This window comes from Geodermatophilus sp. SYSU D00705 (genome assembly GCF_054050135.1).
Map to the genome: position 1 here is coordinate 55,769 of NZ_JBJGYT010000016.1, position 49,597 is coordinate 105,365.

Consider the following 49,597-nt stretch of genomic DNA (forward strand, 5'->3'; position numbering starts at 1 on the left):
CCCGTCGGCGTACCCGGCCCCTGCGGCGTACGGCACGCCCTCGGCCCGGCGGCTGCGTACGTGCACCGGCCCGCGCAGCTCCACGGGCAGCCGCGAGGCCAGCAGCCGGGTGAGCAGCCCGCGGACCAGGAAGCGGGTGGGCGGCAGCAGGCACAGCAGGCCGACGAGGTCGCCGAGGAAGCCGGGCAGCACCATGAGCAGCCCGCCGACGGCGATCAGCCCGGCGTCCCCCAGCGCGCGGCCGGAGGGCCGGCGTCGCCGGGCCCGGTCCCGCAGCTCGGTGAGCGCCCGGGTGCCCTGACGGGCCAGCAACACCCAGCCCAGGGCGCTGGTGGCCACGGTGGCCAGCAGCGTCCAGCCGACGCCGATCCACCCGGCGACCAGCACGAACACGACCACCTCGGCCAGGGCCAGCAGCCCGGCTCCGATCCGCACGCGGCGACCCACGGCTCTCCTCGCTCCGCCCGGGCCGGCGGTCCCGGCCCGCCTACCGGACCGTGCGCGACCGCCCGCCACCGCGGACCCGTCCCGGCACGGGGCGGCGGACCCGGCCCGGCAGCCGATCGGCCAGCCGGTCCTGCAGGCCCCACCAGGTGACCCGTACCAACGCCTCTCCAACGATCGAGCCGCTCATCTTGCTCCTGCCGAACCGGCGTTCGGTGAAGGTGATCGGCACCTCGACCACGCGGGCTCCGGCGCGCACGGCCCGCCAGGCCCAGTCGACCTGGAAGCAGTAGCCCTGGCTGGCCACCTCGTCGAACGGCAGCCGGTCCACCAGCTCCCCGCGCACGGCCCGGTAGCCGCCGGTGGCGTCGGCCAGCGGCAGCCGCAGCGCCCACCGGGTCCACAGGTTGCCCGCCCGCGACAGCAGCAGCCGGTGCACCGGCCAGTCCTCCACCCGGCCCCCGGCCACGTAGCGGGAGCCCAGCGCCAGGTCGGCGTCGTCCAGGGCGGCGAGCAGCTGCGGCAGCTGTTCGGGGTGGTGGGAGCCGTCGGCGTCCATCTCGACCAGGACCTCGTAGCCGCGGGCCCGCCCCCAGCGGAAGCCGGCGACGTAGGCCGGGCCCAGCCCCGCCTTCGCCGTCCGCCGCAGCACGTGCACCCGGGGGTCGAGGGCGGCCAGCTTCTCCGCCAGCTCCCCGGTGCCGTCGGGCGAGCCGTCGTCGACCACGAGGGCGTGCGCGTCGGGGGCGCTGCGGTGCAGCCGCTCCAGGATCGGCTCGAGGTTCTGCACCTCGTCGTAGGTGGGGACGACGACCAGCACCGGGCTCACGCCGACCTCCGGGCGGCCCGCCGCCGCGCGATCCCCGGGACGACGACGGCCAGCAGGGCGCCTGCACCGAGCGCGGTGAGCACCCACTCCGGCGCCGCGCCGAGGCGCTCGGCGACCGTGGTCGAGTCGCGCTGCGCGACGTCCTCGACGAAGACGGCCGGCTCGAACAGCTCCGAGCGCGCGGCCAGCGACCCGTCGGGCGCCACCACCGCGGAGATGCCGCTCGTGGCCGCGACCACCACGGTGCGGCCGAACTCGACCGCGCGCAGCCGGCTGGCGGCCAGCTGCTGCTCGCTCTCGTCGGTGTAGCCGAAGGTGGCGTTGTTGGTCTGGACGACGATCATCCCGGCGCCGGCCTCGACGACGTCGCGCACCAGCCCGTCGTAGACGACCTCGAAGCAGATGACGTCGCCGACCCGGGCGGGCCCCATCTCCAGCACGCCGACCTCGGTGCCGTGCACGAAGTCGCGGCGCACGAGGTCGACCTTGTCGCTGAAGAAGCGGAAGAAGTCGCGGGCCGGCACGTACTCGGCCAGCGGCACCGGGTGGCGCTTGACGTAGGTGTCGCCCGGCCCGTCCTGCGGGTCCCAGACGATCCCGGTGTTGCTGATGAACCGGCCCGGCCCGTCCACGACGGCGCCGACGAGGATCGGCGCGCCGATGGCCTCGGCGGCCCGGCTGATCTGCCGGGCGGCGTCCTCGTTGCGGTAGGGGTCGATGTCGGAGCTGTTCTCCGGCCAGATGACCGCGTCGGGCCGCGGCTGCTCCCCCGCGGCGACCGCCTCGGCCAGCTCGAGGGTGCGGGCGACGTGGTTGTCCAGGACCGCCCGCCGCCGCTCGTTGAACTCCAGGCCCGGCTGCGGCACGTCGCCCTGGATGACGGCGACGGTGGCCGTCGGCCCGCCCTCGGTGAGCGACGGCCCGGGCAGCGGCAGCCACGCCAGCCCGCCGAGCAGGGGTACCGCGACGGCGCCGGCCGCGGCGAGCGCGGCGGCCCGGCGACGCCGGCGCAGGCCCACCACGGCCGCGGCCAGCAGCGTGCCGGTGAGGGCGACGGCGAAGCCGACCAGCGGGACCCCGCCGTAGGCGGCCAGGGAGAGGAACGGCCCGTCGGTCTGGCTCAGCCCGAGTCGGCCCCACGGGAACCCGCCGAGGACGAACCGGCCGCGCAGCGCCTCGTCGGCGACCCACAGCGCCGCGCCCCACAGCGGCCACAGCGGCAGTCGGGAGGTGGCGGCGGCCGCGGCGCCCAGCAGCGCGAGGTGCACCGCCTCCCACGTCGCGAGCGCCAGCCACGGGAACGCGCCGACGTAGATGCCGCTCCACGACAGCAGCGGCACGAAGAAGGCCAGGCCGAACACCAGCCCCAGCCACGCGCCGCCGCGCGCCCGCTGCCCGCGGACGGCCAGTGCCAGGGCTGCCGGGCCGAGCGGGGCGAGGGCCCAGAGGCCGTACCCGGGGAAGGCGAGCAGGAGCAGGAGGCCGCCGGCGGCGGCGAGCAGCGTGCGCCACGGCCAGCGGGACCGGCGGCGGGTCCCGGCTGCCGGGTGCGGTGCGCCGGACGGCCGCTCCAGCGTGTCCGGGGCGACTGCGCCCACCGTCGCCTCCCGTGCACCCGGCGCTCCCGCGCCAACCGCCCCGCGCCGGTCGGACGGGACCCCGACCGCCGGCGCCGTTGCCGCGGTCGAGCCCAGCATCCCATCCCGGAGCGGTTGCCCGGCCGCCCGCCGCGACGGGGCGTCGTCACGGGGTGTCGTCCGTATCGCGCCTCCGGTCGCGACGGCGCCGGCCGGGCCGCGGACGCCGCACCTTCGGGCCGGCGCGGCCGGTCGCTGGCGGCGATCGGCGGGCCGTTGTCTGGTGGTGCGGGCCGGGTCGGTCTGCGCCGGGTGCCCGGCCCGCGCCTCCCCCGGGCGGCCGCCGGCCCCCTCGACCCGGGGCGCGGGCGGCGGTCGCCGTCCGCGCGGCCGGGGGGCCCGCGCGACTGGTCCGGAGGAGCACGTGCCGGTGCTCCCGGGGTGGAACTGCAGGCACTGTAGGAAGCGCGCCGTCGCCCGCGACCGCCCCCGAGGGGTCAGTGACGAACCGTGACCTGTTCGTTACGGCGTGGCGGCTGGCCCTGGGACGACGAGCGTGGCAGTGGCCTCGACGACGGTCTGCGGCGGCTCCAGCACCCGCGCCGCGGACGGGCCGCGCTCCGGCTCGGCCCGCGCCACCACCCGCGCGGTGCAGCGCAGCTCGCGGCTGCGCCGGCCGATCCGCACCACCTCCGCGGTGGCCTCCAGGACGTCGCCGGCACGCACCGGGCCGAGGAACCGGACCTCGGTGTAGCCGGCCAGCAGGCCCTCGTCGCCGTCCAGGACGATCGCGACCTCGGTGGCGACGTCCCCGAACAGGCCGAGGGTGTAGGCGCCGTCCACCAGGCTGCCGCCGTAGTGGGCGTGCGCGTGCGGCACGTACCGGCGGTGGGTGACGGTGAGGCCGAGGCGCGGGTCGGTCACTGCGCGGCTCCTGCGGGGACGAGGGCGGACACGAGGTAGCTGGCCACCTCGCCGGGCGTGGTGCCGCGGCCGAAGACCTTGTCGACGCCGAGGTCGGCGGCCATCGCGGGGTCGAAGCGGGGGCCGCCGACCACCAGCAGCGGGCGGGAGTCCCCCATCGCCTCGCGGAACGCGGCGGCGAGCTCGCGGGTGTTGCGCAGGTGCGCGTCCTTCTGGGTGACCACCTGGGAGACCAGGACGGCGTCGGCCCGCTCGGCCCGCGCCCGGGCGACCAGCTCCGGCACGCTCACCTGCGCACCCAGGTTGGTGACGGCGAGCTCCCGGTGGTACTCCAGGCCCTTCTCCCCCGCGAACCCCTTGAGGTTGAGGATCGCGTCGATGCCCACGGTGTGCGCGTCGGTGCCGATGCAGGCACCCAGCACGACGAGCTTGCGGCGCAGCCCGCTGCGGATCGCCGCGTTGATCTCCGACGACGACAGCAGCGGATAGGCCCGCTCCTCCACCTGCACCGCGTCCAGGTCGACCAGGTGCCGGGTGCTGCCGTAGACGACGAAGAAGGTGAAGCCCTCCCCCATCCCGTGGCTGTGCACGACCATCGCCGGGTCCAGGCCCATCTTCCGCGCCAGCTGCAGCGCCGCGCCGTCCGCCCGCGGGCCGGGGGCGACGGGCAGGGTGAACGACAGCTGCACCATCCCGTCGCCGGTGGTGTCGCCGTACGGGCGGATCATCCCGGTCGGGCCTTTGTGGCCATTTCGGCCGTCGTCAGGCACGCGTCACCTCACGCTCCAGGAGCTCCAGCGCCGGGTTGTACGCGTCGGCGCCGAGCCGGACGACGCCGTCCAGACCCTTGCCGCGGTCCGGCGGCCGCTTGGTGATGCCGAAGGTGCCGTCGGCGATCGCCTGCAGGAGCCCCTCGTCGGCGATCTTCTCCAGCAGCTGCACCGCCTCGGTGAGCACGGTGTGCGCGCGGCGGTCGATGAACCCGCCCCGCGGAGGGGCGAAGTCCTCCACCAGGCCGCCGGCGGCGTCGAGCACGTAGCGGACGTTGCGCAGGGCCAGGTCCCGGTCGGACAGCCACGGGGTGACCACGGCCTCGGTCATCATCCCGACCAGCAGGATGCCCTGGCCGGTGAGCGCCCCGGCCAGGTTGAAGAAGCCGTCGAGCAGGTAGCCGCGGAACACGTCGCCGGTCATGTGCTTGGTCGGCGGCATCCACTTCAGCGGCGCGTCGGGGAACAGCGCGCGGGCCAGCAGCGCGTGCGCGAGCTCCAGCCGGAAGGACTCCCGCCGGTCGGGGTCGATCTCGAAGGCGTGGCCGAGGCCCAGCTGCCAGTCCGCGAGGCCCGCCTCCTTGGCCAGGGTCTCGTTGAGCAGCTGGCTGACGGTGACGGTGTGCGCCTCGTCGACGGCGTCGGCGGTGGTGAGGTAGTTGTCCTCGCCGGTGTTGATGATGATCCCGGCGCGGGCGTGCACCATCCGGCTGAACCGCTGGTCGACGAAGGTGCGCTGCGGGTTGATGTCGCGGAAGAGGATCCCGTACATCGCGTCGTTGAGCATCATGTCCAGCCGCTCCAGCCCGGCCAGGACGGCGATCTCGGGCATGCACAGGCCGGAGGCGTAGTTGGTCAGCCGCACGTAGCGGCCCAGCTCCGCGCCGACGTCGTCCAGGGCGGCCCGCATGAGCCGGAAGTTCTCCTGGGTGGCGTAGGTGCCGGCGTAGCCGGTGCGGGTGGCGCCCTCGGGCACGTAGTCCAGCAGCGACTGCCCGGTGGAGCGGATGACGGCGATGACGTCGGCGCCGGCGCGCGCGGCGGCCTGGGCCTGCGGGATGTCCTCGTGGATGTCCCCGGTCGCCACGATCAGGTAGATCCACGGCCGCCGCGGCGGGTCGCCGAGGGTGGCGACCAGCTCCTCCCGGCGGGCGCGGTTGGCGTCGATGCGGGCCAGGCCCCCGGCGACCGCCGCCCGGGCGGCCTCCCGGGCGCGCTCGGCGTCGGCCCCGGTGGGGACGGTGAAGCGCGCCGTCCCGGCGCCGACCTGCTCGGCGAGGTCCGCGAGGGTGCCGCCGCCGGCCAGCGCGTGCCAGACCGGCAGCGCGACGCCGGACTCCAGGCCCACCTGCTCCCGGACGGCGTCCACCACGCGGTTCACCCACGGCACCCGGTCGGTCACGGCGCCGTCGCCGGTGACCGGATCGGTGCCGGTGAGCCCGGCCAGGCGCAGCACGGCCCGCTCGACGGAGACGGTGGTGTGCCGCCGGGCGAGGTCGACGACCGGCTGCGCCGCGCGGACGGCGAGCTCACGCGCCCGCGCCACCAGCACCGGGTCCAGCTGCAGGGGCGTCACAGGACCTCCCGGCCGTCGACGAGGAGCGCGCGGCAGGCCGGGCGGGACCGCTCGGCGAGGACCGCGGAGAGGGTCTGCGCCGTCTCCCACAGCGCCAGGTGCGCGGGCGCGCCGACGGCCAGCGGGCCCTGCGGGTGCTCGGCGCGCACGGCGTGCCAGCCGCCGTGGGTGGCGGCGTCGAACGCGTCGAACGGCCGCAGGCCGGAGGCGGGCGTGCGGTGGTCGACGGCGGCGTGCACCCCGCCCCAGGGGTCCAAGGGGGTGACCGGGGCGTCGCTGCCCAGCGCGAGCGCGACGCCGGCGTCGGAGAGGTCGGCGAACGGGTTGCAGTCCCGGGCGCGGACCACGCCCAGCCGTTCGGCGTACATGCCCCCGCCCCCGCCCCACGCCGCGTCGAAGCCGGGCTGCACGCTGGCGACCATCCCCCAGTCGGCCATCCGGTCCACCGCCGCCGGGCCGGCCATCTCCACGTGCTCGAGCCGGTGCCGGCAGGCCCGCACCGCGGCGGCGCCCAGCTCCTCGACGACGGTGCCCACGGCGGCGAGCACCTGGTCGACGGCGGCGTCGCCGATGCAGTGGAAGCCGGCCTGCACCCCGGCCAGCGTGCAGGCGCGCACGTGGTGCACCAGCGACGCGGTCTCGAACCGCAGGCTGCCGGCGGTGTCGGGCCGGTCGGCGTACGGGGCGGTGAGCGCCGCGGTGTGGGAGCCGAAGGCGCCGTCGCAGAACAGGTCGCCCCCGGCGCCGGTCAGCCCCAGCTCGCGCACGACGGCCAGCCCGCCGCGCTCGGCCAGCTCGCCCCAGTAGCCGAGGACCAGCGGCCCGGGCTCCTCGGCGGCGAGGGCGAGCAGCCCGGCCAGGTCGTCGGCGCCGGACACCTCGGGGCCGGCCATCTCGTGCAGGCTGCCGATGCCCAGGGCGGCGGCCGCCTCGCGGGTGGCCCGCTGGGCCGCGCGGCGCCGGCCGGCGTCGACCGCGCCGTAGGCGGCCCGCCGCGCGGCATGGTGCGCGTCGAGCCGCAGCCGGCCGTCGGAGGCGAAGCCGGGCAGGGCGGCGATGCCCGGCACCCGGTCCAGGAGTGCGGTGGAGACCGTGGCGGAGTGGACGTCGACGCGGGCCAGGTAGGCCGGCCGGTCGCCGACGACGGCGTCCAGGTCGTGCCGGGTCAGCCCGCGGCCCTCCGGCCAGCCCGTCTCGTCCCACCCGGTGCCGAGCAGGACGCCGTCGGCCGCGGTCCGGGCGTGGGCGGTGAGAGACTCCACCGCCAACCGGAGGCTCACGCTCGAGTGGAGGTCGAGCCCCGTGAGCGCGAGCCCGGTCGCGGTGGCGTGCACGTGGGCGTCGACGAACGCCGGGGTGAGCAGCGCCCCCTCCCCCACGACGACCCGGTCGGCCGGCGCGGCGTCGGCGGCGTCGCCCAGCCAGGCGATCCGGCCCGCCTCCACCCGCACGGCCCGGCCGGGCCGGTCGCCCACGGTGACGTCGGTGACGAGCAGGCTCATCCGGACACCCGCGGGTCCACCAGCGCCCGCACCCCCGGCGTGGACCGGTAGAGGTCCAGGGCCAAGGCGGCGTGCCCCGGCGTGTAGCCGTTCCCGATCAGCATGGTCACGTCCGCCGCCATCCCCTCCGCTCCGAGCGCCGCCTGCGCGAACGACGTCGCCATGGAGAAGAAGACCACGGTGCCCCCGCCGGCCGTCGCGAGGACCGCTCCGTGCTCGGCGCCCGGCGCGTCGACGCACACGACGGTGACCTCGGCCGGGGTGCCGACGGCGGCGGCCACGGCCAGCGGGTCGGTGGCGTCGGCGACGACGACGCGGTCGGCGAGCCCGGCCGCGGACAGCGCCGCCGCCTCCCGCTCGTCGCGTACCAGGCCGGTCAGCGCGGTCGCCCCGGCCGCCCGCGCCGCGGCCAGGCTCAGGCACCCGGACTTCCCGGCCGCACCCAGGACGACGACCGACCGCGCGCCCGACCGCCGGACCACCCGCGCGGTGGCCGCCGGCGCCCCGCACACGTCGAGCAGCGCCAGGGAGACCGCGTCGGGCAGGTCGCCGGGCAGGACTGCGGCGATGGAGCGGGCAAACAGGATCGCCGTCCCCGCGGCCGGCACCTGCTCGCTGCGGCCGTCCCAGCGGGCCAGCCCGTCGGTGATCGACAGCGGCGTGAGCGTCAGGGAGACGAGGGTGGCCACGCGCTGGCCGACGGCGAGGCCCAGCGGCGACTGCGGCCCGACCGCGTCGACGACCCCGATCAGCATGCCGCCGGAGCCGGTCACCGGGTTCTGCATCTTGCCGCGCTCGGCCACGATCCCCAGCACCGCCGCCCGCACGGCGCCGCCGTCGCCGCCGCAGGACTCCGCCAGCTGCCGGAAGGACGCCGCGTCGAGGTTCAGTCGCTGTACCGCGATCCGCACCTCGTCGGCGCCGATCGCCGGGTCGGCGTCGAGCCGGGTGGCCGCCTGGGGCAGTACGCCGGGCGGCTCGAGCACCCGGTGGACACCCAGGGCCCGCGCCGCCGGCAGCACTTCCGTGTGCGTCATCGCGTCCATCCCGGAGAACCTATCGCGTTCAAGCTCTCGAACGGGAAATCCTCCCGTATGGTCGGCGGGAGAGCGGAGACCAGGAGGCACCCCTGTGCTGGAACAGCCCTACGAGTACACCGCCCGCGCCCTCGTCGAGCCCGACTGGCGCCGGTTGCCGGGCTTCGCCGACGTCACCGCGCAGCAGTGGCGCAGCGCCCAGTGGCAGCGGGCGCACTGCGTGAAGAACGTGCGGCAGCTGCGCGGCGTCTACGGCGACCTGCTCGACGAGGCGTTCTACGCCGACGTCGCGGCCGACCAGGCCGGCCGCGCCACGATGTCGCTGCTGCTGCCGCCGCAGATGCTCAACACGATGGCGGCGGGTGGGGACGGGACAGCCGTGCCGACCGCCGCCGCGATGCGCGCCGACCCGGTTCGCCGCTACATGCTGCCGGTCGCCTCCGACCGGCTGCCCGGCGACGCGGCCAGCCACCCCTACGCCGCCCGCGACTCCCTGCACGAGCACGAGATGTGGACCGTCGAGGGGCTCACCCACCGCTACCCCACCAAGGTGCTGGCCGAGCTGCTGCCCACCTGCCCGCAGTACTGCGGTCACTGCACCCGGATGGACCTGGTGGGCAACTCCACGCCCGCCGTCGCCAAGCTCCGCTTCGCGCTCAAGCCGGTCGACCGGCACGGCGCCATGCTCGAGTACCTGCGGGCCACCCCCGGCGTCCGGGACGTCGTCGTCTCCGGTGGGGACGTCGCCAACCTGCCGTTCCGCAGTCTCGAGGCGTTCGTCTCCGGCCTGCTGGAGATCGAGTCGATCCGGGACATCCGGCTGGCGTCCAAGGCGCTCATGGGCCTGCCGCAGCACTGGCTGCAGGACGACGTCGTGGCGGGCATGACCCGGCTGGCGGCGACGGCGCGGGCGCGCGGGGTGTCGCTGGCCGTGCACACGCACGTCAACGCCGCGCAGCAGGTGACGCCGCTGGTGGCCGAGGCGGCGCAGGCGGTGCTCGCGGCCGGGGTGCGCGACGTGCGCAACCAGGGGGTGCTGCTGCGCGGGGTGAACGCGACCGCGCCGGCGCTGCTGGACCTGTGCTTCGCCCTGCTCGACGGCGCGGGCATCACGCCCTACTACTTCTACATGTGCGACATGGTGCCCAGCGCCGAGCACTGGCGGGTGTCGCTGGCCGAGGCCCAGACGCTGCAGCACGACCTGATGGGCTACCTGCCCGGGTTCGCCACCCCGCGGATCGTCTGCGACGTCCCCTACGTCGGGAAGCGCTGGGTGCACCAGGTCGCCGAGTACGACCGCGAGCGCGGCATCAGCTACTGGACGAAGAACTACCGCACCGGCATCGAGCGGGACGACGAGGACGCCCTCGACCGCCGCTACACCTACTACGACCCCATCGCGACCCTCCCCGAGAGCGGACGGGCGTGGTGGCGGGCCCGCGGGGTGGATCCGGTCGCGGCCGACCGCGCGGCCGCCGCGTCGCGGGCGGCGTCCCTGGCCGACTGACGCCGCTGCCACGAGTGGCCGCCGGGGACGCCCGGGGGTAGGCAGGGCGGATGAGGGCCGCCGACGGGGTGCTGCAGACCGCCCGGCTGCGGCTGCGGCCCTGGAGCACCCGCCGCGACGACCTGGCCCGGCTGCTGGACCTCTACGGCCGCGACGAGGTGACCCGCTGGCTGGGGGGCCGCCCGTCGGTGACGCCGGTGGAGCTGGTGGCGCGCTGGGCGGTGGTGTCGGCGGCCGGGGAGCGCTCCGGGGTCTGGGCGGTCGAGGTGGCCGGCACCGGCGTCGTGGCCGGCACGCTGTTGCTCAAGCCGCTGCCCGACGGCGTCGGGGAGGTGGAGGTGGGCTGGCACCTGCACCCGGACTCCTGGGGGCACGGCTACGCCACCGAGGCCGCCCGGGTGGTCATCGACCGGGCCTTCGCCGCGGGGCTGCCGGAGGTCTACGCCGTCGTCCGGCCGGGCAACGAGCCGTCGTTGGCGGTGTGCCGGCGGCTGGGCATGGAGCCGCTGGGCCGGATGCGGCGGTGGTACGACGTCGAGCTGGAGGTGTTCCGGCTGATGGCGCCGGTGATCGTCGAGTGACAGCGGCGGGAGCATCGCCGCGAGCGCCCGCGCGCGAGGAGCGGACCGGCGCGCGGAAGTCGAAGGGAGGACCCCGTCCTCACCACTCGCGAGCTCGCGGCGAGCCTCTGCACGGGGCCACCGGGTCGGCCCGGCCGTTCAGCGGGAGGCGCGGCGGCGGGCCAGCAGTGCCTTGACGCGGGTCACCGGGTGCGGGCGGTGCAGCTTCGTCGCGGTGCCGCGCACGTCGTGGTGGTCCAGGTGGGTGGCCTCCTCCGGCGTGGGCGCGGTGCCGCCGAGGTGGGCCGGCAGCCACCAGCGGTCCGCGGGGCCGACCGGCTGCTGCGGGTAGCTGCGCTGCGCCTCGTCGACCAGGGCCTCCATCGCCGTGCGGATGCGGCGCAGCAGCTGCTGGGTCTTCTCCCCCGGCTCCGGCACCAGCGGCTCCCCGAGGACCACGGTGACCGCGACGTCCCGCTTGAGGTCGACGGGGTGGTGCTTGGTGGCCACCCGCTGGCCGCCCCACACCGCGGCCGGGATGACGGGCACGCCGGCGTCGATCGCCATGCGGGCGGCGCCGGCCTTGAGTTCCTTGACCATGAAGCTGCTGCTGATCGTCGCCTCGGGGAAGACGCCGACGACGTGGCCGTCCTTGAGGGCGCGCACGGAGGCCTCGAACGCGGCGGCGCCGGCCCGGCGGTCGACCGGGATGTGCTGCATCGCGCGCATGAACGGGCCGGAGAACCGGTGGCTGAACACCGACGCCTTGGCCATGAACCGCACCAGCCGCTTCTGGGGCAGCGCGGCCAGGCCGAGGAAGGTGAAGTCCAGGTAGCTGACGTGGTTGCTGCAGATGATCGCGCCGCCGGACGCCGGCACGTGCTCGGCGCCGCGCACGTCGAAGCGGAAGCGGAACAGCCGGAACACGATCAGCGCCAGCCGGATGACCGCCCGGTAGGGCCGGTCTCGCGGGTCGGGGCGGGGACCGAAGAGGTCCTTGCGGACGACGTCGCGCCAGCTGGCGGTGTACATGGCCGGACGATAGCCGCCCCCGCTGGACGGCGTGGCCCGGGCCGCGGTCACCGGTGGGTGACCTCGACCGCGGCGCGCACCACCGCGGCGAGCTCGCCGGTCTCCGCGTGCACCCGGCGCTGGAAGTCCGCGCCGGTGCCGCGGTCGAGCAGGGCGGCGACCCCGTCGGTGATCCGCCGCTCGTCCCCGGCGTCGGCCAGCGCCGGGCGCACGTGGTCGAGGAGGGCGGCGAGGACCTCCCCGGCCGGGGCGGGGCGGCCGGTGCCGGGGTGGACGAGGTCGCCGGTGAGCCCCGACCGGCCGGCCCGCCAGGCGGCGACGCGCACCACCTCGCTGCGGACGGCGGCCGCGGGCACGCCGGCCCGCCACTCCCGGGCGGCGGTCTCCACCAGGGCCCGGACCAGCCCGGCGAGGGTGACGGCGTCCTCCACGCGCAGGGCGACGTCGGCGGTGCGGATCTCGACGGTGGGCCAGCGCTCGGACAGGCGGGCGTCGAAGTAGACCATCCCGGTGTCGACGATCGTCTCGGTCGCGACCAGGTCGGCGATGAGCCGGTGGTAGGCCGCCGCGTCGGCGAACAGCTCGTTGGGGCCCGAGGAGGGCCAGCGGTTCCACGCCTGGGAGCGGTAGCTGGCGTGCCCGCTGTCGCGGCCCAGCCAGAACGGTGAGTTGGTGGTGACGGCGGTGAGCACCGGCAACCAGGTGCGGATGCGGTTGAGGACGGCGACGCCCTCCTCGTCGTCCTCGACCGAGACGTGCACGTGGCAGCCGCAGGTCAGCTGCTCCAGCGCGGTCAGCCCGAAGGTCTCGGCCATCTCGGTGTAGCGCTCCCCGGGCGTGGTGACCGGCTCGACGTCGACCGGGGAGCTGGCCAGTGCGGCGACCCGCGCCCCGACGGCGCGCGCCGCGGCGTCGGCCCGCCCGCGCCAGTGCCGCAGGTCGGCGTGGACGTCGTCGAGGCCGGCGCAGACGCGGGTGGCGTACTCCAGCTGCTGGGCCTTCAGCTCGGGCACCAGCCCGCCCCGCGGGTCGCCGCCGTCCCCGTCGCCGGCTGCGGCATCATCGGTCCGCTCCCGGTCGGCGCGGTCGTGCTCGGACACCGTCTCGCCGTCACCGCGGCGGGCAGCCACCTCCAGGGCGGCCGGCCCGCGCGGGACCGGGCGCCCGGTGGCGTCGACGACCAGCAGCTCTTCCTCCACGCCCACGGTGCGCACCCGCTCATGATCACCAGTCGTGGGCGGTGCCGCGCGCCGAGCGACCGGAACGTGACGTACACCTCCGTTATGCCCAAGTGTCTTTCGGGCCAACGGACACCTGCGGTGCCGTTGCTCCTCCTCCCGTCGCGGCACAGGCCTCGCCCGTTGCTGCCCCGGCGCCGGAGGCGCCGCCGGTGTCGACGGCAAGTGCCGACAGGAAATGGCTGCGAATTCGTTGGGGATAACGGTAGTATTGCGACATGACAGGTGGGTGGCAGCCCCCGCTGCCGTCGATGCCGGCTCCTCCCGCGGAGCGCTCCTGGCGCCGACTGCGGCCGCCCGAGGGGTACGAGGCGCAGTGGCGACGGCTGGTCGAGGCCGCCCTCGAGCTGGGCCTGAGCCCCGACGCCCTGGCGGAGGACGGACTGGACGCGGTCGCCGCCGCCCGCGGCTGGAAGCCCGCGACCGTCGCGCTGTACAGCAAGGTGGCCCGCTACGGCGGGGTCGCGCTGCCGACGGTGCGCACGCCCGAGCCCGAGCCGCCCACCCTGGAGCTGCGGCCGCTCACCCAGATCCGCACCGACGACCCGGAACACCTGCGCACCGTCGCCTGGTGTGCCCTGGCGCTGAACTGGCCGGGCACGGTCGGTCAGTTCCGGGCGCTGCGCCGCGAGCAGGTGCACGCCACGGCCCGCCGGCTGGTCGTCCGCACCGACGACGGGGAGTGGTCCGTGCCCGGCGCGCTCACCGCGTGGCACGCGTGGGAGGCCCGCCGTTCCCGCTTCCCCGCCCTCGCCGACAGCCCGTGGGTGCTGCCGGCGCTGCGCCGCGGCCCCGGCCTGGCCTCAGCCGTCGGCGGCCAGCTGTCCACCCAGGCGCTGCAGGTCACCTTCGCCAAGCACGCCGTCCGCACCGCCCACCACCTGCGGCTGACCGCGCCACCCTCCCGCCGGGAGCAGGCCGAGGCCCTGGCGGTCGCCTACCTGACGCTGTCCTACGACTCCTACCGGCGCCTGGCGCTCGCGGCCGGGGCCGCCCCGGTCGCCGCCCGCGGGGCGGTGCGGGCGTTGCGCACCGTGGCCCGCACGGCGCGCCTGGCCGGCTGACCGGTCGCCCTCTCCGGCGGGTGCGGCGAGGCCCGATTCCCAGCGGCCGGACGGGCCTCAGGGCACGTCGTCGCCGCCCGCGGCACCCCCGGGCCGGTCAGAGCAGCGCCAGCTGCTCCGGCGCCGCCGCGCGCTCGTGCCCGCTCCGGGCGCCGGTGACCGCGAGCCCGCCGGTGCCGGCCCGCGCCGTCGGCAGGCTCCCGGTCGGGAAGTCGCTGTCCTCGTCGCCCGGGATGCCGGTGGCCGGAGCCCCCGCCGCCATCGAGCCGCGCGCCGCTCCCCCGCCCTGCCGCTCCAGGCCGTGCTTCGCCAGCAGCGGGGCGACCCGGCCCGCCAGCCAGCGGCGGTACTCCGGCGCCACCGCGGCACCCCGGCGGTAGAGCTGCTGGTAACGCGGCACCAGCTGCGGGTGCTCGCGGGCCAGCCAGGCCGAGAACCACTCGCGGGCGCCCGGCCGCAGGTGCAGCGGGACGACGGTGACCCCGCTCGCGCCGGCCTCGGCGATCGCCGCGATGGTCGCGTCGAGGTCGGCCAGCCGGTCGGTGAGCCCGGGCAGCACCGGGGCGAGGAACACCCCGCAGGACAGCCCGGCGTCGGCGATGGCGCGCACCAGCTCCAGCCGGGCCCGCGGGCTGGGCACGCCGGGCTCCAGCGAGTCGTGCAGCTCGTCGTCCAGGATCGCCATCGACACCCCGAGCCCGATCGGGACCTCGCGGGAGGCGGCGGCCAGCAACGGCAGGTCCCGCCGCAGCAGGGTGCCTTTCGTCAGGACGGAGAACGGCGTGCCCGACCCGGCCAGCGCCGCGATGATCCCCGGCATCAGCCGGTAGCGGCCCTCGGCCCGCTGGTAGGGGTCGGTGTTGGTGCCCAGCGCCACGTGCTCACCCCGCCAGGACGGCCGCGCCAGCTCCCGGCGCAGCACGTCGGCGACGTTGGTCTTGACCACGACCTGGGAGTCGAAGTCGGACCCGGTGTCCAGCTCCAGCCACTGGTGGGTGCCGCGGGCGAAGCAGTTGTGGCTGACCACGCCGTTGGCGATGAAGTCGCCGGTGCCCGTCGTGATGTCGTACATCGGCATCTCGAGCCCGAGGTCTTCGATCGAGACGACCCGGAGGTCGGCGTTGCTCTTGACCGCGATCCCCTCGACCGAGCACTTCCGCCGGATCGCAGGATCTACGAGGTGGATGAACCGGAGTTGTTCGCGAAGACCACCTCGCAAGCGGATGTTGCGCACCCTGCTGGCCAGGTTCCTGTCCTCGAGGACGGCATCGAACCCGAAGTGGTCGAGGGCCTGCTTCACCTGCTCCAGGATCGTGTCGTTCGCATTGCTGACGCGCAGCACGTGCGAACTACGACTGCCCTCCGCGTCGAAGATCCCTGCGAGGAACCCGCGCCGCCATGCCGGCGTAGGGTCGGTCGGCCATGCCACGAGACTCGTGACCCGGCCAACGACTCGAGCAGACGAGGCACGGATGGCGGTCATGGCCCGTCTCCGCTCCGTGGCCGGGGAGAACTCGAACCGGTCCGTGGTGACGCCCTCCAGTGACAGGTACTCCGCCGCACGGTCGAGTGCATCGACGTCGGCAAGGGCGAGGCGGAACCGGTGCACGTCGCCGGGCGCCCGGCCGGCCCGCTCGTAGCGGTACACCTGGAGGTGGCCGTCCCCGCGCACCATCCCGGTCACATAACCGCGGCGGTAGTCCGCGCAGGATGCCGGCGCCTCGGCTGATCGTCCGAAACCGAGCAGCTCGTCGTTCGTCGTCAGGTACGGACGGCGGTCCCGTCCAGCCATCGCGCCGGTGACGTGCTTCCAGCCGCGTCCGGTGAGGAAGCGGTGGTCGCCGCTGGCGACGAGCTCCGTGCCGTCCGCCAGCCGCACCCGGTACGCGCGCTTGACCGTCGACCAGTGCGCGAGGACCTCGGTCGTCACGTAGTGGCGGTACGTCCCCCGCACCTCCGTGCCGACGATCCGGTCTCCCACACGCAGGTCGGCGATCGCCTTCTGGCGGCCGTCCGCCATGAGGACGCGAGTGTCGCCGGCCAGGCAGTAGACGCAGGCATGGGAGCAGCCCCGGTAGGGGTTGATCGTCCAGCGGAACGGCATCGGCGAGGGGCCCGGCACCTCGTTGAGCGCGCTCTTGCTGCGCACCTCGTGGAAGGTCAGCCCGGGGAACTCGGGCACCTGCACGCTGCGCAGCAGCCCGCGCACGGTCGGCATCCCCGGCAGCGTCGCCGGCTCCGCGGCGTCGATCCGCTGCGCGTCCCATCGCATGCCCGCCATCCGAACACACGTTCGAAGCGGTGTCGAGGCGGCGCGCCCTCGCGCAGGCCTGACGGCCTAGAGGGCCGGGGGTGCCGCGCCGGCCGGGACGACGTCCATCCGGGCCACCAGGTCGCCGCGGAAGGTGTACACGTGCCGGGCGGTGGAGCGGGACAGCACGCTGCCGTCGGGGCCCCGCACGACCAGGGCGACGTCGACGACGACCCGGCCGTCGGGCAGCTCGGTGGTGCGCAGCGGGCGCACGGACGGCGAGATCTGCGCCCACTGGCGCCGCCAGTAGTCCGCCACGGCGACGCGCCCGACGAGCCGGCCGCCCTCCCAGCCGTTGGGCCAGTCCACGTCCTCGGTCATCGCGGCGGTCACCGCGGCGACGTCGCGGGCGGCGAACGAGGCGTACAGCCGGTCGAGTCGGTCCACGGCGTCCTCCGGTCTCACAGCGGCGGGCGGTCCTCGTAGAAGGTCGAGAGCACCACCGTCGTCCGCGTCGTGACGTTGGCCGACGCGCGGATCTTCTGCAGCAGCGCCTCCAGGGCGTCCGGGGAGGCGACCCGCACCTTGAGGATGTAGCTCTCCACCCCGGCGACCGAGTGGCACGCCTCGATCTCGGTCAGGTGCGCCAGCCGGGACGGCGCGTCGTCGGGCTGGGCGACGTCGATCGGGGTGATCGACACGAAGGCGGTCAGCCCCAGCCCGAGCGACCGGGCGTCGACCTTCGCGTGGTAGCCGGTGATGAGGCCGCGCTGCTCGAGCCGGCGCACCCGCTGGTGCACCGCGGACACCGACAGCCCCACCCGCTCGGCGAGCTCGGTGTAGCTGGCCCGCCCGTCGCGGGCCAGCGCGGCCAGCAGCGCCCGGTCGACGTCGGCCGACGGGGTGCCGCCCCCGCCGCCGGACTCAGCCGGCGAGGGTGACGAGCTCACGGGGGCCCTCGTTGACGCTCACCACGCCGTCCTCGGTGCACACGACGATGTCCTCGATGCGGGCGCCGCAGCGGCCGGGCAGGTAGATGCCCGGCTCCACGGAGAAGGCCATCCCCGGCACCAGCGGCAGGGCGTTGCCGGCCACGATGTAGGGCGCCTCGTGGGTGTCCAGGCCGATGCCGTGGCCGGTGCGGTGGATGAAGTACTCGCCCCACCCGGCCGCGGCGATCACCTCGCGCGCCGCGGCGTCGACCTGCTCGGCGGTCACCCCCGGGCGGACGGCGGCGGTCGCGGCCGCCTGCGCCTGCTGGAGGACGGCGTACCACTCGGTGACCTCGGCCCCGGGCGCGCGGCCCACCGCGTACGTGCGGGTGCAGTCGGAGCGGTAGCCGGTGGCCGTCTCCCCGCCGATGTCGACCACGACCAGGTCGCCGTCCTCGACCACCCGGTCGGAGAGCTCGTGGTGCGGGCTGGCGCCGTTGGGTCCGGAGCCGACGATGGTGAAGTCCACGCCGACGTGGCCCTCGGCGAGGATCGCCGCGGCGATGTCGGCGCCGACCTGCGCCTCGGTGCGGCCGACCCGCAGCCACTCCCCCATCCGGGCGTGGACCCGGTCGATGGCGGCGCCGGCGGCGGCCAGCTCGTCGACCTCGGCCGGCGTCTTGACCATCCGCAGCCGGTCGACGACCGGAGCGGCCAGCTCCAGCGCCGACCCGGCCAGCGCCCGCTGCACACCGAGGGCGTGCTCGGCCCAGGTGCGGGAGCCGACGGCGACCCGGGCCGGCGCGCTCCCGAGGCGGGCGGTGGCCGTCCCGGCCAGCAGCGCGAACGGGTCGTCGGTCTCGTCCCAGGCCAGCACCTCCAGCCCGAGCCCGCCGGCGGGGCTGGCGTCGACCATCGGCGCCTCCAGCCGGGGGACGACGAGGAACGGCTCGCCGCGCCGGGGCACCGCGAGCGCGGTCAGCCGCTCCATCGCGTGGGCGTCGTAGCCGCACAGGTAGCGCAGGTCGGAGCCGGGGGTGACCACGAGCAGGTCGATGCCGAGCTCGGCGGCCACCTCGCGCGCGGTGTGCACGCGCTCGACGGTCACCAGCGGCCCGGACGGGGAAGAGGTCGGCACGGACCGCAGACTAGCTTCGCGCACCGGAACCGCTCCTGGCCGTTACCGTCGCGGGCTGTGACGACGATGCTGCTGGACGCGGCCAGCCTCTACTTCCGGGCCTTCTACGGCGTGCCCACCAGCGTGACCTCGCCCGACGGCCGCCCCGTCAACGCCGTGCGCGGGTTCCTCGACATGACCGCCCGGCTGGTGACCGCCCACCGCCCCGAGCGGCTGGTGGCCTGCTGGGACGACGACTGGCGCCCGGCGTTCCGCGTCGAGGCGCTGCCCTCCTACAAGGCGCACCGGGTGGCCCCCGAGGGCGGCGAGGAGACCCCCGAGGAGCTCGGCCCCCAGGTGCCGGTGCTGGTGGAGGTGCTCGCCGCGGCCGGCGTGGCCCGGGTGGGGGCGCCCGGCTACGAGGCCGACGACGTCATCGGCACCCTCGCCGAGCGCGCCGCGGGGCCGGTGGACGTCGTCACCGGTGACCGGGACCTGTTCCAGCTGGTGGACGACGCGCGGCGGGTGCGGGTGCTCTACACCGCCCGCGGCATCACCGACCTGGAGCTGGTCGACGAGGCGGCGGTGACGGCGAAGTACGGCATCCCGGGGCGGGCCTACGCCGACTTCGCCGTCCTGCGGGGCGATCCCAGCGACGGCCTGCCCGGTGTGGCCGGCATCGGCGCGAAGACCGCGGCCGCGCTGATCACCGAGTTCGGCGACCTGGCCGGCATCCGGGCCGCGGCGGCGCGCACCGTCGTCCCCAGGGCGCCGCTGACCAAGGGCGTGCTCGAGAAGCTGCACGCCGGGGCCGGCTACCTCGACGCCGCACCGGTGGTGGTCGCCGTGGCCCGCGACATCGACCTCCCGCCGGTGGCCGACGAACTGCCGCGCCGGCCGGCCGACCCGGACGCGCTGGCCGCGCTGGCGGCCGCGCACGGCATCGAGTCCTCGGTCAGGCGGCTGGGCGCGGCGCTGGGCTGGCCGGCCTGAACCGTCGGCTCACACCTCGTCCCAGGTGTACTCGGCGAGGACCACGTTGGTGATCCGGATCTCCAGCGTGAGGTCCTCGCCGTCGGCCGTGGTGCCCGTGCACTCGTACGTGGCGTCGGGCTCGACCGTCATCTCCGCCGGGCAGTCGAGCTCGATGGCCACGCCCGCGCGCTCCTCGAACTGCGCCGCGACGTCCCGTTCGACGGCCGAGCGGTCCAGGACCGTGTCGCCCATGACCCGGGCCATGACCACCGCGAGGACCAGCAGCGCCGCGAGGGTGAGCAGGCCGAGGTAGAGGCGCAGGCGCGACTTCCGGGGCGCCGTCGCGCCGCCGTACGGGGGCTGCCCGGGGGCCGGCGGCCCCCACGGCGGCTGCTGGCCGGGCGGCGGCCCGTACGCGCCGTACTGGCCGGGCGGTCCGTACTGCCCGGGCGGGCCGTACTGCGGGGCCGGCGGCCCGTAGCCACCGGGGGCCCCGTACGAGCCGGGCGGGCCGTACTGCGGCCCCGGCGGACCGTACGCTCCGGGCGGCTGCTGACCGTGGGGCCCCGGCTGCGGGTGCTGACCGTGGGGCCCCGGTTGCCCGTACGGCCCCGGCGTGCCGCCGCCCTGGGGTGGGTTGGTCATCGTCGCTCCCGGTCGCTGATCAGGAAGCCCGGTGACTGCGCGTCACGAGGCGGGGGGAATTGTGCACCACCGGCGGCGCCGCGCACGGCAGGTCAGCCACCCACCGCCACCGCCACCACACCGCGGCGCACCCGCTCCACGGCGCGGCGGGCGGTCGCCGCGACCGGCTCCTCCGCGCCCTTGGCCAGCTGGTCCAGCAGGTCGATGAGCTGGCGGGCCCAGCGCACGAAGTCCCCGCCGGAGAGCTCGGTGCCGGCCTGTTCGGCGCCGGCCAGGACGCGGTCGAGGCTCTGCCCGTCGGCCCACCGGTAGGCCGCCCAGGCGAAGCCGAGGTCGAGGTCCCGGGTGGCGGGCACGCCGTGGTCGAGCTCGACGTCCTGCAGCCGGGCCCGGATCCGCCGCATCTCGGCGATCGCGGCGGCCACCTTGCCCGCCGGCACGGCGGGCTGGCTGGGGTTGTCCCGGCGCGCCTCGAACACCAGCGTGGACACCGCCGCGGCCAGCTCCGCCGGGGTGAGGCCGCGCCACACGCCGGCCCGCAGGCACTCGGCGACCAGCAGGTCGGCCTCGGACCAGATGCGGGCCAGCCGGCGCCCGTCGCCGGTGACCACCGGGACGTCGTCGACCGCGGGCACGGCCTCGGTGTCGGCGGGCACCAGCGGGGCGACCTCGGGCACGAGGTAGCCCAGCTCCTCCAGGACGTCGCAGGTGCGGTCGAACTGGCGGGTGAGCGAGCCGGTGCGCTCGGCCATCTTGCGGTGGGTCGCCTCGGCCTCCCGGACCGCGCGCAGCCAGCGCTCCGCGGCCCGCACCCGCTCCTCCCGGTCGGGCAGCGCGTGCACCGGGTGTGCCCGCAGCGCCCGCCGCAGGTCGTGCAGCACCGGGTCGTCGGCGGCGGCCGAGCGCTGCTTGACCCGCCGCGCGCCGAGGTCGTGCTCGACCCGCGCGTTGCGGAGGGTGGCGGCGAGGTCGCGGCGGGCGTGCGGGCTGCGGTGGTTGAAGTTCTTGGGCACCCGCACCCGGGCCAGCGCCGTCACCGGGGTCGGGAAGTCCACCGAGCCGAGCCGGCCGGCCCACTTGTCCTCGGTCAGCACCAGCGGCCGGGGCTCGGCGAGGTCGGTGATGCCCGGGTCCAGGACGACGGCCAGCCCCTGCCGGCGTCCCTGGGGGACGCGGATGACGTCGCCGGGCCGCAGCGCGGCGAGGGCGTCGGCGGCCTCCATCCGGCGCTTGGCCTGCGAGTCGCGGGACAGCTCCTTCTCCCGGTCGGCGATCTGCTGGCGCAGCATGGCGTAGCCGCCGACGTCGCCGTGCTCGGAGTGCATCTCGGCGGCCCACCGCTCGGCGTCCTTCTCGTGCCGGGCGGCCGCCCGGGCCAGCCCCACCACGGAACGGTCGGCCTGGAACTGGGCGAAGGAGGAGGCCAGCAGCTCCCGTGCCCGCGCCCGGCCGAAGGAGCCGACCAGGTTGACCGCCATGTTGTAGCTGGGCCGGAACGACGAGCGCAGCGGATAGGTGCGGGTGCTGGCCAGCCCGGCGACGACCGAGGGGTCCATGCCCGGCGCCCAGACGACGACCGCGTGCCCCTCGACGTCGATGCCGCGGCGGCCGGCCCGGCCGGTGAGCTGGGTGTACTCCCCCGGCGTCACGTCGACGTGCGCCTCGCCGTTCCACTTGACCAGCCGCTCGAGGACGACGGTGCGGGCGGGCATGTTGATGCCCAGCGCGAGGGTCTCGGTGGCGAACACGGCCTTGACCAGGCCGCGGACGAAGCACTCCTCGACGGTCTCCTTGAACGCCGGGACCAGGCCGGCGTGGTGGGCGGCCAGCCCGGCCAGCAGGCCCTCCCGCCACTCCCAGAAGCCCAGGACGTGCAGGTCCTCCTCCGGCAGCGACCCGGTGCGCTCGTCGATGACCGCGGCGATCTCCGCGCGCTCGCGCTCGTCGGTGAGCCGCAGCCCGGCCCGCAGGCACTGGTCGACGGCGGCGTCGCAGCCGTTGCGGCTGAACACGAACGTGATCGCCGGCAGCAGCCCGGCCCGGTCGAGCCGCTCGATGACGTCGGGGCGCGCCGGCGGGCGGTACCGCGGCTTGTGCCAGTCCCGCTCCCGGCGGGACCCGCCGTTGCCACCGCCCCAGGTGTCGATCCGCCGCTCGTACTCCCGCACGTACCGGACCAGCTCGGGGTCGACGACGCTGGCGCCGCGGTCGCGGGTGGACAGCAGCCGCGGCGTCTCCCCCTGCTCGGCGGCGTGCGCGGCCGGCCGCAGGGAGAACAGGTCGAACACCCGGTTGCCGACCAGCATGTGCTGCCACAGCGGGATCGGCCGCACCTCGCTGACCACGACCTTGGTGTGGCCGCGCACGGTGACCAGCCAGTCGGCGAACTCCTCGGCGTTGCTCACCGTCGCCGACAGCGACACCAGGGTCACCGACTGCGGGAGGTGGATGATCACCTCCTCCCACACCGCGCCGCGGAACCGGTCGGCCAGGTAGTGGACCTCGTCCATGACGACGTAGCCGAGGCCGTCGATCGCCGGGGACTCCGCGTAGAGCATGTTGCGCAGCACCTCGGTGGTCATCACGACCACCGGGGCGTCGCCGTTGACGGCGTTGTCGCCGGTGAGCAGGCCGACCTGGGCCTCGCCGTAGCGCTCGACCAGGTCGTTGTACTTCTGGTTGCTCAGCGCCTTGATCGGCGTCGTGTAGAACGCCTTGCGCCCCTCGGCCAGCGCCTTGTGGACGGCGAACTCGCCGACGACGGTCTTGCCCGCGCCGGTGGGCGCGCAGACCAGGACGCCGGCGCCCTCGTCGAGCGCCTCGCAGGCCTCCACCTGGAACGGGTCGAGGGAGAAGGACAGCTCGGCGGTGAAGTCGGCCAGCGTGGGGTGGGCACTGCGCCGCCGGGCAGCCGCGTACCGCTCAGCGGGGCTGGACATGCCTCCACGTTAGGCCGAGGGGACGACCTCGGCTCGGTTGGTCCCGACGACGGCCAGGGCGCCGGGCGCGCAGACGCTCGTGGCCGGCAGCGGGGACACCGGCTCGCCGTCGGCGTAGACGGCCGGTCCCTCCCCCCGAAGCTCCACCCGGGCCGCCCGGTGCACGGTGACGGCGGGGTGGGTGACGTGGGTGCCGGCGGAGAGCCGGGGCCGGGTGCGCACCAGCTCCCGGCGGGTGACCGGCCCGACCACGGTGACGTCGAACCGCCCGTCGCCCGGGTCGGCGGCCGGGCAGACCCGCAGCCCACCGCCGTACCAGGCGGTGTTGCCGACGGCTACCAGCGTGGCCTGCAGGGTGCGGGGCTCGCCGTCGAGCACGAGGGTGAGCGGGCGCGGCCGCAGCCGGGCGAGCTCGGCGAGGATGGCGACGTCGTAGCGGCGCGGGCCGCGCGGCCAGAGCAGCCGGTTGGCCCGGTCGGTCACCGCGGAGTCGAAGCCGCAGCACAGCACGGTGGCCCACCAGCGGTCGCCGGTGCGCCCGGCGTCCAGGGTGCGCACCGCCCCCGCCCGCAGGTCCTCGGCCGCGGCCCGCGCGGCGGCGACCGGGTTCCCGGGGGTCCCCAGCGCCAGGGCGAGGTCGTTGCCGGTGCCCGCGGGGACGACGGCCAGCGGGGTGGCGGTGCCGGCGACGGCCTGCAGCCCGGCGTGCGCCGCGCCGTCCCCGCCGACCGCGACGACCGCGCCCACCCCGTCGGCGACCGCCGCCGCGGCCTGCCGCTCGGCGTCGGGGCGGGTGGTGGCCGGCAGCACCCGCGGGTGCAGCCCGGCGGCGCGCAGCGCGGCGAGCACCGGGCCGGCCGCGCCGCGGGCCCGGCCCCGGCCCGCGGTGGGGCTCAGCAGGACGGCGACGTCCACCCGCGGGGTCTCAGCGGGACGAGCGGACCGCGGGGCCCTCGACGGGGGTGTCGTCCTCCCGGCGCAGGTCGTCGACCGGGGTGGGGCCGGCGTCGAGTGGGGAGGCCTCGTCGTCGGACAGGCCGTGGAAGTGCTCGACGGCGTCCCGCTTGGCCCGGCGCCGGTCGACGATGCGGGCGATCTGGATGGCCAGCTCGAACAGCACGATCATCGGTCCGGCCATGGCCAGCATCGTGAACGGGTCCTGGGTGGGGGTCACGAAGGCGGCGAAGACGATGGTGAGGAAGAAGATCCAGCGCCGCGACTTCTTCAGCGCCTGGTAGGTGAGGACGCCGACCAGGTTGAGCGCCACCGCCACCAGCGGCACCTCGAAGGAGAGCCCGAAGGCGACGAGCAGGCTGATCACGAAGCCCAGGTAGAGCTCCGCGGTCAGCTGGAACGCCACCTCGTCCCCGGCCAGGGTGAGCAGCAGCTCCAGGCCCTTGCGCAGGGTGATGTAGGCCAGCACCGAGCCGAGGGCGAACAGCGTGGTCGAGGCGGCCACGAAGCCGACGGTGTAGCGCTTCTCGTTGCGCTTGAGGCCGGGGGTGACGAACGACCACAGCTGGTAGAGCCAGAACGGCGACGAGATGACGGCGCCGGCGATGACGGCGATCTTCAGCCGCAGCAGCACGCCCCCGAAGACGTCGAGCACCACCAGCCGGCAGTCGCCGTCCGCCTGCAGCCGCAGGTCCCCGGGCAGCGCGCAGTAGGGCTCGGTGAGGAAGGACAGCAGCCCGTGGTCGTACCAGAGGAAGCCGACGACCGTTCCCATCGCGAGGAACAGCAGCGCCTTGGCGACCCGGTTGCGCAGCTCGGTGAGGTGCGCGATGAGCGTCATCGTCGCCGCCGCGTCACGCGGCGGGCGGCGTCGCCGCAGCCGGGACCGTCGCAGTCCGTCGTCGCTCATCGTGGTGCCGTTGCGGGGAGGGGTCAGCGGGGGCTGTCGCTGCGCCGGGCGGCGCGGGCGCGCAGCTCGGCGGCCCGGGCCTCCGCAGCCAGCGCCTCGGCCTCGAGGGCGGCGGCGTCCGGCCCGGCGGGCGGCAGCACCTCACCGCGGACCGCGGTGGTGGCGGCGTCCTTGCCGCGGACGTCGTCGTCCTTCATGCCCTTCATCTCGCCCTTGAAGATGCGCAGCGAGCGGCCGAGGGAACGCGAGGCGTCCGGCAGCTTCTTGTAGCCGAAGAGCAGCAGGATGGCCAGGATGATCAGGCCGATCTCCAGGGGGCCGAGTCCGGCCATGACGGTCCTCCAGGGGTGCGGGTGGGCACCGTCGATGCTACGTGGCCCGACCCGCTGTGCACCCCCCGCAACCGGGGGGGTCGCCGGGTGACTTCAGGGTGAACGTGGCGTGTCCGCCGCCCGGGCCGCGCTCGCCTGCACCTCGGCGAGCACCGGGCGCACCTCCCGCTCGAGCGCCGCGAGCTCGCGGCGCAGCCGGTTCGCCGCGCCGAGCAGCCCGTGGCCCAGCGCGCCGAGGACCACGACGGCGAGGACGGCGACGGCGATCCAGACGACGAGCAGCACGGGGCCGACCCTAGTCCCCGGCCCCGGCCGGCCCGGGCGCCCGCACCCCGTACCGCTCCAGCGCGGCGCGCGCGTCGGCGGCGACGGCCGCGGCCAGCCCGACCGGCTCCTCGACGGTCGCCGCACCCCCGAGGGAGGCCACCAGCCGCCGCGCCCAGGCGACGTCGGCGGTGCGGACGGCGACGGCGAGGCCGCCGGGCGGGTCGTCGACCTCGCGGACGTCCTCCACGGTGTAGTACTCGGCCACCCAGCGGGCGGTGCGGGCCAGCCGCAGCCGCACCACCGGCGCGTCGGGCCCGGGCTGGTAGAGCCCGGCGTCCACGTCGCGCAGGTGCACCCCCTCGGGTGGGGCGGCCGGCTCGTCGAGGACGACGACGTCGTCGACGCGGTCCAGGCGGAACAGCCGCAGCCCCTCGGCGCGGCGGCACCACGCCTCCAGGTACCACCGGCCGTCGACCAGCAGCAGCCGCAGCGGGTCGACGGTGCGCTCGGTGCGCTCGTCGCGGGTGGGCACGTAGTAGTGCAGGTGCAGCGCGCGCTTGCGCTCCAGACCGTCCCGGACCACGGCCAGCGCCTGCTCCCGGGCGTCCACCGACAGCGCCACGGGGGTGACCCGCTCACCGGCGTGCCCCGCGGCCGCCGACACCTTCGCCAGCGCCCGGCTGACCGCGTCCCGCTCGGCCAGGCCGGGCAGCTCCAGCAGCGTGCGCAGTGCGACCACCAGGGCGACGGCCTCGTCGGTGGTCAGCCGCAGCGGGCGGACCATGCCGGCGGTGAAGGTGACCCGCACCCGGTCGCCCTCGAAGGCCAGGTCGATGAGGTCGCCGGGGCCGTAGCCGGGCAGGCCGCACATCCACAGCAGCTCGAGGTCACGGCGCAGCTGCCGCTCGGGGACGCCGAAGTCGCGGGCCACCTCGGCCAGTGGCACCCCCTCGGGCCGGGCGGTCAGGTAGGGCACGAGCGCCAGCAGCCGCGTCATGCGCTCGGTCGTGGTGGGCGCGGTCATGCCATCGCCGCCAGCCGGGTCAGCCGCTCCACGACGGCGGCGCGCACCTCGGCCGGCGCCTCGACCACGACGTCCGGGCCGTAGGCGGCCAGCTCGTCGGCCAGCCGCGCCGGGTCGGTGGTGCGCACCTGCAGCCGGTCGTCGCCGTCCTCCCCCGGGCCGAGCGGCACCGCGTGCCGGCGCAGCCCGATCGCGGTGCCCGGCCGGGCCCGCACCAGCACCAGCTGCTCCTCGCCGCTGGACTGGCCGGCCACCATCGCGGCCAGGTCGACGTCGGCCGGCGGCTCGAAGGCCCCGGCCGGTCCGGTGACCCGCGGCAGGCCGACCACCCGGGAGAGGCGGAACACGCGGGGCGCCTGCCGGTCGAGGTCCAGCCCGCCCAGGTACCAGCGGCCGTGCCAGGCCACCACGCCCCACGGCTGCACGTGCCGACGGGTCGGCGCGTCCTCGTCGGGACGGCGGTAGTCGAACTCGATCGCCCGCCGGTCGCGGGCCGCGGCGTAGCAGGGCTCGAAGGCCGGCTCGTCGGAGTCCAGCCGGGGCCGCAGCGGGATGGACCGGCCGGCGTCGACGTCCACGCCGGCGGCCTTGAGCTTCACCAGGGCGCTCTGCGCGGCCCCGGCCAGCTGCGCGGACTCCCACAGCCGCAGCGCCAGGCCGACCGCGGCGGCCTCCTCCCCGGTCAGCGTGATCTCGGGCAGCTCGTAGTCGGCGCGGGCGATCCGGTAGCCGTCCTCGGTGTCGAAGACGCTGGTGCGTCCGGTCTCCAGCGGCACGCCCATCTCGCGCAGCTCGGCCTTGTCCCGCTCGAACATCCGCTTGAACGCCTCGTCGGCGCGGGCCGACCCGTCGTCCGGCTCGTACCCGGGCACCGTGGCCCGGATCCGCGCCGCGGTCACATACTGCCGGGTGCCGAGCAGGGCGATGACCAGGTTCACCAGCCGTTCAGCCCGCTTCGCCGCCACGCGCCCAGGCTAGTCACGAGCGCTCTGGCTAGCCTGCCCGCGTGGGGGAAGCGATTTCGACGCAGCAACGGATCCGCTGGCGACGCGGCACGGTGACGGCCCTGGGCCGGGCCTGGCGGGACGCCCAGGAGCTCACCGTCGACGTGCCGGAGGACGGCGAGGTCCGCGCGCTGGCCCACCCGTCGCTGGTGGGCGTGCCCGAGGTCGGCGACACGGTGCTGCTCAACACCACCGCCTGGGCGCAGCGCCTGGGCACCGGCGGGTACGCCCTCGTCGTCGCCGTCCCCGACCGGCTGCCCCCCGACCCGGCTGGCCCCGGGCACCTGGTCAAGGCGCGGTACACGCCGCTGCAGGTGACCGTGCAGGGCGTCGACGAGCAGGACACCGACTCCCACGACACCATCGCCGAGGCCGAGGACCTGGCCGGCATGCCGGTGGTCGTCGCGGACCTGCACTCGGCGCTGCCGGCCGTGCTCATCGGGGTGCTGGCCACCGACCCCGACCTGAAGGTCGCCTACGTCATGACCGACGGCGGGGCGCTGGTCGCCGGCTTCTCCCGCGCCCTGTCGGCGCTGGCGCCGTCGCTGGCCGGGGTGGTGACGGTGGGCCAGGCGTTCGGCGGCGACGTCGAGGCGGTCACCCTGCACACCGGGTTGCTGGCGGCCCGGCACGTGCTGGGCGCCGACGTGGCCATCGTGACGCAGGGCCCGGGCAACCTGGGCACCGGGACGCCGTGGGGCTTCTCGGGGGTGGCCGCCGGCGAGGCGTGCAACGCGGTGTCGGTGCTCGGCGGGCAGGCGGTCGGGGCGCTGCGGATCTCCGACGCCGACCCGCGGCCCCGTCACCGCGGGGTGTCCCACCACTCGCTGACCGCGTTCGGCCGGGTCGCGCTGGCCGGGGTGACGCTGGTGGCGCCGCGGGGGCTCGGATCGGAGCTGGGCGGGCAGGTCGAGGAGGACCTCGCCGGTCAGCCCGAGCGCAACCCGGTCGTGTGGATGGACGTCGACGGGCTGGAGGAGGCGCTGGGCCTCTCCCCCGTGCCGCTGTCGACCATGGGCCGCGGGTACCCCGAGGAGCGGGCGTACTTCCTCGCCGCGGCCGCCGCCGGCCGCTACGCCGCGCTGCGGGTGCCGCTGCCCGAGTGAGTGGAGTGCCACGGCGCGGCGCTCGCGGCCGTGGCACTCCACGGCACGTCACATCGACGCGATCAGCTTGTCCACGCGCTCGTCGACGGCCTTGAACGGGTCCTTGCACAGCACGGTCCGCTGGGCCTGGTCGTTGAGCTTGAGGTGCACCCAGTCGACGGTGAAGTCGCGGCGCTTCTCCTGCGCCTTGCGGATGAACTCCCCGCGCAACCGGGCGCGCGTGGTCTGCGGCGGCACGTTCTTGGCCTCGAACACCCGCGGTTCGTGGGCCACCCGGTCGACCTGGTTGTTGCGCTCCAGCAGGTAGTACAGGCCCCGCTTGCGGCTGATGTCGTGGTAGGCGAGGTCCATCTGGGCGATCCGGGGGTGCGACAGCGGGAGGTCCCGCTTGGCCCGGTAGCGCTCGATCATCGTGTACTTGGTCGCCCAGTCGATCTCGCGGTCGATCAGCGACAGGTCGCCGGAGTCGACGGCCTTGAGCACCCGCCCCCACAGCTCCAGCATCTGCCGGTGCACCGGCCCGAAGCCCTCGCGGTCGACGAACTCCGCGGCCCGGCTGTGGTACTCGGCCTGGATCTCCAGCGCCGACATCTCCCGGCCGTTGGCCAGCCGGACCTTGCGCCGCCCGGTCATGTCGTGGCTGATCTCGCGGATGGCGCGGATCGGGTTCTCCAGCGCCATGTCCTTGATCGGGACACCGGCCTCGATCATCCGCAGCACGAGGTCGGTGACGGCCACCTTGAGCAGCGTCGTCGTCTCGTTCATGTTCGAGTCGCCGACGATGACGTGCAGCCGCCGGTACCGCTCGGCGTCGGCGTGCGGCTCGTCGCGGGTGTTGATGATCGGCCGGGAGCGGGTCGTGGCGGAGGAGACGCCCTCCCAGATGTGCTCGGCGCGCTGGCTGACGCAGTAGATCGCCCCGCGGGGGGTCTGCAGCACCTTGCCCGCGCCGACGACGATCTGCCGGCTGACCAGGAACGGGATCAGGACGTCGGCCAGCCGGCTGAACTCGCCGTGCCGGCCGACCAGGTAGTTCTCGTGGCAGCCGTAGCTGTTGCCGGCCGAGTCGGTGTTGTTCTTGAACAGGTAGATGTCGCCGGTGACGCCCTCCTCGGCCAGCCGCTGCTCGGCGTCGACCAGCAGGCCCTCGAGGATGCGCTCCCCGGCCTTGTCGTGGACGACGAGCTCGGTGAGGTCGTCACACTCGGCGGTGGCGTACTCGGGGTGGCTGCCGACGTCGAGGTAGAGGCGGGAGCCGTTGCGCAGGAACACGTTGGAGCTGCGCCCCCACGACACGACGCGGCGGAACAGGTAGCGGGCCACCTCGTCCGGGGACAGCCGGCGCTGCCCGCGGAAGGTGCACGTGACGCCGTACTCGGTCTCGATCCCGAAGATCCGTCGCTCCACGGACCGAGCCTAGGCGCCGACACCGACACTGGCCCGCCCGCGACGCACGGCTACTGCGACCGGTCGTCGAGCCGGTGCAGCAGGTCGCCGGCGGCCTCGGCGATCTCCGGGTGGTCGTTCTGCGCGGCCCGCTGCTTCGCGTGCACCAGGGCCGCCCGGTTGACCGTCGTGAAGTCGCCGAACGGGAACGCGTAGCGCTTCTTGGTCTCCTCCGACGCGTCGGGGTCGACCGCGAGGTGCCACTGCCCGTAGCCGTCGTGGCCGTGCGCCGCGATGTGGTCGTTCTCCTGCGCGGCCGACGGCGCGGCCCGCGACCACTCGGTGTCGACGTCGACCGAGCCCGCGTCGATCAGCCGGCGTGCCTGGCGCACCCCGGCCTCGTTGACCCGGTAGGCGGGCATCAGGTGGTGGGGGTGTGTCCCCCGCCGCCGGCGGTGCCCCCGGTGTCGGGGGCGGCCGGGTCGCCCAGCCCGGCCGGAGCGCCGGGCTGCGGCGTGCTGGGGGCGTGCGAGGCGGTGTGCGGCTCCTCCACGGTCTCGGCGGCGGCCTCGTCGCCGCGGTCGAGCAGGGTGCGGAGGGCGGCCCCGACCACACGCCGGAACGCCCGCTTGGGCCGGCGCCGGTCGAGGACGGCCACCTCCAGCTGCTCGGCCGACAGCAGGGCCGGCCCGCCGTTGCCTGGGCTGGTGGCCGGGCTGACCGCGGAGAGGGCCTGCACGCCCACCTTGAGCGCCTCGGCCAGGCTCATCCCGGGCAGGAAGTGCTCGCGCAGGTGGGTGCTCACCGCCTCGGCCTGGCCGCCCATCACGACGAAGTCGGGCTCGTCGACGACCGAGCCGTCGAAGGTGAGCCGGAACAGCTGGTCGGACTCGGGGTTGTCGCCGACCTCGGCGACGCACAGCTCCACCTCGTAGGGCTTCAGCTGCTGGGTGAAGATCTCGCCTAGGGTCTGCGCGTAGGCGTTGGCGATCACCCGGCCGGTGACGTCGCGGCGGTTGTAGGAGTAGCCGCGGACGTCGGCCAGGCGCACCCCGGCGACCCGCAGGCTCTCGAACTCGCTGTAGCGGCCGACGGCGGCGAACCCGATGCGGTCGTAGAGCTCGCCGACCTTGTGCAGGGTGGAGCTGGGGTTCTCGGCGATGAACAGCACGCCGTCGGCGTAGGTGACGACGGCGACGGAGCGGCCGCGGGAGATGCCCTTGCGGGCGTACTCGGAACGCTCCCGCATCACCTGCTCGGGCGAGGCGTAGTACGGCATGGTCATCGGATCAGCCCGGCCCGTCCGCGGCGGACCGCTCGTCGACGATGGTCGCGGCGACGGCGGAGACCTCGTCGTCGGTGAGCCGGACGGCGCCCTCGGCGTCCACCCGGTAGACGATCGGGTACAGCCGCCGCACCGGGTCGGGGCCGCCGGTCGCGGAGTCGTCGTCGGCGGCGTCGTAGAGCGCCTCGACCAGGCTCCGGGTGGCCGCGTCGCCGGACTGCCCCGGCCGCCACGTCTTCTTCAGCGAGTTGCGGGCGAACAGCGAGCCGGAGCCGACGGCGGCGTAGCCCCGCTCCTCGTAGTTCCCGCCGGTGACGTCGTAGCTGAAGATCCGCCCCGGCGTGGCGCCGGGCGCCGCGTCGAGGTCGAAGCCGGCGAACAGCGGGACGACGGCCAGGCCCTGCAGCGCCGCGCCGAGGTTGCCGCGGATCATCTGGGCCAGGCGGTTGGCCTTGCCGTCGAGGGAGAGCGTGAGCCCCTCGATCTTCTCGTAGTGCTCGAGCTCGACCTGGTAGAGCTTCACCATCTCGATGGCGATGCCCGCGGCGCCGGCGATGCCGATGACCGACCAGGTGTCGGCCGGGTAGACCTTCTCGATGTCCCGGCTGGAGATCAGGTTGCCCATGGTGGCGCGCCGGTCGCCGCCCATGAGGACGCCGCCCTCGTAGGTGACCGCGACGATCGTGGTGCCGTGCGGGGTGATGTCACCGACCGGGATCTGCGGGACCGGCCGGCGGCCGGGCAGCAGGTCCGGGGCGGTGACCGCGAGGAAGTCGGTGAACGAGGAACCCACCCGGTCCAGGTACGCGGGCGGGAACCCGCTCCGGCCAGCTGAATACTCGTTCACCCATCCGCCTCTCCCGCCGTGCTCTGCCGGCGTGACCCGCTGTTCCGCCCGGTGCTGCGCGTGCTCCCCGGGCGCCGCTGCGACCCTACCGGCGGGCTCCCCGGCCGGCTGGCCGTGCCCGGGCCGGCGCCCGCGGACTGCGCCTTGGCCCACCGGGCGCGGTGGATCTCGACGTAGTCGGCCGCCGCTCTCATCAGATCCGGGTCGTCCCGCAGCAGCCCGAGCGCGAGGTTGCACCGCTGACAGAGCAGGGCACGCACGAAGTCGTTCTCGTGGTCGTGGTCGAGGTGCTCAGGCCCACGCGCGCCACACAGCGCGCACCGGTCGGCCTGCTTGGCGCGCATCTCCTGGAGGTCCTCACGGGACATGCCGTAGCGACGAAGGAAGTAGGCCTGGCTGTTCGCCGCTGCCTTGCAGGCCTTGCACTGACTTCCGAAGCCCGAGGGCTTCGTACCACTGCGGGCAAAGTCCTCGTGCGCGATCGCCTGTCGGCAGGCCGGGCACCAGCGGAATCCGTCGGGTACCCACGAGTGATCGCGTACCTCCTGGCCCGCGGCCCGGCGGCTCTGCCTGTACCAGGCGTTGTTGCGCCGACGGTTACAGGCCTTGCAGTAGAACGAGAGGCCGTCCGGAAGAGAGCGGTTCTTCCCGAAGTCGATGTCCGGCTTGTCCACGCCACACGAGGGACAGGTTTTCACCCTTGATCACGTAGCGTAGTTACTTGATCACTCTCCGCCCTTCTGCACATACGAGCGCACGAACTCCTCTGCATTCTCCTCGAGCACCTCGTCGATCTCGTCGAGGATGGAGTCGACGTCCTCGGTCATCTCCTTGTGGCGCTCGGCGACCTCGGTGTCGACCGAGGCCTCGACCTCGTCGGTCTCCTCGCGGGTGCGGGTGGCCCGCTGCTGCCCGCCGGTGTCCCTCGTGGCCATGGCTGCCTCCAGGTGTGTCGTGGCTGGTGCCTGGGACGAAAAGTACCCGGGCGGAGTGACGAACGGGTGTCGGCGAGCGGTCCGTGGACCACGCCCGCGCCTAGGGACTCCCCCGCGCTCAGCCGCCGGTGATGGTGTCGACCAGCTCCTGGGCCGAGGACGTCGACTCGAACAGCCGGCCCACGTGGTCGCGGGTGCCCCGCAGCGGCTCCATGGTGGGGATTCGCACGAGGTTCTCCCGGCCCAGGTCGAACACCACCGAGTCCCAGGACGCCGCGGCGACCTGCGCCGGGTAGCGCCGCAGGCACTCGCCGCGGAAGAAGGCCCGGGTATCGGTCGGCGGGTGCACCACCGCCCGCGCCACCTCGTCGTCGGTGAGCAGCCGCTGCATCGAGCCGCGGGCCACGAGCCGGTGGTAGAGCCCCTTGTCCGGCCGGACGTCGGAGTACTGCAGGTCCACCAGGCGCAGGCGGGAGTCGCCCCAGGCCAGGTCGTCACGGGACCGATAGCCCTCCAGCAGCCGCAGCTTGGCCGGCCAGTCCAGCCGGTCGGCGCAGCGCATCGGGTCGATCCGGAGGTCGGTGAGCACCTCGGCCCACCGGCGCAGCACGTCGGCGGTCTGCTCGTCGCCGTCCCCGGTGCGGTCGACGTGCCGCTGCGCCATCTCCAGGTAGGCCTCCTGGACCTCGAGTGCGGTCATCCGCCGCCCGTCGCGCAGCCGCACCTTGTGCGACAGCGACGGGTCGTGGCTGACCGCCTGCAGCGCGTCCACCGGCTCCTCGATGCTGAGGTCCTGGGTGAGGGTGCGGGCCTCGATCATGGCCAGCACCAGCGACGTCGTCCCGACCTTGAGGTAGGTCGACAGCTCGGCGAGGTTCGCGTCGCCGATGATCACGTGCAGCCGGCGGTACTTGTCGGCGTCGGCGTGCGGCTCGTCGCGGGTGTTGATGATCGGGCGCTTGAGGGTGGTCTCCAGCCCCACCTCGACCTCGAAGAAGTCGGCCCGCTGGGACAGCTGGAAGCCGCGGGTGCGGCTCTCCGTGCCGATGCCCACCCGCCCGGAGCCGGCGAAGACCTGCCGGGTGACGAAGAACGGGATCAGGCCGCGGATGATCTCCAGGAACGGCGTCCGCCGGTCCATGAGGTAGTTCTCGTGCGACCCGTAGGAGGCGCCCTTGCCGTCGGTGTTGTTCTTGTAGAGCTGGATGGGCACCGTTCCGGGCACCCGCGCGGCCCGGCGGGCGGCCTCGGCCATCACGTGCTCACCGGCCTTGTCCCAGAGGACGACGTCGCGCGGGTTGGTGACCTCCGGCGTCGAGTACTCCGGGTGCGCGTGGTCCACGTAGAGCCGCGCCCCGTTGGTGAGGATGACGTTGGCCATCCCCGAGTCCTCGTCCAGGTCGTTGTGGTCCAGCGCCTGGGCCGGGGAGAGGTCGAACCCGCGGGCGTCGCGCAGCGGGGACTCCTCCTCGAAGTCCCACCGCGGCCGGCGCGGGGCGGGGGCCTCGGCGACCGCCCAGGCGTTGACCACCTGGCTGGAGAGCGTGGTCGGGTTCGCCGTCGGCTGGCCGGGCACCGAGATGCCGTACTCGACCTCGGTGCCCATGACCCGCCGCACGCTCATGGGCCAACCCTAGGCCGCGGCGCCGACGCCGTCCGGCACCGCCCGCACGACCGCACGCCAGCCACCCGCGAGCCCTCCGCGGCGCCGGAGCCGGCCCCGCGCACGCCGGCGGCCCGGCCCCGCGGACAGCGGGAACCGGGCCGCCGGTGACGGGCTCGACCGGAGGAGCTACAGGTACTGGCCGGTGTTGGTCGCGGTGTCGATGGCGCGGCCGGACTCGGTGCCCTTGCCGCTGATGAGCGTGCGGATGTAGACGATCCGCTCGCCCTTCTTGCCCGAGATCCGCGCCCAGTCGTCGGGGTTGGTGGTGTTGGGCAGGTCCTCGTTCTCCTTGAACTCGTCGACGCAGGCCTGCATGAGGTGGCCGACGCGCAGGCCGCCGGTGCCGGTCTCCAGCCGCTCCTTGATGGCCATCTTCTTGGCGCGGTCGACGATGTTCTGCAGCATCGCCCCGGAGTTGAAGTCCCGGAAGTACAGGACCTCCTTGTCACCGTTGGCGTAGGTGACCTCGAGGAAGCGGTTCTCCTCGCTCTCGGTGTACATACGCTCGACGGTGCGCTGGATCATCGCGGCGATCGTCGCCTCGCGGCTGCCCCCGTGCTCGGCGAGGTCGTCGGGGTGCAGCGGCAGGGAGGTGGTCAGGTACTTGCTGAAGATGTCGCGGGCGGCCTCCGCGTCCGGCCGCTCGATCTTGATCTTCACGTCCAGCCGGCCCGGCCGGAGGATCGCCGGGTCGATCATGTCCTCGCGGTTGGAGGCGCCGATGACGATGACGTTCTCCAGGCCCTCGACGCCGTCGATCTCGCTGAGCAGCTGGGGCACGATCGTCGACTCCACGTCGGAGGAGACCCCCGAGCCGCGGGTGCGGAAGATCGAGTCCATCTCGTCGAAGAACACGATGACCGGCGTGCCCTCGCTGGCCTTCTCCCGGGCCCGCTGGAACACCAGCCGGATGTGCCGCTCGGTCTCGCCGACGTACTTGTTGAGCAGCTCCGGGCCCTTGATGTTCAGGAAGTAGGACTTCGCCGCGCGCGTGCCCTCGCCCTGGACCTCGGCGACCTTCTTGGCCAGCGAGTTGGCCACCGCCTTGGCGATCAGCGTCTTGCCGCAGCCGGGCGGGCCGTACAGCAGGATGCCCTTGGGCGGGCGCAGCTCGAACTCGCGGAACAGGTCGGCGTGCAGGAACGGCAGCTCGACGGCGTCCCGGATCTGCTCGATCTGCCGGGACAGGCCGCCGATGTCGCCGTAGTCGATGTCGGGGACCTCCTCGAGGATGAGCTCCTCGACCTCGCTCTTGGGGATCCGCTCGTAGACGTACCCGGAGCGGGACTCCAGCAGCAGCGAGTCGCCGCTGCGCAGCGGGGAGTCGGCGAGGGAGTCGGCGAGGTAGACCACGCGCTCCTCGTCGGTGTGCCCGATCACCAGGGCCCGCTGCGTGACCCCGTCGATCGGCTCGAGCAGCTCCTTGAGCATGACGACGTCGCCGGCGCGCTCGAAGCCGCACGCCTCGACGACGTTCATCGCCTCGTTGAGCATGACCTCCAGGCCCGGCCGCAGCGTCTCGACGTCCACCGACGGGGAGAGCGACACGCGCAGCTTCCGGCCGCCGGTGAAGACGTCGACGGTGCCGTCGTCGTGGCTGCCCAGGTAGACGCCGTAGCCGGACGGGGGCTGGCCCAGCCGGTCGACCTCCTCCTTGAGCGTGACCAGCTGTTCGCGGGCGTCGCGCAGCGTGGCGGTGAGCTTGTCGTTCCGCTCGGAGAGGAACGCCGCGCGCCCCTCCGCCTCGGCGATCCGCTCCTCCAGCGCCCGCACCTGCCGGGGGCTCTCGGCCACCTTGCGGCGCAGGAGACCGATCTCCTCCTCCAGGTAGGAGATCTGGGTGAGCAGTGCGGACACGTCACGCTCACGTCGCGCTCGGAACTCGTCGGGACCCAGGCCCATCGCGCACCTCCGCACACATCGGGAGAGCCAGGAGGCAAATCTATACACGCCCGGCGACAGCCTGCCGGGGGCTCGCGGGACACTCGGTCACGGCGCGGCTACGACTGCGTTGCGTCCCCGGTCGAGCGCCCGCCGTCAGTGCTTCTGGGCGCGTCGCTGGCGGGTCGGGGCCACCACTCCCTCGGCGAGCCGCCGCGCGGTGACCAGGAAGGCGGTGTGGGCGACCATGCGGTGCTCGGGCCGCACGGCCAGCCCCACGGCGTGCCAGGGGCGCACCAGCGACTCCCAGGAGTACGGCTCGGTCCACCCGCCCTGCGCCCGCAGCGCCTCCACGTACGTCGACAGCTGGGTGACGGTGGCGACGTAGCCCACGAGCACCCCGCCCGGGCGCAGCGCGGCGGCCACGGTGGGCAGCACCGCCCACGGCTCCAGCATGTCCAGCACGACGCGGTCGACGGTCTCCTCCGCGGGGTGCTCGGCGAGGTCGCCCAGGCGCAGGGACCAGTTGGCCGGCACCTCCCCGAAGAAGGCGCCGACGTTGGCCCGTGCGACGTCGGCGAAGTCCTCGCGGCGCTCGTAGCTGGTGACCGCGCCGCGCTCCCCCACCGCGCGCAGCAGCGAGCAGGTCAGCGCGCCGGAGCCGGCGCCGGCCTCCAGCACCCGCATCCCCGGGCCCACGTCGCCGAAGCCGACGATCTGGGCGGCGTCCTTGGGGTAGATGACCTGCGCCCCGCGCGGCATGGACAGCACGAAGTCGGCCAGCAGCGGGCGCAGCGCGAGGTAGCCGGTGTTGGCGGTGGAGTGGACGACCGAGCCCTCCGGCGCGCCGATCAGGTCGTCGTGGGCGATGGCCCCGCGGTGGGTGTGGAAGAGCTTCCCGGCCTCGAGGACGACGGTGTGCAGCCGGCCCTTCGGGTCGGTGAGCTGCACGCGGTCGCCGGCGACGAACGCCCCGGGCACCGGCGTGCGGGGCTCGGTCTCGGGCACGTCGGCGGTGTCGGGGGTCTGCTGCTGGTCGTCCACGGGCGGCCAGCCTACGGAGCCGTGGCGAGGCTCTCGGCGCGCGCACTCGGAACTGTCGGCGGCCCGACCTAGCCTCGGGACATGACCACGATGGTGCAGACCGGGCAGCCCGCCGAGGCGGCTGCCTCTTCCCCGGGCGCACCCGCCGACGCGCCGGCGACCCCGCGCCGTCCGTCGCTGTCCCCGAGCCGGGCGGCGGACTTCAAGACCTGTCCCCTGCTCTACCGGTTCCGCACCATCGACCGGCTGCCCGAGCGCAAGAGCCTGGCCGCCCTCCGCGGCACGCTGGTGCACACGGTGCTGGAGAAGCTCTACGACCTGCCGGCCCGGCAGCGCACGGTGCAGTCGGCGCAGGAGCTGGTCGCGCCGGCGTGGGAGGAGCTGCGCACCGACCCGGAGGTCGCCGAGCTGTTCGCCGAGGGCGGCGCGGCCGACGACGACCCGGCCGGCCAGTCGCTGGAGGCGTGGCTGGCCTCCGCGGGGCGGCTGGTGGAGGCCTACTTCTCCCTGGAGGACCCGTCGCGCATCGAGCCGGAGGGCCGCGAGCAGCTGGTCGAGGTCACCCTGCCCGACGGCCTGCTGCTGCGCGGCTACGTCGACCGGCTGGACGTCGCGCCGAACGGGGCGCTGCGGGTGGTCGACTACAAGACGGGGTCGATGCCGCGCGAGGCGTTCGAGGGCAAGGCCCTGTTCCAGATGAAGTTCTACGCGCTGGTGCTGTGGCGCACCCGCGGCGTGGTGGCCAGCCAGCTCAAGCTGCTCTACCTGGGCAACGGCGACGCGCTGACCTACGCGCCCGACGAGGGCGAGCTGGTGCGCTTCGAGCGGACGCTGCAGGCGATCTGGGCGGCCATCGAGCGGGCGGTGGCGACCGGCGACTTCCGGCCCAACCGCACCCGCCTGTGCGACTGGTGCGACCACCAGGCGCTGTGCCCGTCCTTCGGCGGTACTCCCCCGCCGTTCCCGGCGGAGGCCGCGGCCGCCGCCGGCTGGCGCACCGAGCTGCCGGTCGTCGAGCGCGACTGACAGAGGCCCTTCGCCTCCCGCCGCGGGAGGGCCCCGTCCCCTCATCCCTCGCGAGCCCGGGGCGAGGCCCGGACGGGGCCGGGAACGGGGCCCTGCGAGGCGGCCGTCGGGGGTCGCGAGAGTTGCCGGCCGGGGGTTTCCGCCGGGGGCCCTTCCGCTGACCGTCCGCCGGGTCGACAGTGACCTCCGTGCGGGGCTACCGGGCACAGCGGGCCTTCGACGGCGAGCGGGTACTGGCCGGCGGAGCCCTCGTGCTGGTCGAGGACGGCAGGATCGCCGGCGTCGAGCCGGGTGCGGCTCCTGCGCCGGCGGGCTGCCCGGTCACCGAACTGCCGGGCACCACGCTGCTGCCCGGCCTGGTCGACACGCACGTGCACCTGTGCGGCGACAGCGGTCCGCGGGCCCTGGAGCAGCTGCCCGAGTTCTCCGCCGCGGAGCTCGCGGCCACGATCACCGCCGCCGGGCAGCAGCACCTGCGCGCCGGGGTCACCGCCGTCCGCGACCTCGGCGACCACGGGTGGGCCGTCCTCGACCGGTCCCGGCGCCCGGACGGCGGCCCCACGGTCGTCGCCGCCGGGCCGCCGATCACCTCACCCGGCGGGCACTGCTGGTCGATGGGCGGCCAGGCGGCCGGGGTCGACCAGCTGCGCGCAGCGGTCCGGGCCCGTGCCGAGCGGGGCGCGGATCTCGTCAAGATCATGGCCAGCGGGGGTCTGACCACCCCGGGCACCGACGTCGCCGCCGGCCAGTTCACCGAGGAGGAGCTGCGCGTGGTCGTCGACGAGGCCCACCGGCACGGGCTGCCGGTCACCGCGCACGCCCACGCGCTGGTGGCCGTGGAGCGCAGTCTGGCCGCCGGGGTCGACGGCATCGAACACTGCAGCTGCGTCACCCGCGACGGCGTCCGGACGCCGCCCGAGCTCGCGGCCGCCCTCGCGTCGTCGGGCACCCCGGTGTGCCCGACGCTCGGCCGGACCCCCGGGATGCAGCCCGCGCCGCACGTCCAGGCGCGGATGGCGGCCGCCGGTGCCACCTACGAGGCGCAGCTGGCGAACGTCGCGAGGCTGCGGCAGGCCGGGGTCGCGCTGCTGGCGGGAACCGACGCCGGGATCGGCCCGGCCAAGGCGCACGGGCTGGTGCCGATGGCGGTGGCCGACCTGGTGCACGAGTGCGGGATGCCGGTGGCCGCGGCGCTGGCGGCGGCCACCGGGCGGGCGGCGCGCGCCTGCGGGCTGGGGGACCGGACCGGCCGGCTGGCCCCGGGCCTGGACGCCGACCTGCTGCTCGTCGACGGGGACGTGACCCGCGACGTCACCGGGCTGCAGCGTCCCCGGCTCGTCGTCTCCCGGGGCCGCGAGCTGGCCCGGGCCGGCTAGACCCGGACGCCGTCGGCGTCGCGGGCGGCCAGCACGTCGGCCAGGTGGGCCGGCCGCACGCCGGCCAGGGTCTCGCGCAGCACGAGGCCGGGGGCCGGCTCCAGCGGCTGCAGGGAGGGCACGCCGAGCACCGCGGCGCCGGCGGCCAGCCCCGCGGTCACCCCGGCGAGGGAGTCCTCGAGCACGACGCAGCCGTCCGGCGTCACGCCGAGCGCGGCCATGGCCTGCCGGTAGGGCGCGGGATCGGGCTTGCGGGCGGGCACCTCGTCGCCGCAGACGGTGACGTCGAACGGCGGCACGTCCGGGAACGCCCGGCCGATGGCCTCCAGGACGACGTCGGCCAGCCGGCGGGGGGTGGTGGTCACCAGCGCGGTGGGGACGGCGGCGTGACGCAGCTCCGCGATGAGCTCGCGCGCGCCGGGCCGCCAGTGGATCTCCCCGCCGAGCAGCTCGGCCACCCGGTCCTCGATCCACCGCGCGTCGGCGAGGAACTGCTCCTCGCTGCGCTCCACGCCCAGGTCGGTGTAGAGGACGTCCATCGCCACCCGCATGCTGGTGCCGACGGTCCGCTGCCGGGCCGCGTCGGACATGCGGCCGCCCAGCTGCCGGGCCAGGGCGAACATCGCCTCGCCCCAGTACTGCTCGGTCTCGACGAGGGTGCCGTCCATGTCGAACAGCACGGCCTGCAGGGAGGCCCCCGCCGTCGTCCCGGCCGCGGCGTCGCTCCCCAGGCTCTCCATCACGTCCACGGTAGGCGCCGACCGGAGCCGGCCGCCGTCCCGTCGTCCGTGAGATCGGCTACGCCGCGCTCACTCGTCGTCGGTGCGGTAGCCGAGGTTGGGTGAGAGCCAGCGCTCGGCCTCGGGGAGGGTCCAGCCCTTGCGGCGCGCGTAGTCCTCGACCTGGTCGCGGCCGATCCGCCCGAGGTTGAAGTAGCGCGACTGCGGGTGGGAGAAGTACAACCCGCTGACCGCGGCACCGGGCCACATGGCCATGCTGTCGGTGAGCTGGATGCCGGTGGCCGCCTCGACGTCGAGCAGCTCCCAGATGGTGCGCTTCTCGGTGTGCTCGGGGCAGGCGGGGTAGCCCGGGGCGGGCCGGATGCCGCGGTAGCGCTCGGCGATCAGCTCCCCGCTGTCCAGGTGCTCGTCGGGGGCGTAGCCCCACAGCTGGGTGCGCACCCGCTCGTGCAGCCGCTCGGCGAACGCCTCGGCCAGCCGGTCGGCCAGCGACTCGAGCAGGATCGCGCTGTAGTCGTCGTTGGCCGCCTTGAACGCCGCCACCCGCTCGGGCACCCCGAGGCCGGCGGTGACGGCGAAGGCGCCCACGTAGTCGGGCAGCCCGGTCTCCCGCGGCGCGACGAAGTCGGCCAGGGACTTGCGGGGCGCACCGTCGCGGCCCTCGGTCTGCTGCCGCAGCTGGTGGAGGGTCGCCCGGACGGCGGTGCGGGTCTCGTCGGTGTAGACCTCGATGTCCTCGCCGTCCACCCGGTTGGCCGGGAACAGGCCGACGACGCCGGCCGCCCGCAGCCACCGCTCCCCCACGATCCGGTCGAGCATCGCCTGGGCGTCCTCGAACAGCCGGCGGGCGGCCTCGCCGGTCGCCGGGTTGTGCAGGATGTCGGGGAACCGGCCGCGCATCTCCCAGGCGGAGAAGAACGGCTGCCAGTCGATGTAGTGGCGCAGCTCGTCCAGGGACTGGTCGGGGAAGGTCCGCACGAACTGGGTGGCCTCGCCGTGCCAGTGCTCGCAGTCCGGCGCCGCGCACACGTCGCGGGCCTGCTGCAGCAGCATGCGGGGCCGCGGCGGGGTGTAGCCGCTCCAGTCCAGCGCCGGCGCCGCGGCGCGCGCGGCCGCCAGCGGCAGCAGCGTGCGGGTGTCCTGCCGGGCCGCGTGCCGCTCCCGCAGCCCGGCGTACTCCTCCTCGATCCCGGCCAGCAGCGCCGGGCGCTGCTCGTCCGACAGCAGGGCCGCGACCACCGGCACCGACCGGGAGGCGTCCTTCACCCAGATGACCGGGCCGTGGTAGGCCGGCGCCACCTTGACCGCGGTGTGCGCCCGCGAGGTGGTGGCGCCGCCGACCAGCAGCGGGATGTCGAAGCCCTGCCGCTCCATCTCGGTGGCGAGGGTGACCATCTCGTCGAGCGAGGGGGTGATCAGGCCGGACAGTCCGATGACGTCGGCGCCCTCCTGCTTGGCGGTGTCGAGCACCGTCTGCGCCGGCACCATGACGCCGAGGTCGACGACGTCGTAGTTGTTGCACTGCAGGACGACGCCGACGATGTTCTTGCCGATGTCGTGGACGTCGCCCTTGACGGTTGCCATGACGACCTTGCCGTTGCTGCGCTCGACGTCCCCGGGGCGCTTCTCGGCCTCGATGAAGGGGATGAGGTAGGCGACGGCCTTCTTCATCACCCGGGCGGACTTCACCACCTGCGGCAGGAACATCTTCCCGGCGCCGAACAGGTCGCCGACGACGTTCATGCCGGCCATGAGCGGGCCCTCGATGACCTCGATCGGCCGGCCGCCCCGGGCGCTGATCTCCGCGCGGAGCTCCTCGGTGTCGGCCTCGACGAACCCGTCGATGCCCTTCACCAGCGCGTGGGTGATCCGCTCCCCGGCCGGCAGCGCCCGCCACTCCTCGGTCGCGGCTTCCTTCACCGCGCCGTCGGCGGCGTAGTCCCCCGCGATCTCCAGCAGCCGCTCGGTGGCATCGGCCCGGCGGGCGAGGACGACGTCCTCGATGCGCTCCCGCAGCTCGGCCGGCACCTCGTCGTACACCTCGAGGGCACCGGCGTTGACGATGCCCATGTCCATGCCCGCGGCGAGGGCGTGGAACAGGAACACCGCGTGGATGGCCTCCCGGACGCGGTTGTTGCCGCGGAAGGAGAAGGAGACGTTGGAGACGCCGCCGGAGACCAGCGCCCCGGGCAGGTTCGCCTTGATCCAGCGGGTGGCCTCGATGAAGTCCAGCCCGTAGCGCGCGTGCTCCTCGATGCCGGTGGCGACGGCGAACACGTTCGGGTCGAAGATGACGTCCTCGGCCGGGAAGCCGACCTGCTCGGTGAGGATCGTGTACGCCCGGCGGCAGATCTGCTTCCGGCGCTCGAGGTCGTCGGCCTGCCCCTGCTCGTCGAAGGCCATGACGACGACGGCCGCGCCGTGCTTGCGGCACAGCCGGGCCTGGCGCACGAACTCCTCCTCGCCGGACTTCAGCGAGATGGAGTTGACGATCGACTTGCCCTGCACGCACTTGAGGCCGGCCTCGATGACCTCCCACTTGGAGGAGTCGACCATCACCGGCACGCGGCAGATGTCGGGCTCGGCGGCGACCAGCTTGAGGAAGCGGTCCATCGCGGCGACGCCGTCGATCATGCCCTCGTCCATGTTGACGTCGATGACCTGCGCGCCGGCCTCCACCTGCTGGCGGGCCACGGCCAGGGCGGCCGGGAAGTCACCGGCCCGGATGAGGTTGCGGAACCGGGCCGAGCCGGTGATGTTGGTCCGCTCCCCCACGTTGACGAACAGCGAGTCCCCGTCGACGGTGAGCGGCTCCAGGCCGGACAGCCGCAGCGCCGGGCGGACCGCCGGCGGCGTCCGGGGCGCCACGCCGGCCACGGCCGCGGCGACGGCGGCCACGTGCGCCGGCGTCGTCCCGCAGCAGCCGCCCGCCAGGTTGACGAAGCCGCTGCCGGCGAACTCCCCGAGCACCGCCGCGGTCTCCTCGGGGGACTCGTCGTACTCGCCGAAGGCGTTGGGCAGGCCGGCGTTGGGGTGGCAGGAGACGAAGGTGTCGGCGATCCGCGCCAGCTCGGCGACGTAGGGCCGCATCTCGGCGGCGCCGAGGGCGCAGTTGAGCCCGACCAGCAGCGGGCGCACGTGCCGCACGGAGTTCCAGAACGCCTCGGTGACCTGGCCGGACAGCGTCCGCCCGGAGGCGTCGGTGATGGTGCCCGAGACCATCACCGGCCAGCGGCGTCCGCGCTGCTCGAACAGCGTCTCCAGGGCGAAGACCGCCGCCTTCGCGTTGAGGGTGTCGAAGACCGTCTCGACCAGCAGCACGTCCACGCCGCCGTCGACCAGCCCGTCGGCCTGGGTGAGGTAGGCCGCGGCCAGCTCGTCGAAGCTGACGTTGCGGGCGCCGGGGTCGTTGACGTCGGGCGAGATCGAGGCGGTGCGGCTGGTCGGGCCGATCGCGCCGGCGACGTAGCGCGGCCGGTCCGGCGTCCGTGCGGTCATGGCGTCGCACTCGCGGCGGGCCAGCCGGGCGGCGGCGACGTTGAGCTCGTAGGCGAGCTCCTCCATGCGGTAGTCGGCCAGCGAGATCGCCGTCGCGTTGAACGTGTTGGTCTCGATCACGTCCGCGCCGGCCTCGAGGTACTCGCGGTGGATGCCGGCGACGATCTCGGGGGCGGTGAGGGTGAGCAGGTCGTTGTTGCCCTGGACGTCGACCGGCCAGTCGGCGAACCGCTCCCCCCGGTAGCCGGCCTCGTCCGGCCGCCGTCGCTGGATCGCGGTGCCCATCGCGCCGTCGAGCACGAGGATCCGCCGCCGCAGCAGCGCGGTGAGCTCGGTGGTGGCATCGGGACGGAGTGCGGGGAACTCGGGCACGGGCTGTCCTCGGAGGTGGTTCGAACACGGTCACGAGAGCGTCCGGCGCCAGGGCTCTGGCAACTCCGACGCGGCGGCGGTGCCTCGTCGTCCTCGAACTGCGGGCCCCATCGTCCCATCCCGGGGGCCTCCCGCCACCGTCCGCCCTCGCCCGGTCGCGGGACCCGCGTCGCCCGCGAGGGCGCCGTCGGAGCGGCCGCACGCCCGGACCGACGTAGGCTCGAAGGGTGATCGACCCGAAGTCCACTCCTGAGGACCTGCCGCGGCTGACCGACCCCGTCGTGGTCGTCGCCTTCGAGGGCTGGAACGACGCCGGGGACGCCGCCACCGGGGCGCTGGAGCACCTCGAGCTCATCTGGGACGCCACCCCGCTCGCCGCCCTCGACCCCGAGGACTACTACGACTTCCAGGTCAACCGCCCCACCGTGTCGCTGGTCGGTGGGGTCAGCCGCCGCATCGAGTGGCCCACCACCCGCATCTCCGTCGCCCGCCCCCCGGGCGCCGAGCGCGACGTCGTCCTGATCCGGGGCATCGAGCCGAACATGCGCTGGCGGGGCTTCTGCGAGGAGCTCATCGAGCTGTGCCGCGAGCTCGACGCCCGCTCCGTCGTCGGCCTGGGCGCCCTGCTGGCCGACACGCCGCACACGCGGCCCACCCCGGTGACCGGCTCGGCCTACGACGCGGAGTCGGCGGAGCGCCACGGCCTGGACACCTCCCGCTACGAGGGGCCCACCGGCATCCTCGGCGTCTTCCAGGACGCCTGCGTGCAGGCCGGGCTGCCGGCGATCAGCTTCTGGGCCGCCGTCCCCCACTACGTCTCCCAGCCGCCGTCGCCGCGGGCCACGGTCGCGCTGCTGCAGCGCGTGGAGGAGGTCCTCGAGATCCCCGTGCCGCTGGGCGCCCTGCCCGAGCAGGCCGACGACTGGGTGAAGACCGTCGACGAGATGGCCAACGAGGACGCCGAGGTCGTCGAGTACGTGCGCTCCCTGGAGGAGCGGGCCACCGAGTTCGACCTGTCCAACGCCAACGGCGACACCATCGCGCGCGAGTTCGAGCGCTACCTGCGCCGCCGGGGCGGCACGAACTGACCTCGGCCCCGTCCTCCCCGCGCCTCGCACGCTCAGGGGGAACCCGGGACGGGGCCGGAGCCGAGGGCGCCCCCCGTTCCTCGCACGCTCCAGGTGTCGAGTGTGCAGTTGGTGTCGCCGACACGCGCGGACACGCCGGTGCCGGCGGCCCCAACTGCCCACTCGCGCGGATCGGGCTCGCGCGGATCCGGCTCGCGCTGACCGGGCTCACGCGCACCGGGCTCGCGCTGACCGGGCTCACGCGCACCGGGCTCACGCTGGAGGGCGGCCCCGCTGTCGCTGCCCCTCCCCCGCCTCACGCGCCCGACGGCGGCGCCTGACGGCGCGGTCGTGTTGGGGATAACGGTCGTATGACGGGCAGTGGATCCCCGCCGGCGACCGTCCGGGCGGCGGCTACTGCAGGCGGAGCAGGGGGCGCATCGCCGACGTGGCGTCGGCGTCGAAGAGCCGGTCGTGGGTGGCCAGCGCGAACCGGTCGGTCATGCCGGAGACGTAGTCCACGACCTGGGTCACCGGGTCGGCCTCGGTGTCCCGGTAGGACGCCGGGATGAGCTGCGGGTGGGCCAGGTGGTGGTCGACCAGCCGGCGGGTGACGGCGATGGCCAGGTGCTTCTGCCCGGCGGCGGTCTCCGAGGCGTAGACCCGCTGGAACATGAACGTGCGCAGCTCGTGCATCGCCTCGAGCGGCTCGGGGGCCATGACCACCGACCCGCCGTCGGCCAGCGAGCCGGCGATGACCGCGTCGATCATCGCGCCCACCATCTCGCTGCCGGGGTCGCCGAAGACGGCGCGGGCCCGGGCCGGCAGGTCACCCACCCGCAGCACCCCGGCCCGGACGGCGTCCAGCGCGTCGTGGGAGAGGTAGCCGATCCGGTCGGCGTACCGGACGCACTCGGCCTCCCGGGTGGCCGGCGGCGGGTCGATCTTCCAGCTGTGCGCGCGGATGCCGTCGCGGACCTCCCAGGTGAGGTTGAGCCGCTCCAGCACCTCGACGATCCGCACCCCCTGCGCGGCGTGGTGCCAGCCGCCGGGCACGTAGGGCTCCAGCGCGTCCTCGCCGATGTGGCCGAACGGGGAGTGGCCGAGGTCGTGGCCCAGCGCGATCGCCTCGGCCAGGGCCTCGTTCAGCCCGAGAGCCCGCGCGAGGGAACGGGCGACCTGGGTGACCTGCAGCGTGTGGGTCAGCCGGGTGACGAAGTGGTCGCCGTCGGGGTTGAGGAAGACCTGCGTCTTGTGCTTGAGCCGGCGGAAGGCCTTGGCGTGCAGGATGCGGTCGCGGTCGCGCTCGAAGGCGGTGCGCAGGGCGTCCTCCGGCTCGGCGACCGCCCGGCCGCGGGTCGCGGTGGAGCGGGTGGCCGCCGCGGCGAGGGCCTGCTCCTCCGCGCGCTCGCGGGCGGCCCGGTCGACCAGCCGGAAGGCACCCATCAGCAGTCGGCCAGCGCCACACCGAGCAGCGCGTCCACGGCGTCGCCCACCACGCCCGGGGCGCCGTCCTCGAGCTCGTCGTCCGGACCGGCGGCCAGGGTCGCCGCGGCCCAGGCGTCGACGAGGGCGATCGCGCCGGGGCTGTCGAGGTCGTCGGTGAGCCGCTCGCGCAGGCCCTGCAGCACCGGCGCCGCCGGTGCGCCGGCCGGCAGGGCGACGGCGCGGCGCCACGTGCCCAGCCGGGTGCGGGCGCTGTCGAGGAGCTCCGGCGCCCAGAACCGGTCGGTGCGGTAGTGCCCCGACAGCAGCGCCAGGCGGATCGCCATCGGGTCGACGCCCTCGCCGCGCAGCTTGGAGACGAACACCAGGTTGCCGCGGCTCTTGCTCATCTTCTCGCCGTCCAGGCCGATCATCGCCGCGTGCACGTAGGCCCGCGCGAAGGGCTTGGTGGCGGTGAGCGCCTCGGCGTGGACGGCGGAGTACTCGTGGTGCGGGAAGACCAGGTCGCTGCCGCCGCCCTGGACGTCGAAGCCCATGCCGATGGTCTCCAGCGCGATGGTGGCGCACTCGATGTGCCAGCCCGGCCGCCCGTCGACCCCGCGGGGGCCGGCCCAGGACGGCTCCCCGGGGCGCTGCCCGCGCCACAGCATGGGGTCCAGCCGGTTGCGCTTGCCCGCGCGGTCGGGGTCTCCCCCGCGCTCGGCGAAGAACCGCAGCATCGTCGCCTCGTCGTAGCCGGACTCCCCGCCGAAGCCGGGCGCCTGCGCCACGTCGTGGTAGACGTCGCCGGTGCCGTCGTCGAGGACGTAGGCCAGCCCCTCGTCGAGCAGGCCCTCGATGTGGGCGACGATCTGCGGGATCGACTCGACCGCGCCGACGTAGTCGTCGGGCGGGAGCACCCGCAGGGCGGTCATGTCCTCCCGGAACAGCGCCGTCTCGCGCATCGCGAGCACGACCCAGTCCTCCCCGTCGCGCTCGGCGCGCTCGAGCAGGGGGTCGTCGATGTCGGTCACGTTCTGCACGTAGTGGACCGCGTGCCCGGCGTCCCGCCACACGCGGTTGACCAGGTCGAACGCCAGGTAGGTGGCGGCGTGGCCCAGGTGCGTGGCGTCGTACGGGGTGATCCCGCAGACGTACATGCGGGCGGTGCCGGCGGGGTTGGTGGCGACCACCTCGCCGCGCGCGGTGTCGTGGAGCTTGAGCGCGGGACCGGTGCCCGGGAGGGTCGGCAGGAGCGGAGCAGGCCAGGCGAGCACGCCCCGAGCCTAGATGCGCCTACCGACCGCGCCCGTCGGCCCTCATCCTGACGGTGGACGCCGCCCCGTCCCGGAGGAGCCACCGTGGAGCCCGACGAGTACCTGCCGGTCCTGCAGAAGACCAACGCCCGCTTCGCCGACGCCGCCGCCGAGGCGGTCCTGGCGCACGGCTGGCGGGCGCCGGTGCCCGGCTGTCCCGGCTGGACCCTGGCCGACGTCGTCTGGCACCTGGCCGAGGTGCAGCACTTCTGGGCGTGGGTGGTGCGCACCCGCGCGGTGGACCCGGGCACGTACGTCGAGCCGGTGCGGCACCCGGACGACGAGCTGCTCGGCTACGGCCTGGCGCAGTCCGCGGAGCTGGAGACGGTGCTGGCCGGCGCCGACCCGGCGGAGCGGGTGTGGACGTGGGCGCCCCGGCAGGACGTCGGGTTCGTGCTGCGCCGCCAGACGATGGAGGCGGTGGTGCACACCGTGGACGTCGAGCAGGTGCTGGGCGACGTCCGGCCGGTGCCCACCGACGTCGGCCTCGACGGGCTCGACGAGTGGCTGGAGGTGATGGTGCCGGCGGTGTTCCCGCACGGGCCGCCGGACACCGCCCACCCGGTGGTCTTCCACGCGGTGGACGCCGACGCCGAGCGCACCCTGTTCCCCGGCTCCCGGCCGTTCCCGATCGCGGCGCTGACCGGCACCGCCGGGGACCTGCTGCTGGCCGTGTGGCGGCGGGTGCCCCTGGAGGTGCTCACCGTGGACGGCGACGGGCTGCAGGCGGCCGCGATGATCGGCCTGGTGCGGCTGGAGTAGCCGCTCACGGCCAGGGAACGGCGTACCGCTCGAACGCCTCACCGGTCTGGACGCCGACGACGCAGAACACGAGTCCCGCGGGGTCGGTCATCTGCCAGAACGAGCCCATGTCGGCCAGCCGGCGGGCGCCGAGGGCCTCCAGGCGGGCCACCTCGGCCGGGACGTCGTCGGTCTCGACGTCGACGTGCCACCGCGGCGGCGTCCCCTCCCCGGTGCGCTGCACCTCCAGGTGGAACCCGTCGGCGAAGGAGCCGAGGGAGTGCCAGTCGTCGTCGGAGGGGTCCGGCGTCGCAGGGTGGCCGGTGGCCGCCGACCAGAAGGCCAGCCCGGCCGCGTGGTGCTCGGGCGGCAGGTCGAGCAGCAGGATGGCCAGGCGGCTCCGGTGCGGCATGGGCGCCATGGTGGCCGACGCCCCCGACGAGATCGGCGACGTGGTGGCCATCAGGCGCCTGATG

Annotated in this window: 45 protein-coding genes (1 of these 45 only partly in view); 9 read left to right on the forward strand and 36 right to left on the reverse strand. The window is 74.9% G+C overall.

All coding sequences use genetic code 11. The features are described from left to right. The 8 genes from ACI78Q_RS14190 to kdd form a co-directional block, all read right to left on the reverse strand. A protein-coding gene (locus ACI78Q_RS14190; protein WP_456924038.1) for an FxsA family protein crosses the window boundary here: on the reverse strand, positions 1–447 show its 5' portion. 81 nt of this gene lie to the left of the window's left edge; 447 of the gene's 528 nt are visible here — the first part of the coding sequence; it begins with the start codon at positions 445–447; its stop codon lies off the left edge, out of view. A 40-nt stretch (positions 448–487) separates the two neighbouring features. Then, entirely contained in the window at positions 488–1,273 is a 786-nt protein-coding gene (locus tag ACI78Q_RS14195) for a polyprenol monophosphomannose synthase (protein WP_456924039.1), read from the reverse strand. Further along, on the reverse strand, positions 1,270–2,871 hold the full coding sequence (gene lnt / locus ACI78Q_RS14200; protein WP_456924040.1) for an apolipoprotein N-acyltransferase: 1,602 nt from the start codon (positions 2,869–2,871) through the stop codon (positions 1,270–1,272). The genes ACI78Q_RS14195 and lnt overlap by 4 nt, the downstream gene beginning before the upstream one ends. A gap of 501 nt (positions 2,872–3,372) precedes the next feature. Then, a complete protein-coding gene (gene kal, locus ACI78Q_RS14205) occupies positions 3,373–3,774 on the reverse strand; it encodes a 3-aminobutyryl-CoA ammonia lyase (RefSeq protein ID WP_456924041.1) in 402 nt (133 codons plus the stop codon). After that, a complete protein-coding gene (gene kamE / locus ACI78Q_RS14210; protein WP_456924042.1) occupies positions 3,771–4,502 on the reverse strand; it encodes a lysine 5,6-aminomutase subunit beta in 732 nt (243 codons plus the stop codon). Before kamE ends, kal begins: the two co-directional genes overlap by 4 nt. Positions 4,503–4,536: 34 nt before the next feature. Further along, positions 4,537–6,120 (reverse strand): lysine 5,6-aminomutase subunit alpha, encoded by a 1,584-nt coding sequence (gene kamD, locus ACI78Q_RS14215; RefSeq protein ID WP_456924043.1) that lies wholly within the window; start codon positions 6,118–6,120, stop codon positions 4,537–4,539. Continuing rightward, the gene (locus tag ACI78Q_RS14220; protein ID WP_456924044.1) at positions 6,117–7,622 is read right to left on the reverse strand and encodes an amidohydrolase; all 1,506 of its coding nucleotides are present in this window, start codon (positions 7,620–7,622) and stop codon (positions 6,117–6,119) included. The genes kamD and ACI78Q_RS14220 overlap by 4 nt, the downstream gene beginning before the upstream one ends. After that, on the reverse strand, positions 7,619–8,659 hold the full coding sequence (gene kdd, locus ACI78Q_RS14225; RefSeq protein ID WP_456924045.1) for an L-erythro-3,5-diaminohexanoate dehydrogenase: 1,041 nt from the start codon (positions 8,657–8,659) through the stop codon (positions 7,619–7,621). Before kdd ends, ACI78Q_RS14220 begins: the two co-directional genes overlap by 4 nt. Positions 8,660–8,753: 94 nt before the next feature. Between kdd and ACI78Q_RS14230 the strand changes: the two genes are divergently transcribed. Next, on the forward strand, positions 8,754–10,166 hold the full coding sequence (locus ACI78Q_RS14230; protein WP_456924046.1) for a KamA family radical SAM protein: 1,413 nt from the start codon (positions 8,754–8,756) through the stop codon (positions 10,164–10,166). A 50-nt stretch (positions 10,167–10,216) separates the two neighbouring features. Next, complete coding sequence (locus ACI78Q_RS14235) at positions 10,217–10,747, forward strand: GNAT family N-acetyltransferase (RefSeq protein WP_456924047.1); 531 nt, start codon at positions 10,217–10,219, stop codon at positions 10,745–10,747. A gap of 138 nt (positions 10,748–10,885) precedes the next feature. Here ACI78Q_RS14235 and ACI78Q_RS14240 read toward each other — a convergent pair whose 3' ends face one another. Beyond that, positions 10,886–11,758, reverse strand: coding sequence for a lysophospholipid acyltransferase family protein (locus tag ACI78Q_RS14240; RefSeq protein WP_456924048.1), 873 nt, complete (start codon positions 11,756–11,758; stop codon positions 10,886–10,888). A 47-nt stretch (positions 11,759–11,805) separates the two neighbouring features. Beyond that, complete coding sequence (locus ACI78Q_RS14245) at positions 11,806–12,972, reverse strand: carboxylate-amine ligase (protein ID WP_456924049.1); 1,167 nt, start codon at positions 12,970–12,972, stop codon at positions 11,806–11,808. 242 nt (positions 12,973–13,214) lie between these two features. Between ACI78Q_RS14245 and ACI78Q_RS14250 the strand changes: the two genes are divergently transcribed. After that, complete coding sequence (locus tag ACI78Q_RS14250) at positions 13,215–14,060, forward strand: hypothetical protein (protein ID WP_456924050.1); 846 nt, start codon at positions 13,215–13,217, stop codon at positions 14,058–14,060. A 97-nt stretch (positions 14,061–14,157) separates the two neighbouring features. Here the strand turns inward: ACI78Q_RS14250 and ACI78Q_RS14255 are convergent, their stop codons facing one another. From ACI78Q_RS14255 to ACI78Q_RS14270, 4 genes are read right to left on the reverse strand one after another with little or no spacing between them, the layout of a single operon-like run. Further along, positions 14,158–16,341: an intein-containing Rv2578c family radical SAM protein gene (locus ACI78Q_RS14255; RefSeq protein ID WP_456924051.1), complete on the reverse strand. Its 2,184-nt coding sequence runs from the start codon at positions 16,339–16,341 to the stop codon at positions 14,158–14,160. A 57-nt stretch (positions 16,342–16,398) separates the two neighbouring features. After that, on the reverse strand, positions 16,399–16,758 hold the full coding sequence (locus ACI78Q_RS14260) for a nuclear transport factor 2 family protein (RefSeq protein ID WP_456924052.1): 360 nt from the start codon (positions 16,756–16,758) through the stop codon (positions 16,399–16,401). 14 nt (positions 16,759–16,772) lie between these two features. Continuing rightward, positions 16,773–17,261, reverse strand: coding sequence for an Lrp/AsnC family transcriptional regulator (locus tag ACI78Q_RS14265; RefSeq protein WP_456924053.1), 489 nt, complete (start codon positions 17,259–17,261; stop codon positions 16,773–16,775). Beyond that, positions 17,236–18,381: a M24 family metallopeptidase gene (locus tag ACI78Q_RS14270; RefSeq protein ID WP_456924054.1), complete on the reverse strand. Its 1,146-nt coding sequence runs from the start codon at positions 18,379–18,381 to the stop codon at positions 17,236–17,238. The genes ACI78Q_RS14265 and ACI78Q_RS14270 overlap by 26 nt, the downstream gene beginning before the upstream one ends. Before the next feature lie 66 nt (positions 18,382–18,447). On the opposite strand from ACI78Q_RS14270, the gene ACI78Q_RS14275 reads away from it, so the two are divergent. After that, positions 18,448–19,353 carry a 5'-3' exonuclease gene (locus tag ACI78Q_RS14275; RefSeq protein WP_456924082.1) on the forward strand — a complete coding sequence of 302 codons (906 nt, stop codon included), beginning with the start codon at positions 18,448–18,450 and terminating at the stop codon, positions 19,351–19,353. Positions 19,354–19,362: 9 nt separating this feature from the next. On the opposite strand, the gene ACI78Q_RS14280 is transcribed toward ACI78Q_RS14275, so the two are convergent. From ACI78Q_RS14280 to ACI78Q_RS14315, 8 genes are all read right to left on the reverse strand, one after another. Further along, on the reverse strand, positions 19,363–19,980 hold the full coding sequence (locus tag ACI78Q_RS14280; protein ID WP_456924055.1) for a DUF4333 domain-containing protein: 618 nt from the start codon (positions 19,978–19,980) through the stop codon (positions 19,363–19,365). 92 nt (positions 19,981–20,072) lie between these two features. Continuing rightward, positions 20,073–22,919 carry a DEAD/DEAH box helicase gene (locus ACI78Q_RS14285; protein ID WP_456924056.1) on the reverse strand — a complete coding sequence of 949 codons (2,847 nt, stop codon included), beginning with the start codon at positions 22,917–22,919 and terminating at the stop codon, positions 20,073–20,075. Positions 22,920–22,928: 9 nt separating this feature from the next. Beyond that, positions 22,929–23,834 carry a diacylglycerol kinase family protein gene (locus tag ACI78Q_RS14290; RefSeq protein WP_456924057.1) on the reverse strand — a complete coding sequence of 302 codons (906 nt, stop codon included), beginning with the start codon at positions 23,832–23,834 and terminating at the stop codon, positions 22,929–22,931. Positions 23,835–23,844: 10 nt separating this feature from the next. Beyond that, positions 23,845–24,783, reverse strand: coding sequence for a twin-arginine translocase subunit TatC (gene tatC, locus ACI78Q_RS14295; RefSeq protein ID WP_456924058.1), 939 nt, complete (start codon positions 24,781–24,783; stop codon positions 23,845–23,847). Between the two features lie 23 nt (positions 24,784–24,806). Beyond that, a complete protein-coding gene (gene tatA / locus ACI78Q_RS14300) occupies positions 24,807–25,115 on the reverse strand; it encodes a Sec-independent protein translocase subunit TatA (protein ID WP_456924059.1) in 309 nt (102 codons plus the stop codon). A gap of 93 nt (positions 25,116–25,208) precedes the next feature. Then, positions 25,209–25,400, reverse strand: a complete 192-nt coding sequence (locus ACI78Q_RS14305; RefSeq protein ID WP_456924060.1) for a hypothetical protein — start codon at positions 25,398–25,400, stop codon at positions 25,209–25,211. 10 nt (positions 25,401–25,410) lie between these two features. After that, positions 25,411–26,406 carry a helix-turn-helix transcriptional regulator gene (locus tag ACI78Q_RS14310; RefSeq protein WP_456924061.1) on the reverse strand — a complete coding sequence of 332 codons (996 nt, stop codon included), beginning with the start codon at positions 26,404–26,406 and terminating at the stop codon, positions 25,411–25,413. Then, the gene (locus ACI78Q_RS14315; RefSeq protein WP_456924062.1) at positions 26,403–27,371 is read right to left on the reverse strand and encodes a helix-turn-helix transcriptional regulator; all 969 of its coding nucleotides are present in this window, start codon (positions 27,369–27,371) and stop codon (positions 26,403–26,405) included. Before ACI78Q_RS14315 ends, ACI78Q_RS14310 begins: the two co-directional genes overlap by 4 nt. A 41-nt stretch (positions 27,372–27,412) precedes the next feature. Here ACI78Q_RS14315 and ACI78Q_RS14320 point away from each other — a divergent pair, with 41 nt between their 5' ends. Further along, entirely contained in the window at positions 27,413–28,516 is a 1,104-nt protein-coding gene (locus ACI78Q_RS14320) for a DUF3866 family protein (protein ID WP_456924063.1), read from the forward strand. Positions 28,517–28,564: 48 nt separating this feature from the next. On the opposite strand, the gene pafA is transcribed toward ACI78Q_RS14320, so the two are convergent. The 9 genes from pafA to ACI78Q_RS14365 form a co-directional block, all read right to left on the reverse strand. Beyond that, positions 28,565–29,923, reverse strand: a complete 1,359-nt coding sequence (pafA, locus tag ACI78Q_RS14325) for a Pup--protein ligase (RefSeq protein ID WP_456924064.1) — start codon at positions 29,921–29,923, stop codon at positions 28,565–28,567. A 50-nt stretch (positions 29,924–29,973) separates the two neighbouring features. Further along, positions 29,974–30,324 (reverse strand): hypothetical protein, encoded by a 351-nt coding sequence (locus ACI78Q_RS14330; RefSeq protein ID WP_456924065.1) that lies wholly within the window; start codon positions 30,322–30,324, stop codon positions 29,974–29,976. Further along, positions 30,324–31,187: a proteasome subunit alpha gene (gene prcA / locus ACI78Q_RS14335; protein WP_456924066.1), complete on the reverse strand. Its 864-nt coding sequence runs from the start codon at positions 31,185–31,187 to the stop codon at positions 30,324–30,326. Before prcA ends, ACI78Q_RS14330 begins: the two co-directional genes overlap by 1 nt. A gap of 4 nt (positions 31,188–31,191) precedes the next feature. Next, the gene (prcB, locus tag ACI78Q_RS14340; RefSeq protein ID WP_456924067.1) at positions 31,192–32,034 is read right to left on the reverse strand and encodes a proteasome subunit beta; all 843 of its coding nucleotides are present in this window, start codon (positions 32,032–32,034) and stop codon (positions 31,192–31,194) included. Beyond that, the gene (locus ACI78Q_RS14345) at positions 32,031–32,708 is read right to left on the reverse strand and encodes an endonuclease VII domain-containing protein (RefSeq protein ID WP_456924068.1); all 678 of its coding nucleotides are present in this window, start codon (positions 32,706–32,708) and stop codon (positions 32,031–32,033) included. The genes prcB and ACI78Q_RS14345 overlap by 4 nt, the downstream gene beginning before the upstream one ends. A 51-nt stretch (positions 32,709–32,759) precedes the next feature. Next, a complete protein-coding gene (locus tag ACI78Q_RS14350; protein ID WP_456924069.1) occupies positions 32,760–32,969 on the reverse strand; it encodes a ubiquitin-like protein Pup in 210 nt (69 codons plus the stop codon). A 118-nt stretch (positions 32,970–33,087) separates the two neighbouring features. Further along, positions 33,088–34,593, reverse strand: a complete 1,506-nt coding sequence (dop, locus tag ACI78Q_RS14355) for a depupylase/deamidase Dop (RefSeq protein WP_456924070.1) — start codon at positions 34,591–34,593, stop codon at positions 33,088–33,090. A gap of 168 nt (positions 34,594–34,761) precedes the next feature. Next, positions 34,762–36,492: a proteasome ATPase gene (gene arc, locus ACI78Q_RS14360; RefSeq protein WP_456924071.1), complete on the reverse strand. Its 1,731-nt coding sequence runs from the start codon at positions 36,490–36,492 to the stop codon at positions 34,762–34,764. Between the two features lie 180 nt (positions 36,493–36,672). Then, positions 36,673–37,560, reverse strand: a complete 888-nt coding sequence (locus tag ACI78Q_RS14365; RefSeq protein WP_456924072.1) for a tRNA (adenine-N1)-methyltransferase — start codon at positions 37,558–37,560, stop codon at positions 36,673–36,675. An 81-nt stretch (positions 37,561–37,641) separates the two neighbouring features. On the opposite strand from ACI78Q_RS14365, the gene ACI78Q_RS14370 reads away from it, so the two are divergent. Continuing rightward, the gene (locus ACI78Q_RS14370; RefSeq protein WP_456924073.1) at positions 37,642–38,586 is read left to right on the forward strand and encodes a RecB family exonuclease; all 945 of its coding nucleotides are present in this window, start codon (positions 37,642–37,644) and stop codon (positions 38,584–38,586) included. Between the two features lie 188 nt (positions 38,587–38,774). Continuing rightward, complete coding sequence (locus ACI78Q_RS14375; protein ID WP_456924074.1) at positions 38,775–39,962, forward strand: amidohydrolase family protein; 1,188 nt, start codon at positions 38,775–38,777, stop codon at positions 39,960–39,962. On the opposite strand, the gene ACI78Q_RS14380 is transcribed toward ACI78Q_RS14375, so the two are convergent. Next, on the reverse strand, positions 39,959–40,702 hold the full coding sequence (locus ACI78Q_RS14380) for an HAD family hydrolase (RefSeq protein WP_456924075.1): 744 nt from the start codon (positions 40,700–40,702) through the stop codon (positions 39,959–39,961). The two genes, ACI78Q_RS14375 and ACI78Q_RS14380, sit on opposite strands and share 4 nt — an antisense overlap. Before the next feature lie 69 nt (positions 40,703–40,771). Next, positions 40,772–44,572, reverse strand: coding sequence for a methionine synthase (gene metH / locus ACI78Q_RS14385; protein WP_456924076.1), 3,801 nt, complete (start codon positions 44,570–44,572; stop codon positions 40,772–40,774). A gap of 227 nt (positions 44,573–44,799) precedes the next feature. Between metH and ACI78Q_RS14390 the strand changes: the two genes are divergently transcribed. After that, a complete protein-coding gene (locus ACI78Q_RS14390) occupies positions 44,800–45,660 on the forward strand; it encodes a PAC2 family protein (protein WP_456924077.1) in 861 nt (286 codons plus the stop codon). Between the two features lie 393 nt (positions 45,661–46,053). Here the strand turns inward: ACI78Q_RS14390 and ACI78Q_RS14395 are convergent, their stop codons facing one another. Next, positions 46,054–47,085, reverse strand: a complete 1,032-nt coding sequence (locus tag ACI78Q_RS14395) for an HD domain-containing protein (RefSeq protein ID WP_456924078.1) — start codon at positions 47,083–47,085, stop codon at positions 46,054–46,056. Next, positions 47,085–48,341 (reverse strand): cysteine--1-D-myo-inosityl 2-amino-2-deoxy-alpha-D-glucopyranoside ligase, encoded by a 1,257-nt coding sequence (gene mshC, locus ACI78Q_RS14400; RefSeq protein ID WP_456924079.1) that lies wholly within the window; start codon positions 48,339–48,341, stop codon positions 47,085–47,087. The genes ACI78Q_RS14395 and mshC overlap by 1 nt, the downstream gene beginning before the upstream one ends. An 84-nt stretch (positions 48,342–48,425) precedes the next feature. Between mshC and ACI78Q_RS14405 the strand changes: the two genes are divergently transcribed. After that, positions 48,426–49,142, forward strand: coding sequence for a maleylpyruvate isomerase family mycothiol-dependent enzyme (locus tag ACI78Q_RS14405; protein ID WP_456924080.1), 717 nt, complete (start codon positions 48,426–48,428; stop codon positions 49,140–49,142). Positions 49,143–49,146: 4 nt separating this feature from the next. Here the strand turns inward: ACI78Q_RS14405 and ACI78Q_RS14410 are convergent, their stop codons facing one another. Beyond that, positions 49,147–49,533, reverse strand: a complete 387-nt coding sequence (locus tag ACI78Q_RS14410; RefSeq protein ID WP_456924081.1) for a VOC family protein — start codon at positions 49,531–49,533, stop codon at positions 49,147–49,149. Between the last annotated feature and the right edge of the window lie 64 nt (positions 49,534–49,597).

What these genes read in the sequence shown, in the direction of transcription:
- tatC (WP_456924058.1), bottom strand. Translation starts at nt 24,783, where the DNA reads ATGAGCGACGACGGACTGCGACGGTCCCGGCTGCGGCGACGCCGCCCG.
- ACI78Q_RS14350 (WP_456924069.1), bottom strand. Translation starts at nt 32,969, where the DNA reads ATGGCCACGAGGGACACCGGCGGGCAGCAGCGGGCCACCCGCACCCGC.
- kdd (WP_456924045.1), bottom strand. Translation starts at nt 8,659, where the DNA reads ATGACGCACACGGAAGTGCTGCCGGCGGCGCGGGCCCTGGGTGTCCAC.
- ACI78Q_RS14370 (WP_456924073.1), top strand. Translation starts at nt 37,642, where the DNA reads ATGACCACGATGGTGCAGACCGGGCAGCCCGCCGAGGCGGCTGCCTCT.
- prcA (WP_456924066.1), bottom strand. Translation starts at nt 31,187, where the DNA reads ATGACCATGCCGTACTACGCCTCGCCCGAGCAGGTGATGCGGGAGCGT.
- ACI78Q_RS14310 (WP_456924061.1), bottom strand. Translation starts at nt 26,406, where the DNA reads ATGACCGCGCCCACCACGACCGAGCGCATGACGCGGCTGCTGGCGCTC.
- ACI78Q_RS14250 (WP_456924050.1), top strand. Translation starts at nt 13,215, where the DNA reads ATGACAGGTGGGTGGCAGCCCCCGCTGCCGTCGATGCCGGCTCCTCCC.
- ACI78Q_RS14410 (WP_456924081.1), bottom strand. Translation starts at nt 49,533, where the DNA reads ATGCCGCACCGGAGCCGCCTGGCCATCCTGCTGCTCGACCTGCCGCCC.
- ACI78Q_RS14285 (WP_456924056.1), bottom strand. Translation starts at nt 22,919, where the DNA reads ATGTCCAGCCCCGCTGAGCGGTACGCGGCTGCCCGGCGGCGCAGTGCC.
- ACI78Q_RS14235 (WP_456924047.1), top strand. Translation starts at nt 10,217, where the DNA reads ATGAGGGCCGCCGACGGGGTGCTGCAGACCGCCCGGCTGCGGCTGCGG.
- ACI78Q_RS14255 (WP_456924051.1), bottom strand. Translation starts at nt 16,341, where the DNA reads ATGGCGGGCATGCGATGGGACGCGCAGCGGATCGACGCCGCGGAGCCG.
- ACI78Q_RS14220 (WP_456924044.1), bottom strand. Translation starts at nt 7,622, where the DNA reads ATGAGCCTGCTCGTCACCGACGTCACCGTGGGCGACCGGCCCGGCCGG.
- ACI78Q_RS14240 (WP_456924048.1), bottom strand. Translation starts at nt 11,758, where the DNA reads ATGTACACCGCCAGCTGGCGCGACGTCGTCCGCAAGGACCTCTTCGGT.
- tatA (WP_456924059.1), bottom strand. Translation starts at nt 25,115, where the DNA reads ATGGCCGGACTCGGCCCCCTGGAGATCGGCCTGATCATCCTGGCCATC.
- kamE (WP_456924042.1), bottom strand. Translation starts at nt 4,502, where the DNA reads ATGATCCGCCCGTACGGCGACACCACCGGCGACGGGATGGTGCAGCTG.
- ACI78Q_RS14330 (WP_456924065.1), bottom strand. Translation starts at nt 30,324, where the DNA reads ATGCCCGCCTACCGGGTCAACGAGGCCGGGGTGCGCCAGGCACGCCGG.
- ACI78Q_RS14275 (WP_456924082.1), top strand. Translation starts at nt 18,448, where the DNA reads ATGCTGCTGGACGCGGCCAGCCTCTACTTCCGGGCCTTCTACGGCGTG.
- dop (WP_456924070.1), bottom strand. Translation starts at nt 34,593, where the DNA reads ATGAGCGTGCGGCGGGTCATGGGCACCGAGGTCGAGTACGGCATCTCG.
- ACI78Q_RS14395 (WP_456924078.1), bottom strand. Translation starts at nt 47,085, where the DNA reads ATGGGTGCCTTCCGGCTGGTCGACCGGGCCGCCCGCGAGCGCGCGGAG.
- ACI78Q_RS14380 (WP_456924075.1), bottom strand. Translation starts at nt 40,702, where the DNA reads ATGGAGAGCCTGGGGAGCGACGCCGCGGCCGGGACGACGGCGGGGGCC.
- ACI78Q_RS14280 (WP_456924055.1), bottom strand. Translation starts at nt 19,980, where the DNA reads ATGACCAACCCACCCCAGGGCGGCGGCACGCCGGGGCCGTACGGGCAA.